The sequence below is a fragment of the Micromonospora sp. NPDC049151 genome, assembly GCF_040648395.1.
Taxonomy (GTDB): Bacteria; Actinomycetota; Actinomycetes; order Mycobacteriales; family Micromonosporaceae; genus Micromonospora.
In genome coordinates, this window is record NZ_JBEZDP010000022.1 from 55911 (window position 1) to 109942 (window position 54032).

57 protein-coding genes, 1 tRNA gene and 2 pseudogenes (1 of these 60 only partly in view) are annotated in these 54032 nt (G+C 73.8%); 26 read left to right on the top strand and 34 right to left on the bottom strand.

What is annotated here, in order from left to right; translation table 11 throughout:
* Positions 1–5: 5 nt before the first annotated feature.
* Both AB0B20_RS22955 and otsB read left to right on the top strand, forming a co-directional pair.
* The gene (locus AB0B20_RS22955) at positions 6–1406 is read left to right on the top strand and encodes a trehalose-6-phosphate synthase (RefSeq protein WP_013288079.1); all 1401 of its coding nucleotides are present in this window, start codon (positions 6–8) and stop codon (positions 1404–1406) included.
* Positions 1403–4003 (top strand): trehalose-phosphatase, encoded by a 2601-nt coding sequence (gene otsB / locus AB0B20_RS22960; RefSeq protein ID WP_357473273.1) that lies wholly within the window; start codon positions 1403–1405, stop codon positions 4001–4003. Before AB0B20_RS22955 ends, otsB begins: the two co-directional genes overlap by 4 nt.
* A 240-nt stretch (positions 4004–4243) precedes the next feature.
* Here the strand turns inward: otsB and cobA are convergent, their stop codons facing one another.
* The 3 genes from cobA to cobC are packed head-to-tail and all read right to left on the bottom strand — an operon-like array spanning position 4244 to position 7643.
* The gene (cobA, locus tag AB0B20_RS22965; protein WP_357473276.1) at positions 4244–5494 is read right to left on the bottom strand and encodes a uroporphyrinogen-III C-methyltransferase; all 1251 of its coding nucleotides are present in this window, start codon (positions 5492–5494) and stop codon (positions 4244–4246) included.
* A complete protein-coding gene (cobT, locus tag AB0B20_RS22970; RefSeq protein ID WP_357386380.1) occupies positions 5491–6561 on the bottom strand; it encodes a nicotinate-nucleotide--dimethylbenzimidazole phosphoribosyltransferase in 1071 nt (356 codons plus the stop codon). The genes cobA and cobT overlap by 4 nt, the downstream gene beginning before the upstream one ends.
* Positions 6561–7643, bottom strand: a complete 1083-nt coding sequence (gene cobC / locus AB0B20_RS22975; RefSeq protein WP_357386277.1) for an Rv2231c family pyridoxal phosphate-dependent protein CobC — start codon at positions 7641–7643, stop codon at positions 6561–6563. Before cobC ends, cobT begins: the two co-directional genes overlap by 1 nt.
* Positions 7644–7764: 121 nt before the next feature.
* Between cobC and AB0B20_RS22980 the strand changes: the two genes are divergently transcribed.
* Positions 7765–9897 carry a transglycosylase domain-containing protein gene (locus tag AB0B20_RS22980; RefSeq protein ID WP_357386275.1) on the top strand — a complete coding sequence of 711 codons (2133 nt, stop codon included), beginning with the start codon at positions 7765–7767 and terminating at the stop codon, positions 9895–9897.
* A gap of 136 nt (positions 9898–10033) precedes the next feature.
* Here the strand turns inward: AB0B20_RS22980 and AB0B20_RS22985 are convergent, their stop codons facing one another.
* On the bottom strand, positions 10034–10603 hold the full coding sequence (locus AB0B20_RS22985; RefSeq protein ID WP_357386273.1) for a GNAT family protein: 570 nt from the start codon (positions 10601–10603) through the stop codon (positions 10034–10036).
* Complete coding sequence (locus tag AB0B20_RS22990) at positions 10600–11970, bottom strand: cobyrinate a,c-diamide synthase (protein ID WP_357473279.1); 1371 nt, start codon at positions 11968–11970, stop codon at positions 10600–10602. Before AB0B20_RS22990 ends, AB0B20_RS22985 begins: the two co-directional genes overlap by 4 nt.
* 134 nt (positions 11971–12104) lie before the next feature.
* Between AB0B20_RS22990 and AB0B20_RS22995 the strand changes: the two genes are divergently transcribed.
* Positions 12105–12929: an SURF1 family protein gene (locus AB0B20_RS22995; protein ID WP_357473288.1), complete on the top strand. Its 825-nt coding sequence runs from the start codon at positions 12105–12107 to the stop codon at positions 12927–12929.
* An 82-nt stretch (positions 12930–13011) separates the two neighbouring features.
* Positions 13012–13707 (top strand): hypothetical protein, encoded by a 696-nt coding sequence (locus AB0B20_RS23000; RefSeq protein WP_357473291.1) that lies wholly within the window; start codon positions 13012–13014, stop codon positions 13705–13707.
* 4 nt (positions 13708–13711) lie between these two features.
* On the opposite strand, the gene AB0B20_RS23005 is transcribed toward AB0B20_RS23000, so the two are convergent.
* The 4 genes and pseudogenes from AB0B20_RS23005 to AB0B20_RS23020 form a co-directional block, all read right to left on the bottom strand.
* The gene (locus AB0B20_RS23005; protein ID WP_357386265.1) at positions 13712–15295 is read right to left on the bottom strand and encodes an ATP-dependent DNA ligase; all 1584 of its coding nucleotides are present in this window, start codon (positions 15293–15295) and stop codon (positions 13712–13714) included.
* 156 nt (positions 15296–15451) lie between these two features.
* On the bottom strand, positions 15452–15658 hold the full coding sequence (locus AB0B20_RS23010; RefSeq protein ID WP_192580616.1) for a hypothetical protein: 207 nt from the start codon (positions 15656–15658) through the stop codon (positions 15452–15454).
* Between the two features lie 78 nt (positions 15659–15736).
* Positions 15737–17101, bottom strand: a complete 1365-nt coding sequence (locus tag AB0B20_RS23015; protein ID WP_357473294.1) for a dipeptidase — start codon at positions 17099–17101, stop codon at positions 15737–15739.
* Positions 17079–17953, bottom strand: a pseudogene (locus AB0B20_RS23020) (hypothetical protein); the annotation flags it as partial. The pseudogene AB0B20_RS23020 and the gene AB0B20_RS23015, both read right to left, overlap by 23 nt.
* On the opposite strand from AB0B20_RS23020, the gene AB0B20_RS23025 reads away from it, so the two are divergent.
* Positions 17888–18289 carry a rhodanese-like domain-containing protein gene (locus tag AB0B20_RS23025; protein ID WP_357386378.1) on the top strand — a complete coding sequence of 134 codons (402 nt, stop codon included), beginning with the start codon at positions 17888–17890 and terminating at the stop codon, positions 18287–18289. The pseudogene AB0B20_RS23020 and the gene AB0B20_RS23025 overlap by 66 nt on opposite strands.
* Here the strand turns inward: AB0B20_RS23025 and AB0B20_RS23030 are convergent.
* The 3 genes and pseudogenes from AB0B20_RS23030 to ssb all read right to left on the bottom strand — a co-directional run.
* Positions 18188–19859 (bottom strand): annotated as a pseudogene (locus AB0B20_RS23030) (cobyric acid synthase); the annotation flags it as partial. The gene AB0B20_RS23025 and the pseudogene AB0B20_RS23030 overlap by 102 nt on opposite strands.
* Complete coding sequence (locus AB0B20_RS23035) at positions 19856–20863, bottom strand: cobalamin biosynthesis protein (RefSeq protein ID WP_357473348.1); 1008 nt, start codon at positions 20861–20863, stop codon at positions 19856–19858. The gene AB0B20_RS23035 and the pseudogene AB0B20_RS23030, both read right to left, overlap by 4 nt.
* A gap of 105 nt (positions 20864–20968) precedes the next feature.
* Positions 20969–21823 (bottom strand): single-stranded DNA-binding protein, encoded by an 855-nt coding sequence (gene ssb, locus AB0B20_RS23040; RefSeq protein WP_357473297.1) that lies wholly within the window; start codon positions 21821–21823, stop codon positions 20969–20971.
* Positions 21824–22108: 285 nt separating this feature from the next.
* On the opposite strand from ssb, the gene AB0B20_RS23045 reads away from it, so the two are divergent.
* Positions 22109–22519 (top strand): HPF/RaiA family ribosome-associated protein, encoded by a 411-nt coding sequence (locus tag AB0B20_RS23045; protein ID WP_357386259.1) that lies wholly within the window; start codon positions 22109–22111, stop codon positions 22517–22519.
* A gap of 157 nt (positions 22520–22676) precedes the next feature.
* On the top strand, positions 22677–23693 hold the full coding sequence (locus tag AB0B20_RS23050; protein WP_357473302.1) for an alpha/beta hydrolase: 1017 nt from the start codon (positions 22677–22679) through the stop codon (positions 23691–23693).
* Positions 23694–23757: 64 nt separating this feature from the next.
* Here AB0B20_RS23050 and AB0B20_RS23055 read toward each other — a convergent pair whose 3' ends face one another.
* Positions 23758–24492 (bottom strand): hypothetical protein, encoded by a 735-nt coding sequence (locus AB0B20_RS23055; RefSeq protein WP_357473305.1) that lies wholly within the window; start codon positions 24490–24492, stop codon positions 23758–23760.
* A gap of 171 nt (positions 24493–24663) precedes the next feature.
* Here AB0B20_RS23055 and AB0B20_RS23060 point away from each other — a divergent pair.
* A tRNA-Arg gene (locus AB0B20_RS23060) sits at positions 24664–24736 on the top strand.
* Between the two features lie 86 nt (positions 24737–24822).
* On the opposite strand, the gene AB0B20_RS23065 is transcribed toward AB0B20_RS23060, so the two are convergent.
* Positions 24823–25245 carry an Imm10 family immunity protein gene (locus tag AB0B20_RS23065; RefSeq protein ID WP_357473308.1) on the bottom strand — a complete coding sequence of 141 codons (423 nt, stop codon included), beginning with the start codon at positions 25243–25245 and terminating at the stop codon, positions 24823–24825.
* A 172-nt stretch (positions 25246–25417) separates the two neighbouring features.
* Between AB0B20_RS23065 and AB0B20_RS23070 the strand changes: the two genes are divergently transcribed.
* Positions 25418–25915 carry a hypothetical protein gene (locus AB0B20_RS23070; protein ID WP_357473311.1) on the top strand — a complete coding sequence of 166 codons (498 nt, stop codon included), beginning with the start codon at positions 25418–25420 and terminating at the stop codon, positions 25913–25915.
* 31 nt (positions 25916–25946) lie between these two features.
* Here the strand turns inward: AB0B20_RS23070 and AB0B20_RS23075 are convergent, their stop codons facing one another.
* Positions 25947–26675: an SDR family oxidoreductase gene (locus AB0B20_RS23075; RefSeq protein WP_357473314.1), complete on the bottom strand. Its 729-nt coding sequence runs from the start codon at positions 26673–26675 to the stop codon at positions 25947–25949.
* Positions 26676–26749: 74 nt separating this feature from the next.
* Here AB0B20_RS23075 and AB0B20_RS23080 point away from each other — a divergent pair, with 74 nt between their 5' ends.
* Entirely contained in the window at positions 26750–27109 is a 360-nt protein-coding gene (locus AB0B20_RS23080) for a MerR family transcriptional regulator (RefSeq protein ID WP_357386248.1), read from the top strand.
* Positions 27110–27137: 28 nt separating this feature from the next.
* Here the strand turns inward: AB0B20_RS23080 and AB0B20_RS23085 are convergent, their stop codons facing one another.
* The 3 genes from AB0B20_RS23085 to AB0B20_RS23095 form a co-directional block, all read right to left on the bottom strand.
* The gene (locus AB0B20_RS23085) at positions 27138–27983 is read right to left on the bottom strand and encodes an aminopeptidase (RefSeq protein WP_357473317.1); all 846 of its coding nucleotides are present in this window, start codon (positions 27981–27983) and stop codon (positions 27138–27140) included.
* Between the two features lie 108 nt (positions 27984–28091).
* Complete coding sequence (locus AB0B20_RS23090; protein ID WP_357473320.1) at positions 28092–28493, bottom strand: pyridoxamine 5'-phosphate oxidase family protein; 402 nt, start codon at positions 28491–28493, stop codon at positions 28092–28094.
* Complete coding sequence (locus tag AB0B20_RS23095) at positions 28490–28930, bottom strand: hypothetical protein (RefSeq protein WP_357386242.1); 441 nt, start codon at positions 28928–28930, stop codon at positions 28490–28492. Before AB0B20_RS23095 ends, AB0B20_RS23090 begins: the two co-directional genes overlap by 4 nt.
* 257 nt (positions 28931–29187) lie before the next feature.
* On the opposite strand from AB0B20_RS23095, the gene AB0B20_RS23100 reads away from it, so the two are divergent.
* The 4 genes from AB0B20_RS23100 (at position 29188) to AB0B20_RS23115 (ending at position 33053) form a co-directional block, all read left to right on the top strand.
* Positions 29188–30363: an ATP-binding protein gene (locus AB0B20_RS23100; RefSeq protein ID WP_357473323.1), complete on the top strand. Its 1176-nt coding sequence runs from the start codon at positions 29188–29190 to the stop codon at positions 30361–30363.
* Positions 30364–30403: 40 nt separating this feature from the next.
* The gene (locus AB0B20_RS23105; RefSeq protein ID WP_357473351.1) at positions 30404–31549 is read left to right on the top strand and encodes a hypothetical protein; all 1146 of its coding nucleotides are present in this window, start codon (positions 30404–30406) and stop codon (positions 31547–31549) included.
* On the top strand, positions 31519–32235 hold the full coding sequence (locus tag AB0B20_RS23110; RefSeq protein WP_357386238.1) for a response regulator transcription factor: 717 nt from the start codon (positions 31519–31521) through the stop codon (positions 32233–32235). Before AB0B20_RS23105 ends, AB0B20_RS23110 begins: the two co-directional genes overlap by 31 nt.
* A 74-nt stretch (positions 32236–32309) precedes the next feature.
* Positions 32310–33053: a hypothetical protein gene (locus tag AB0B20_RS23115; RefSeq protein WP_357386236.1), complete on the top strand. Its 744-nt coding sequence runs from the start codon at positions 32310–32312 to the stop codon at positions 33051–33053.
* 40 nt (positions 33054–33093) lie between these two features.
* On the opposite strand, the gene AB0B20_RS23120 is transcribed toward AB0B20_RS23115, so the two are convergent.
* A complete protein-coding gene (locus AB0B20_RS23120; protein WP_357386234.1) occupies positions 33094–33846 on the bottom strand; it encodes a lysophospholipid acyltransferase family protein in 753 nt (250 codons plus the stop codon).
* A gap of 77 nt (positions 33847–33923) precedes the next feature.
* Here AB0B20_RS23120 and AB0B20_RS23125 point away from each other — a divergent pair, with 77 nt between their 5' ends.
* Positions 33924–34313 carry a VOC family protein gene (locus AB0B20_RS23125; RefSeq protein WP_357386232.1) on the top strand — a complete coding sequence of 130 codons (390 nt, stop codon included), beginning with the start codon at positions 33924–33926 and terminating at the stop codon, positions 34311–34313.
* A 47-nt stretch (positions 34314–34360) separates the two neighbouring features.
* Here AB0B20_RS23125 and AB0B20_RS23130 read toward each other — a convergent pair whose 3' ends face one another.
* From AB0B20_RS23130 to AB0B20_RS23155, 6 genes are all read right to left on the bottom strand, one after another.
* Entirely contained in the window at positions 34361–36421 is a 2061-nt protein-coding gene (locus AB0B20_RS23130) for a glycogen debranching N-terminal domain-containing protein (RefSeq protein WP_357473328.1), read from the bottom strand.
* Positions 36421–36792, bottom strand: a complete 372-nt coding sequence (locus tag AB0B20_RS23135) for an SCP2 sterol-binding domain-containing protein (RefSeq protein ID WP_357473331.1) — start codon at positions 36790–36792, stop codon at positions 36421–36423. Before AB0B20_RS23135 ends, AB0B20_RS23130 begins: the two co-directional genes overlap by 1 nt.
* A gap of 161 nt (positions 36793–36953) precedes the next feature.
* Positions 36954–37370, bottom strand: a complete 417-nt coding sequence (locus AB0B20_RS23140; protein ID WP_357386226.1) for a CBS domain-containing protein — start codon at positions 37368–37370, stop codon at positions 36954–36956.
* Between the two features lie 81 nt (positions 37371–37451).
* Positions 37452–38474 (bottom strand): aspartate-semialdehyde dehydrogenase, encoded by a 1023-nt coding sequence (locus AB0B20_RS23145; RefSeq protein ID WP_357386224.1) that lies wholly within the window; start codon positions 38472–38474, stop codon positions 37452–37454.
* A 97-nt stretch (positions 38475–38571) separates the two neighbouring features.
* The gene (locus tag AB0B20_RS23150; protein ID WP_357386222.1) at positions 38572–39915 is read right to left on the bottom strand and encodes a pitrilysin family protein; all 1344 of its coding nucleotides are present in this window, start codon (positions 39913–39915) and stop codon (positions 38572–38574) included.
* Positions 39915–41204, bottom strand: coding sequence for a pitrilysin family protein (locus AB0B20_RS23155; protein ID WP_357473334.1), 1290 nt, complete (start codon positions 41202–41204; stop codon positions 39915–39917). The genes AB0B20_RS23150 and AB0B20_RS23155 overlap by 1 nt, the downstream gene beginning before the upstream one ends.
* Before the next feature lie 85 nt (positions 41205–41289).
* Here AB0B20_RS23155 and AB0B20_RS23160 point away from each other — a divergent pair, with 85 nt between their 5' ends.
* The gene (locus tag AB0B20_RS23160; RefSeq protein ID WP_357386218.1) at positions 41290–42003 is read left to right on the top strand and encodes a phosphodiesterase; all 714 of its coding nucleotides are present in this window, start codon (positions 41290–41292) and stop codon (positions 42001–42003) included.
* Here the strand turns inward: AB0B20_RS23160 and AB0B20_RS23165 are convergent.
* Positions 41978–42199, bottom strand: a complete 222-nt coding sequence (locus AB0B20_RS23165) for a hypothetical protein (protein ID WP_354871002.1) — start codon at positions 42197–42199, stop codon at positions 41978–41980. The genes AB0B20_RS23160 and AB0B20_RS23165 overlap by 26 nt on opposite strands.
* A 251-nt stretch (positions 42200–42450) precedes the next feature.
* On the opposite strand from AB0B20_RS23165, the gene AB0B20_RS23170 reads away from it, so the two are divergent.
* The 3 genes from AB0B20_RS23170 to AB0B20_RS23180 are packed head-to-tail and all read left to right on the top strand — an operon-like array spanning position 42451 to position 44060.
* Complete coding sequence (locus AB0B20_RS23170; RefSeq protein WP_357386372.1) at positions 42451–43551, top strand: 3-deoxy-7-phosphoheptulonate synthase; 1101 nt, start codon at positions 42451–42453, stop codon at positions 43549–43551.
* Positions 43552–43600: 49 nt separating this feature from the next.
* Positions 43601–43825: a hypothetical protein gene (locus AB0B20_RS23175; RefSeq protein WP_269704453.1), complete on the top strand. Its 225-nt coding sequence runs from the start codon at positions 43601–43603 to the stop codon at positions 43823–43825.
* Positions 43826–43850: 25 nt separating this feature from the next.
* Positions 43851–44060 (top strand): hypothetical protein, encoded by a 210-nt coding sequence (locus tag AB0B20_RS23180; RefSeq protein ID WP_354871007.1) that lies wholly within the window; start codon positions 43851–43853, stop codon positions 44058–44060.
* 62 nt (positions 44061–44122) lie between these two features.
* Here the strand turns inward: AB0B20_RS23180 and AB0B20_RS23185 are convergent, their stop codons facing one another.
* Genes AB0B20_RS23185 through AB0B20_RS23195 form a run of 3 tightly spaced genes read right to left on the bottom strand, consistent with a single transcriptional unit; the run spans position 44123 to position 45310 of the window.
* Positions 44123–44665, bottom strand: coding sequence for a DUF1360 domain-containing protein (locus tag AB0B20_RS23185; protein WP_357386216.1), 543 nt, complete (start codon positions 44663–44665; stop codon positions 44123–44125).
* 34 nt (positions 44666–44699) lie between these two features.
* Entirely contained in the window at positions 44700–45017 is a 318-nt protein-coding gene (locus AB0B20_RS23190; RefSeq protein WP_030502250.1) for an SRPBCC family protein, read from the bottom strand.
* A complete protein-coding gene (locus AB0B20_RS23195; protein ID WP_357386213.1) occupies positions 45017–45310 on the bottom strand; it encodes a DUF6158 family protein in 294 nt (97 codons plus the stop codon). Before AB0B20_RS23195 ends, AB0B20_RS23190 begins: the two co-directional genes overlap by 1 nt.
* A 124-nt stretch (positions 45311–45434) precedes the next feature.
* On the opposite strand from AB0B20_RS23195, the gene AB0B20_RS23200 reads away from it, so the two are divergent.
* Both AB0B20_RS23200 and AB0B20_RS23205 read left to right on the top strand, forming a co-directional pair.
* Positions 45435–45908, top strand: coding sequence for a hypothetical protein (locus AB0B20_RS23200; RefSeq protein ID WP_357386212.1), 474 nt, complete (start codon positions 45435–45437; stop codon positions 45906–45908).
* 25 nt (positions 45909–45933) lie between these two features.
* Positions 45934–46263, top strand: a complete 330-nt coding sequence (locus AB0B20_RS23205) for a DUF3817 domain-containing protein (RefSeq protein WP_357386210.1) — start codon at positions 45934–45936, stop codon at positions 46261–46263.
* Positions 46264–46270: 7 nt separating this feature from the next.
* On the opposite strand, the gene AB0B20_RS23210 is transcribed toward AB0B20_RS23205, so the two are convergent.
* Positions 46271–46789 (bottom strand): DUF6232 family protein, encoded by a 519-nt coding sequence (locus AB0B20_RS23210; protein WP_357386208.1) that lies wholly within the window; start codon positions 46787–46789, stop codon positions 46271–46273.
* A 415-nt stretch (positions 46790–47204) separates the two neighbouring features.
* Here AB0B20_RS23210 and AB0B20_RS23215 point away from each other — a divergent pair, with 415 nt between their 5' ends.
* Complete coding sequence (locus AB0B20_RS23215; protein WP_357473337.1) at positions 47205–48170, top strand: NlpC/P60 family protein; 966 nt, start codon at positions 47205–47207, stop codon at positions 48168–48170.
* Between the two features lie 73 nt (positions 48171–48243).
* On the opposite strand, the gene AB0B20_RS23220 is transcribed toward AB0B20_RS23215, so the two are convergent.
* From AB0B20_RS23220 to AB0B20_RS23230, 3 genes are all read right to left on the bottom strand, one after another.
* Positions 48244–49233 (bottom strand): sigma-70 family RNA polymerase sigma factor, encoded by a 990-nt coding sequence (locus AB0B20_RS23220; protein ID WP_357386370.1) that lies wholly within the window; start codon positions 49231–49233, stop codon positions 48244–48246.
* A 464-nt stretch (positions 49234–49697) separates the two neighbouring features.
* Entirely contained in the window at positions 49698–50645 is a 948-nt protein-coding gene (locus AB0B20_RS23225; RefSeq protein WP_357386204.1) for an N-acetylmuramic acid 6-phosphate etherase, read from the bottom strand.
* The gene (locus AB0B20_RS23230; protein WP_174533806.1) at positions 50642–51556 is read right to left on the bottom strand and encodes a MurR/RpiR family transcriptional regulator; all 915 of its coding nucleotides are present in this window, start codon (positions 51554–51556) and stop codon (positions 50642–50644) included. The genes AB0B20_RS23225 and AB0B20_RS23230 overlap by 4 nt, the downstream gene beginning before the upstream one ends.
* Positions 51557–51821: 265 nt before the next feature.
* Between AB0B20_RS23230 and AB0B20_RS23235 the strand changes: the two genes are divergently transcribed.
* Positions 51822–52499 carry an SDR family NAD(P)-dependent oxidoreductase gene (locus tag AB0B20_RS23235; RefSeq protein ID WP_357386202.1) on the top strand — a complete coding sequence of 226 codons (678 nt, stop codon included), beginning with the start codon at positions 51822–51824 and terminating at the stop codon, positions 52497–52499.
* On the opposite strand, the gene AB0B20_RS23240 is transcribed toward AB0B20_RS23235, so the two are convergent.
* Positions 52484–53242: a dTMP kinase gene (locus AB0B20_RS23240; protein WP_357386200.1), complete on the bottom strand. Its 759-nt coding sequence runs from the start codon at positions 53240–53242 to the stop codon at positions 52484–52486. The genes AB0B20_RS23235 and AB0B20_RS23240 overlap by 16 nt on opposite strands.
* A 147-nt stretch (positions 53243–53389) precedes the next feature.
* Between AB0B20_RS23240 and AB0B20_RS23245 the strand changes: the two genes are divergently transcribed.
* Both AB0B20_RS23245 and AB0B20_RS23250 read left to right on the top strand, forming a co-directional pair.
* On the top strand, positions 53390–53971 hold the full coding sequence (locus AB0B20_RS23245; RefSeq protein ID WP_357386198.1) for a nucleotidyltransferase: 582 nt from the start codon (positions 53390–53392) through the stop codon (positions 53969–53971).
* Positions 53972–54027: 56 nt separating this feature from the next.
* Positions 54028–54032, top strand: the 5' end (the start) of a protein-coding gene (locus AB0B20_RS23250; protein WP_225853111.1) for a hypothetical protein. Its footprint extends 205 nt past the window's final position; 5 of the gene's 210 nt are visible here — the first part of the coding sequence; its start codon is at positions 54028–54030; its stop codon lies beyond the right edge, outside the window.

The following is a 54032-nucleotide window of genomic DNA, read 5'->3' on the forward strand; positions in this document are numbered from 1 at the left end:
CGATCGTGACCGTCCGTAGCTCCTTTGTCGTAGTGGCCAACCGCCTGCCGGTCGACGAGGTGAGCACACCCGAGGGGCGGCAGTGGCGACGCAGCCCCGGCGGGCTGGTCACCGCGCTGCACCCGGTCCTCGCCGAGCACCAGGGCACCTGGGTGGGGTGGGCTGGCGGCACCGGCGCCGCGCCTGAGCCGTTCGACCTGGAGGGCATCCGGCTGCACCCGGTGCCGCTGAGCGCCGAGGAGCTGGAGCGCTACTACGAGGGCCAGTCGAACGCGACGATCTGGCCGCTCTACCACGACGCGGTGGAGACGCCCGCCTACAAGCGGCGCTGGCGCGAGGCGTACCGGCTGGTGAACGCCCGGTTCGCGGAGGCCGCGGCGGACGTGGCCGCCGAGGGCGCCACCGTCTGGGTCCAGGACTACCAGCTCCAGCTCGTGCCGGCGATGCTCCGCGAGCTGCGGCCGGACCTGCGGATCGGCTTCTTCCTGCACATCCCGTTCCCGCCGATCGAGCTGTTCATGCAGATGCCGTTCCGCACCGAGATCCTGCGTGGACTGCTCGGCGCGGACCTGGTCGGCTTCCAGCAGCGGCTGGCGGCGCAGAACTTCGTCCGGCTGGCCCGGCATCTGCTCGGCCTGCGCTACGAGGGCCAGATGATCCAGGTCGACGGCCGGCAGGTGAAGGCGGGCGCGTTCCCCATCTCGATCGACACGAAGGAGATGGAGCGGCTGGCCGAGGACCCGGCGATCCAGGCCCGCGCGAAGCAGATCCGCGAGGAGCTGGGCAACCCGAAGACGATCATCCTGGGGGTCGACCGGCTCGACTACACCAAGGGCATCGAACTCCGCCTCAAGGCCTTCCGCGAACTTCTTGCTGACGGAAAGTTGACAGTTCCCGACGCGGTTATGGTGCAGGTCGCCACGCCCAGCCGCGAGCGGGTGGAGCACTACCAGGCACTTCGGGTGAAGGTGGAACGCGAGGTAGGCCGGATCAATGGTGAATTCGGCCGGGTCGGCGTGCCTGCAGTGCATTACCTGCATCAGTCGTACAGTCGCTCCGAACTGGCCGCGATGTACGTCGCGGCCGACGTGATGATGGTGACCCCGCTGCGAGACGGAATGAATCTGGTGGCCAAGGAGTACGTCGCATCGCGCGCCGACCAGGGCGGCGCGCTCGTGCTCAGTGAGTTCGCCGGCGCCGCTACAGAGCTGCGCCAGGCGTTCCTGTGTAATCCGCACGACCCGGACGCGGTGAAGGACGCGTTGCTACGGGCCGTGCACGTCGAGAAGCCCGAAGCCCGCCGCCGGATGCGCGTCATGCAGCGCCATCTGCGCAGCCACGACGTGGGCCACTGGGCCAAGTCGTTCCTCAGCGAGCTCGGCGTCCCCGATACGGAGGCTGCGTGACCCCGCCCGCCACCGCCGCCGCCCACGGCGGCGTGCTGGATCCAGAGCTGCGCGCGGCCATCGGCCGCATCGCCCGGGTTCCGCAACTCCTGGTCGCCTGCGACTACGACGGCACGTTGGCGCCGATCGTCGAGGACCCCAGCAAGGCCGTGCCGCTGCCCGAGTCGGTGGCGGCCGTACGCGCGCTCGCCGCGCTGCCGCAGACGAGCGTCGCCGTCGTCTCCGGTCGCGCCCTGCGCGACCTGGCCACACTCTCCCGGCTGCCGAGCGAGGTGCACCTGGTCGGCAGCCACGGCTCGGAGTTCGACATCGGCTTCGTCGAGCGGCTCAGCCCCGAGCTGATCGCGGCCCGGCACCGGCTCCGCGAGGCGCTGCGCGAGATCGCCGCCGAGCACCCGGGCATCCGCCTGGAGCGCAAGCCGGCGAGCGTGGCGGTGCACACCCGCGGCGTCGACCCGCACGTCGCCGCCCGGGCCGTCGAGGCGGTCCGCAGTGGCCCCGCGACCTGGGAGGGCGTGACTGTCACCCAGGGCAAGGAGGTCATCGAGCTGTCGGTGGTGGTCACGAACAAGGGCACCGCCGTCGACCAGCTCCGCACCCAGCTCGCCGCGAGCGCGGTCCTGTTCATCGGCGACGACGTCACCGACGAGAACGCGTTCGGCAACCTGACCGGCCCGGACGTCGGCATCAAGATCGGTCCCGGGGAGACCCGCGCCGACTACCGGGTGTCCGAGCCGATCGAGGCGGCCCGCGCGCTGGGTCTGCTGCTGGAGACACGGCGGCACTGGCTGTTCGGCGAGCGGGCGGTGCCGATCGAGCGGCACTCGATGCTCGCCAACGGCCGTACCGTCGCGCTGGTCACGCCGGAAGCCAAGATCACCTGGCTGTGCCACCCGAAGCCCGACTCGGCGGCGATCTTCGCCGACCTGGTCGGCGGCAGCCCGGCCGGGCACTTCACTGTCGGTCCGGAGCGCGGCGGCATCCCGCTGGGACAGCGCTACCGCAGCAACACGATGACTGTCGAGACCCGCTGGTCCGGCCTCACCGTGACCGACTGGCTCGACCTGCCGGCGCGGGAGACCACGCCGGACGACCCGGCCGTGGTCAGCGGCGACTCCACACTCGTCCGGGTGCTCAGCGGCACCGGGCGGGCCCGGATCGAGTTCGCGCCGCGTCCCGAGTTCGGTCAGGTGGCGGTGCAGCTCCAGCCGCTCGACGACGGGCTGCTGGTGCTCGGCTCCAACGAGCCGGTCGCGCTGCACTCCCCCGGCGTCGAGTGGGAGGTCACGAGCGACGCCGGGTACGAGACCGCGAAGGCGGTGGTCGACCTGTCGGCGGCCGGCGGCCAGGTGGTGCTGGAGCTGCGCTTCGGCACGCAGAGCCTGGAACCGCACCGGCTGCCGGTGCACGAGCGGCAGGCCGCCGCCGAGCAGCCCTGGAAGGACTGGGTGGCCTCGCTGCGCCTGCCGGCCACCGCCCGGGACCTGGTCGCCCGCAGCGCGCTGACGCTGCGGGGGCTCTGCCACGAGCCGACCGGCTCGATCCTCGCCGCGGCCACCACGTCGCTGCCGGAGGAGCTGGGCGGTGTCCGCAACTGGGACTACCGCTACTGCTGGCTGCGGGATGCCGCGATGACCGCACGGGCGCTTGTCGACCTCGGCTCGACCGAGGAGGCCGAAGGGCTGCTGCGCTGGATCGACGGCGTGGTCGAGCGCACCGGCGGGCACCCGGAGCGGCTGCACCCGCTCTACACCGTGGACGGCTTCGAGCTGGGCGCCGAGGCGGTCATCGACACGCTGCCCGGCTACGCCGGCTCCCGGCCGGTACGCGTCGGCAACCTCGCCAACCACCAGCTCCAGCTCGACGTCTTCGGCCCGGTCGCGGACCTGATCGCGGCGGTGGCCGACGCCCGGGGCTCGATCCGCGAGGACGAGTCGCGGGTGCTGGAGAACATGGTCGAGGCGGTACGCCGCCGCTGGCACGAGCCCGACCACGGCATCTGGGAGGCCCGCCTCCCCCCACGGCACCACGTCTTCTCCAAGGTCATGCTCTGGATGACTGTGGACCGGGCGTTGCACGTCGTGCGGCAGCACGGCGGCGAGGACCGGCCGGAGTGGGTCGAGCTGCGCGACCGGATCGCCGCGAACGTGCTGGAGCACGGCTGGCACCCGGAGGCCGAGGCGTACAGCGTCGCCTACGGCTACGAGGAGATGGACGCCTCGTCGCTGTGGATCGGCATCTCCGGGCTGCTCGCCGGCGACGATCCGCGCTTCCTCTCCACCGTGCTCAAGATCGAGGCGGAGTTGCGCAGCGGCCCGGTCGTCTACCGGTACCACTGGGACGACGGCCTGCCCGGCCGGGAGGGCGGCTTCCACATCTGCACGTCGTGGCTGATCGAGGCGTACCTGCGCACCGGCCGCCGCAGCGATGCCGAGGAGCTGTTCACCCAGATGGTCGACACGGCCGGGCCGACCGGGCTGCTCCCGGAGCAGTACGACCCGCTGGCCGAGCGCGGGCTGGGCAACCACCCGCAGGCGTACAGCCACCTCGGCCTGGTCCGCTGCGCCCTGCTGCTGGACAACATGCTCAAGCAGTGACCTGACCGAAGCACCAGGACGGCGGCGGGAGACCCAACGGTCCCCCGCCGCCGTCCCCGTTCCACCCCACCCCGGCCGCCGGGCCCACCCCGGCCCGGCCCGGCCCGGCGATCTTGCACTTGCTGCCCCGGCGAAAGGGCTGTAACGGGCACCGAGCGGGCACCAAGTGCAAGATCGGCGCCATCGGGCGGGGCGGGGTCGGGCGAGAGCGCGCGGGTCGGGCGAGGGAGCGCGGGCGGGTCAGGCGGGGGTGCCGGGGGTCAGGGCGTGGACGACGTCGCCCAGCACCACGATCGCGGGTGGGCGCAGGGCGGCGGCCTCGACGTCGGCCGCGACAGTGGCGAGCGTGGAGCGCAGCGTGCGCTGGCCCGCTGTGGTGCCCTCCTGGATCACCGCGGCGGGAGTCTGCGCCGGTTTGCCGTGCGCGATGAGTGTGGCACTGATCGCGGCGAGGTTCTTCAGGCCCATCAGGATCACCAGCGTGCCGCGCAGCCCGGCCAGGGCGTCCCAGCGCACAAGCGACGCGGGCGCGTCGGGGGCGAGGTGCCCGGAGACCACCGTGAACTCGTGCGCCACGCCCCGGTGGGTCACCGGCACGCCGGCCACCTCGGGCACCGCGATGGCGCTCGTCACGCCGGGCACCACTGTCACCGGTACGCCCGCCTCGGCGCAGGCGAGCAGTTCCTCGCCGCCACGCCCGAAGACGTACGGGTCGCCGCCCTTGAGCCGTACCACCACCTTGCCGGCCCGGGCCCGGTCGACCAGGATCCGGTTGATCTCCTCCTGGGCACGCGACGGCCCGTACGGGATCTTGGAGGCGTCGACCAGCTCGACGTCCGGCCGCAGTTCGTCCAGGAGCAGGCCGGGCACGAGCCGGTCGGCGACGACCACCTCGGCCTCGGTGAGCAGCCGCCACCCCTTCACGGTGATCAGCTCCGGGTCGCCCGGCCCGGCGCCGACCAGCGCGACGCGGCCGCCGGTGTTAACAGGGGTCCCTTCCTCTACCGCAGGCGTTAACGGGGGGCCCTTCCTTGCGAGCAACTCGCGGACGGCGTCGCGGACGGCCATCGCTCGGCGGGGGTCGCCGCCGCCGAGGACCGCCACGGTGACCGGGCCGTGCCGGGTCACCGCAGGGGTCCACGCGCTCGCCGCCGACCTGTCGTCGGCGCGGACGCAGAAGATCCGCCGCTCGGCCGCCGCGGCGCTGACCGACGCGGCGGCGGCCCGGTCGTCCACCGCCACCTGGACCAGCCACGCGCCGTCCAGGTCGCCGGGGACGAACCGGCGCGGCTCCCAGTGCAGCCGCCCGGCGTCGACGTGCGCGCGCAGCGCCGGGGTCAGCTCGGGCGACACCAGCAGCACGTCCGCGCCGGCGTCGAGCAGCGCCGGCACCCGCCGGGTGGCGACCGCTCCCCCGCCCACGACGACCACGCGCCGCCCGTCCAGCCGCAACCCCAGGGGGTACGGGCTGGGCGGCGTCGGCCCTGTCACTTCTCCGCCACCCCGGCGGAGTCGAACGTGGCGACCTCGTGCAGGACCCGGACCGCGCCGGTGACCACCGGCAGGGCGAGCAGCGCCCCGGTGCCCTCGCCGAGCCGCAGCCCCAGGTCGATCAGCGGCTCCAGCCCGAGGTGCCGCAGCGCCGCCGTGGCGCCCGGCTCGGCGCTGCGGTGCCCGGCGACCATGGCGCCCACGGCGTCCGGCGCGAACGCGGCGGCGGCGAGCGCGGCGCTGACCGCGATCACGCCGTCGAGCAGCACCGGCACCCGCCGGGCGGCGGCGCCGAGGATCAGGCCGGCCAGCGCGGCGTGCTCCAGCCCGCCGACCGCCGCGAGCACGCCCAGCGGGTCGGCCGGGTCGGGCTCGTGCCGGGCCAGCGCGGCCCGCACCACCGCCACCTTGCGGGCGTACGTCTCGTCGTCGACCCCGGTGCCCCGGCCGGTGGCCGCCTCCGCGTCCACGCCGGAGAACGCGGCGATGAGCGTGGCCGACGGGGTGGTGTTGCCGATGCCCATGTCGCCCGTGAGCAGGATGCCCGCCCCGGCGTCGATCAGCTCACCGGCGACCCGGATGCCGGTCTCGACAGCCGCGCGGGCCTCGTCAGGGGTCAGCGCGGCGGTGACCGTCATGTCCCGGGTGCCGGGGCGGATGTTCGCCGGCACCAGGCGCGGCCCGGCCGGGTCGGCGGACTCGGCGCCGGGGATCGGGGTGGCCACGCCGACGTCCACCACCGTGACCGAGGCGCCGGCCTGGCGGGCGAACGCGTTGACCACCGCGCCGCCGGCCAGGAAGTTGGCGATCATCTGGGCGGTGACCTCCTGCGGCCACGGGGTCACGCCCTGGGCGTGCACGCCGTGGTCACCCGCGAAGATCGCCACCGCGGCGGGCTCGGGCAGCGGCGGCGGGCAGGCGCCGGCCAGCCCGGCGAGGCGTACCGAGAGCGGTTCCAGGGCGCCGAGCGAGCCGGCGGGCTTGGTCAGCCGCCCCTGCAACTCGCGGGCCGCCGCCATGGCGGCCTCGTCCAGCGGCCGGATCGCCGCGACTGTGGGCTCCAGCATCATGCCTCCAGGATCCGTGCCAGCGTCTCGATGAACGCGTCTGTGGTGCCCCGGTCGCGTACGGCGATCCGGAGCCAGTCCGGGCCGAGCCCGGGGAAGGTGTCGCCCCGGCGTACCGCCCAGCCGTGAGCGCGCAGCCGCTCGCGTACCTCGGCGGCGCCGGCCGTGTGGATCAGCACGAAGGCGGCGGCGGGGCGGCCCGCCACGCGTACCCCCGGCAGGCCGGACAGGCGGGCCACCAGGTGGTCGCGGTCGGCGGCGAGTTCGGCGGCGATGGCGCGTTCGGCCGCGACGGCGGCCGGCGCGGCGCAGGCGGTGGCGGCGGCGAGCGCCGGGGTGGAGACCGCCCAGAGCGGCTGCGCGGCGGCGAACCGGGCCAGCAGCGCGGCGTCGCCGAGCAGGTAGCCGATCCGCAGCCCGGCCAGGCCCCAGGTCTTGGTGAGGCTGCGCACCACCACGAGGCCGGGCAGGTCGCGGCGGCCGGCGAGCGATTCGGGCTCGCCGTCGACTCCGGGTGCGGCAGTGGTGTCGGCGAACGCCTCGTCGACCACGAGCACCCGGCCGGGGCGGGCCAGCGCGGCGATCGCGCCCGCCGGGTGCAGTACCGAGGTCGGGTTCGTCGGGTTGCCGATCATGACCAGGTCGGCGTCGTCCGGGACGCGGGCCGGGTCCAGGCGGAAGCCGTCGGCCGGGTCGAGCAGCACCCGGTCCACCCGGTGCCCGGCGGCCCGCAGCGCGGCCTCCGGCTCGGTGAACTGCGGGTGCACCACCACCGGGTGGCGGACGCCGGAGAGCGCGCGGGCGATCAGGACGAAGCCCTCGGCGGCCCCGGCGGTGAGGAGTACCTCCTCCGGGGGTCGCCCGTGCCGGTGAGCGACGGCGGCGCGGGCGGGCGCCGGGTCCGGGTACGCGGCCAGGCCGCCCAGGGCCGCGGTGATCGGGTCGGCCAGCCAGTCCGGCATCGGGGCGCGGCGCACGTTCACCGCGAGGTCCACCAGGCCGTCGGTGGCCTCGGCGTCCCCGTGGTGGCCCAGGTCGGGCTCGTCGAGCGCGGCGGCGCTCCCGGTCGGTGGTGCGGGCATGTCCGCGATCCTGCCGGGTAGCCGCCGCCCGGGACAGCGCATCCCGGCGTGGGTCGCGTCACGGTCCGCCGGTTTATGAGTTCTTCTCATTTCCGAATCGGAAATGTCATAGCTTGACCCCGTGAGCAGTCGTTCCCTTGCTTCCGCAGGCCGTCTCGTTCCCCTACTCCGCGCCGGGCTGATCGCCGGCATCGTGGTCGCCGCCGCCCTCTATCCGCTGGTCGCCGTCACCGGCCTCGGGGCCAAGGCCACCGCGCACGCGGTGGAACAGAAGACGAACATCCTCAAGACCGCGTTGCCGGCCGAGACCTCGTACGTCTACGCGCCGGACGGCAAGACGGTGCTGACCATGTTCTACGAGGAGTACCGGCAGTACACCAAGATCGAGAACATGTCGCCGAACGTCCAGCAGGCGATCGTCGCCGCCGAGGACAACCGCTTCTACCAGCACCACGGCGTCGACCCGAAGGGCGTGGCGCGTGCCTTCGTCTCCAACGCCCAGTCCGGCGGCGTGTCCCAGGGCGCGTCGACGATCACCATGCAGTACGTGCGGATGGCGCTGCGGGACAGCGCGACCACGCCCAAGGAGGTCCAGGAGGCCACCCAGCAGACCAGCCTGCGCAAGGTCAAGGAGATGCGCATGGCGCTGGACATCGAGAAGCAACTGAGCAAGGAACAGATCCTGGAGCGCTACCTCAACTCGGCCTACTTCGGCCACCGCGCGTACGGGATCTACGCCGCCTCGCAGATCTTCTTCTCCAAGACCCCTGCGACGCTCAGCCCGGTCGAGGCGGCCACGCTGGCCGGGCTGGTGAAATCGCCGTCGGAGTACGACCCGATCACCTCCGACCAGAAGGACGCCACCGGCCGGCGCAACTACGTGCTGGACAACATGGCCCGCCTCGGCTACCTGTCGCCGGACGCCGCAGCCGAGGCCAAGAGCCAGCCGATCAAGCTGAAGCTGACCGACCCGCCGAACGACTGCGCCGCGATCGACGGCGGCCACCGCAGCTGGGGCTTCTACTGCGACTACCTCAAGAACTGGTGGAGCGCCCAGCCCGCGTTCGGCGAGAACCGGCTGGAACGGATGGACAAGCTGCGTCGCGGCGGCTACCGGATCGTGCTCGCGCTCGACCCGAAGACGCAGGAGGCGGCGGAGAAGAACGTCGGCGCCAAGGACAACACCGGCAGCCCGTTCGCCAACGGGATCGTGGTCGCCGAGCCCGGCACCGGGCGGATCAAGGCGATGGCGGTGAACCGGAACTACTCGCTCGACCTGGCCGAGAACCCGAACAGCTCGAACCCGGAGGCCGGGCCGAAGGTCAAGGCGAACTATCCGAACACGGTGGCGCCGCTGCTCGGCGGCGGGACGCTCCCGGGCTACCAGGCCGGTTCGACGTTCAAGATGTTCCCGATGCTCGCCGCGCTCAACGCGGGAATGCCGCTGTCCACCGCGTACGACTCGCCGTACACGTACAAGTCGGCCGTCTACGACGGGTGGGCGCCGTCGAACGCCAGCGGCGCGATGACCGGGCGGCAGACCATGTGGTCCGGCTTCGGCAAGTCGGTGAACACGTACTTCGTCCAGCTGGAGGAGAAGATCGGCGCGGACGCCGGGGTGCGCCTGGCCGAGCAACTGGGGCTGCGCTGGCGTACCGACGTGGACAAGGAGCAGGCGTCGCCGGGCAAGGCGAAGAAGTGGGGCGCGTTCACGCTCGGCGTCTCCGACGCCACCCCGCTGGAGATGGCGAACGCGTACGCGGCCATCGCCGCCGACGGGCGCTACTGCGAGGCCATCCCGGTCAACGCGATCATGAACCGGGACGGCACTCCGGCCACGTACACCACGCCGGGCGGGGTGCAGCGGGAGGTGGCCAAACCGCGATGCCGGCAGGTGGTGAACGCCGACGCGGCCCGGGCCGCCACCGACGCGGCCCGGTGCCCGACCGGCGACACCCCGGCCAAGGGGAGCTGCGGCGGCTGGTCGACGGCCGACAGCGTGCGGGGTACGGTCGGCCGCCCGGTCGCCGGCAAGACGGGTACGACGGACAGCACCCGGTCGGCGTGGTTCGTCGGCTACACGCCGGAGCTGGCGGCGGCGAGCTTCATCGCCGACCCGGACAATCCGTTCAACGCGGTGGGCGACGGGCAGTCCCAGATCCCGGTGAACGCGGTGGCGCAGACCCTGCGGGACTCCCTCAAGGGCCAGCCCACCCGCCAGTTCACCCCACCCTCAGACCAGATAGTCGGCTGACCACCCCGTCCCGCCCCACCACCCTGTTCCGCCCGGGGGTGCGCCCGGGTAGTTGATCAAGGAGTTTGCGTCAGGGATCGCGCGATCCGCCGACGCGAACTCCTTGATCGACGTTGCGAAGGATGGGCGGCGAGGCTCAGCGGAGGTCGGCGGCTACGAAGGACCAGAGCTCCAGGTCCACCCGGGCGCCACGGACGAAGCCGGCGTTGCGCAGCAGGCCCTCGTAGCTGAACCCGGCCTTCTCGGCGACCCGCCGGGACGCCACGTTGCCAGCCGCCACCCGCAGCTCCACCCGCTGGAACCCGTGCTCCAGGATCAGCGCGACGGCCACCGCGTCCACCGCCTCGACCGCCAGGCCGTAGCCCCGGGCATGCGGCGCGATCGCGTACGACAGCTCGGTGAGCCGGGCACCCCAGTCGGTACGCCGGGCCCAGAGCGAGCCGACCACCCGCTGGTCCTCCCGGCGGACCACCGCCCAGTGGTCGCCGTCGCCGCTGTCCCGCCGCTGCCGGGCCAGCTCGGTGCACCACGCCTGCCCGTCGATCTGCCCGGACGCCTCGGCCAGCGGCAGCCAGCGCTGCGTCTGCCGGTCGGCGAACACCTCGTCGACCGCCTCCGCGTCCGCGGCGGTCAGGTGCCGCACCTCGATGCGCGGGGTGGAGACGGTCAGCGCCGGGAAGCGGCGTACCGCCACCTGTCCGATCACGCCGACGCCCCCGCCGGGGCCAGCGCGGCGGCCACCAGCCGGGCCGCGATGCCCGGATGCGCGGCCCAGTGCGGCACGAGCTGCGAGGCGTGCACCGCCTGCCGGACGAAGCCCTCCGGGTTGCCGCCCTCCCAGCGCCACGCCGGCCGGTCACCGGCGCGCGGGGTCAGCACGGCGGCGTGCTGCTTGTGCCCGGTCACCGTCGTACCGGCCGCCGCCACCACGCTGCCGGTGACCGCGGTGGCCGTGCGGTAGCCGACCACCAGGCCGTCCCGGACCGTGCCGACCGCGTCGAGCACCCCGCACATGGGCAGGCCGTCCAGCTCCCGGGCCAGCCAGAGCAGACCGGCCCCCTCGGCGATCACCGGGCGGCCGGAGCGGGCCAGCTCGGCCACCGCGATGCAGAGGCGGCGGTTGGCGGAGAGCTGATCCGCGTACGTCTCGGGCAGCCCGCCGCCGGCGACGAGCGCGCGGGCCCCGGCGGGCAGCGCCTCGTCGCGCAACGGATCGAACGTGACCACCTCGGCTCCGGCGGCGCGCAGCAGCTCGGCGGTCTCGGGGTGGCTGTAGGCGCCGGCCGGTCCGCCGGCCAGCGCCACCACCGGGCGCTCCCCCGGCACCGACGGGCCGTCGGCCGGCTCCGGCGACCACGGCTCGACGGTGAGCGCGGGGGCGGAGCGAGCCAGCGCCAGCAGCCGGTCGAGGTCGACTGTCGCGGCCACCGCCTCACCGAGGCGGCGTACGCCGCGTTCGGCCTCGGCGTCGGCGCGCACCACCGGCCCGGTGCCGTACCGGCGGGCGGGCAGCACCGGGGGCAGTTCGTGCCGGCGCAACGCACCGTAGACCGGGACGCCCACGTCGTCGAGCGCCTCGCGCAGCAGCGCCTCGTGCCGGGGCGAGGCCACCCGGTTGAGGATCACGCCGCCCAGCCACAGCTCGTCGTCGTACGCCCGGAAGCCGTGCACCAGTGCGGCCACCGACTGCCCCATCGCGGCCACGTCCACCACCAGCACCACCGGGCTGCGCAGCGCGGTGGCGACGGCCGCCGTCGACTCGCTCTCCGGGCGACCGGCGACCGAGTCGTAGAGGCCCATCGTGCCCTGCACCAGCGCGAACTCGGTGTCGGCGGCGCCGTACGCGAACAGGGGCGCGACCCGCTCCGGGCCGACCAGTCGCGGGTCCAGCGTGCGCCCGGCGCGGCCGGCGGCGAGCCCCAGGTACGCCGCGTCCACCTGGTCCGGCCCGACCTTGAACCCGGCCACCGGAAGCCCCCGGTCGGTGAGCGCCGCGAGCAGGCCGAGGGAGACGGCGCCGGTGCCGTGCCCCGAGGAGGGCGCACTCAGCACGACGCGCGGCACGTCGGTCATCATCGACTCCTGATGTGGGTGGTTTCCGCCCGCGTGACCATACCCGTCCGCTCCCGCGCGCGAGAGCCGCGCACACCACCCTTTCTCCCTGGCTGCGGCGAGTGGCTCCGCTCATACGGGTAGCCTTGGCCAACGTGTACCGGTTCCTGCTGACCCCGCGCTGGCTCGGCTACCTCGCGCTCACGCTCGTCGCCGCGACGGTGATGGTGTTCCTGGGCAACTGGCAGCTCGACCGCTACCGGGGCCGGACGGCGGTCAACGAGCGCATCGACGCCGGGGCCACCATGACGCCCGCGCCGCTGCGCGACGCGCTCCCCGCGCCCAGCGGCGGCGCCGATGACGTCGGTCCCGCCCCGTCGGAGCAGGTCACCTGGAGCCGGGTCACCGCCACCGGCCGGTACGACAGCGCGAACGTCATCCTGATCCGCGGCCGGACCGTCGACAACAAGGTCGGCTTCGAGGTGCTCACCCCGCTGGTGCTGGCCGACGGCAGCGCGGTCCTCGTCGACCGCGGCTGGATCCCGCCCGCCCCGGGCGCCGCGGCGACCGTCCAGCCGCAGGTGCCGGCGGCGCCGACCGGCGAGGTGACGGTGACCGGCCGGGTCGTCGGCAGCGAGAGCGGCGGCGGCGCGGTCGCCCGGCGCGACGGCAAGCTGGAGGCCCGGCGCATCGACATCCCCCGCCTGGCCCAGCAGCTTCCCTACCCGGTGAGCGGCGGCTACGTGCTACTCGACGGGCAGACCCCGGCCGCCGACCCGGCCTTCCAGGCGGTCCAGATCGGCCACACGAACAACTGGCAGAACTTCGGCTACGTCTGGCAGTGGTGGATCTTCGCGGTGATGAGCCTGTTCGGCTACGGCTGGGTCGCCCGCCGGGAGGCCCGCCGCCTCGCCGGACTGGACAAGCCGGGCGAGCCGGTGGACCGGGCCGCCGAGCCGGCCGCCCCCACCTGCGCCTGACGACGTCCGCCCTCCCGGTGGGCACACCGGACGGCGGGGACGTTGTAAGGTCCGCGGATGATCGTCAATCGTGGGGGTCGCGGTGACCTCTGACTCCACGACGCCCCCGGCCGCCGAGCCGCCCGCGTACGACCCGTGGTCGGCCATGCCGCCGGCCGTCGCGCCGCCCACCGAGCAGTTCCCGGTGGTAGCCGTGCCGGACGCACCTGTCACCCCCGCGCCCACCGCGCAGTTCCCCGCCGCGCCGCAGTCCTCCGCGCCACCCGCACCGTTCTCCGGCCCACCGGCGACCGCCCAGTTCTCCGCGCCGCCGGCCCAGTTCTCCGCGCCACCGGCCCAGTTCTCCGCGCCACCGGTGCCGCCGGCCGGGGCGGTCGCACCGCACCACGGGCCGTACCCGCCGGGCGGGCCGGTGCCGCCCGCGCAGTCGGCGGTCGCCGTGCAGATCGCCGAGATCGTGGTGACGCCGCCGGTCATCCGTACCCCGGCCGGTGTGCTGCCGCTCGCCGGCGCCTCCTGGTACGTGACCGACTACTGGCAGCGGGAGGAGAAGATCGCTCCCTGGGCGATCGTCGCCGCGATCCTCGGCTTCTTCTGCCTGACCGTGTTCAGCCTCCTGTTCCTGCTGATCAAGGAGACGCGGCACTACGGCACCGTGCAGGTGACGGTGAGCAGCGGCGGTCACCAGTACGTCGCGCGGATCCCGGTGGCCGACCAGTTCCAGGTGCAGCAGATCAACAACCAGGTCAACTACGCCCGGTCGCTGTCGGCCGGCTGAGTCGTCAGCCGGTGACCCGGCCGGCGTGGATGGCGCGGACCGCGTCGATGGTGTCCGCCTCGGCGGCGGTCTTGTCGTCGCGGTAACGCAGCACGCGGGCGAAGCGCAACGCCATGCCGCCCGGGTAGCGGCTGCTGGTCTGCACCCCGTCGAACGCGATCTCGACGACCTGCTCCGGCCGGACCCGCACCACCCAGTCGCCCTTCTCCACGGCGAGCGACAGGAACCGCTCGGTCTGCCAGCGCAGCAGCTCGTCGGTGAGGCCCTTGAACGTCTTGCCGAGCATGACGAACTCGCCGGTACGCGGATCGCGTGCGCCCAGGTGCAGGTTGGACAGCCACCCCTCCCGCCGGCCGCTGCCCCACTCGACCGCGAGGACCACCAGGTCGAGCGTGTGCCGCGGCTTCACCTTGACCCAGGCCGAGCCGCGCCGGCCCGCGTCGTAGGGGGCGGCCGGGTCCTTGACCACCACGCCTTCCTGACCGGCGTCGACCGCCGCGGCGAACGCGGTGGCGGCCTGCGCCACGTCGTCCACCTCGACCCGGTCGACGAGCAGCGAGGCGTCGACCGCGCCGGCCAGGGCCGCCCACCGCTCCCGCCCCGGCGCGTCGATCAGGTCGGCGCCGTCGATGTGCAGCAGGTCGAAGAAGTACGGCGTGAGCACCGGCTCGCCGGTGCGCTCGGCGGCGGCCAGCACGGCCGGCGCGACAGGCGCCTGCCCGGTGGTGCTGGGCGTGGTGCGCCGGGCCGCCCGGCTGGACGTCTCCTGAAACGGCAGCGGCCGGCCGGCGGCGTCCAGCCCGATCGCCTCACCGTCGAGCACCAGCTCGCGGGCGGGCAGCGCGCGGACGGCGGCCACCACCTGGGGCAGCCGGCCGGTGACCTCGTCGAGGCTGCGGGTGAAGACGGCGATGTCCGCTCCGGAGCGGTGCACCTGGATGCGGATGCCGTCGAGCTTGACGTCGACCACCGCCGGCACGCCGGTGGCGGTGAGCGCCTCGTCGACAGAGGGGGCGCTCTGCGCGAGCATCGGCGCGAGCGGCCGGCCCACCTGGAGCCCGAACCCGGCCAGCGCGTCGGCGCCGCCGGTGAGCGCCGCGACCGCCACCGCCCGAAGGTCACCGGCGAGCAGCAGGGCCCGCCGGACGGCGGTGAGCGGCACGTCGGCGGCGCGCGCGACCGCGTCGGTCAGCAGCCCGGCCTGCGCGCCCTGGCGCAACTCGCCCCGGAACAGGCCTGTCAGCAGGCGCTGCTCGTCGGCGGTGGCGGCGGCGAAGAGACGGCCGACCAGTTCCCGCCGCCGGGCCTGCGAGCCGGATCCGGCGACGCGGGAGATCTCCTCGATCGCCGCGTCCACGGCGGCGACGGTGAGCGTCGGCTCGGCGGCCGGCGGGGGCAGGTCACGCAGGCCCGCCCAGCCGACACCGGTCTGGCGCTGGCGCAGCTCGCCGGCGAGGTAACCGGCGCCGGCCGGGATCTCGCCCGGCTCCAGCCCGCGCAGCGCGGCGGCCAGCAGCTCCACCTTGGCCCGACGGCCACTGGTGGCGCCGACCGCGGCCGAGGTGGCCGCCAGCTCCGCGAAACGCACGTCCACATCCTGCCAGCCGCCTGTGACATCGGGGCGGATCCGGCGACCCGGCACACCGCAGGGGTGCGCCGGGCCGCCGAATCATCGGGCCGCCGAATCGCCGGGCCGCCGCCGGGTCGACGTGTCGCCGGGGCCGATGTGTCGCCGGGCCGGCGGTCAGGCCGAGACGGGTTCCTCGATGCGCAGGCCGCGCCCGCGCACGCCCTCGGCGACCCGGGTGAGCAGCGCGTCGAGCGTGACCAGGGCGGCGGAGAGCTCGCCGATCTGTTCGTTGAGCGTGTCCTCGGACCACGCGGAGACGTCGACGTCCCCCAGAGCACGGACGGCGGCCTGAAGCCGCTCGATCTCGTCGTTCGTACGCATGTTCGAAAGGCTATAACACCCCGCCCGCCGACACACCACAAACTCCGACATCGGCCCCGAAGTTACGGTTTCGACACCTCAGGCGCGGTTTCCGACCTCGGCCACCCGGGCCAGCAGCAGCGCCTCGGCCAGGCACACCCGGGCGAACTCGCCGAGGTGCAGGCTCTCGTTCGGCCCGTGCGCCCGCGCGTGCGGGTCCTCCACACCGGTCACCAGGATCGCGGCCCGGGGGAACATCTCCTGGAACGTGGCGATGAACGGGATCGACCCGCCCACCCCGATGTCGACCGGGTCGGTGCCGTCCCAGGCCGTGCGGAACGCCGACCGGGCCGCGTCGAACATCGGCCCGGAGGCGTCGATGACGCACGGCGCGCCGTCGTGCTCGAACGTCACCGACACCTGTGCGCCCCAGGGCGCGTGCCGCTCCAGGTGCGCGGTCAGCGCCGCGTACGCCTTCTTCGGGTCGTCGCCCGGCGCCAGCCGTACGCTCAGCTTCGCCTTCGCGGACGGCACCAGCGCGTTCGGCGCCTCGCCGGTGGACGGCGCGTCCACGCCGAGGATCGCCAGCGCCGGCTTGGTCCAGAGCCGGTCGGTGATCCGGCCGGTGCCGAGCAGCTTGGCACCTTCTACCAGGCCGGCCTCGGCGCGGAACCGGTCCTCCGGGTAGTCGACGCTGGCGCCCTCCCGGCCGACCAGCCCCTCCACCGCGACGTCGCCGGCCTCGTCGTGCAGCGTGCCGAGCAGCTTCACCAGCGCGGTGAGCGCGTCCGGCACGGCACCGCCGAACATGCCGCTGTGCACCGCGTGGTCGAGCGTGCGCACCTCCACGAAGCAGTTGACGATGCCGCGCAGCGAGGTGGTCAGCGCCGGCACGCCGACATCCCAGTTGGTGGAGTCGGCGATGACGATGACGTCCGAGGCCAGGTCGTCACGGTGCTCGGCGAGCAGCCGCTCCAGCGAGTCCGAGCCGTACTCCTCCTCGCCCTCGATGAACAGCACCACGCCGACCGGGAGCCGGTCGCCGAACGCGCGCAGCGCGGCGACGTGCGCCATGATGCCGGCCTTGTCGTCGGCGGCGCCCCGGCCGTAGAGGCGGCCGTCGCGCTCCACCGGCTCGAACGGGTCCGACTCCCACAGCGACAGGTCGCCGACCGGCTGCACGTCGTGGTGCGCGTACATGAGCACGGTGGGTGCGCCGGGCGGGGCCGCCTTGATGCCGATCACCGCGGGCTGGCCGCCGGACCGGACGATCCGCGTGTCGAGGCCGCAGCCGCGCAGCAGCTCCGCCACCGCCTCGGCGGAACGCTCCACGTGCGAGTGGTCGAAGCCCTCGAAGGCGATGCCCGGGATGCGGACGAGTCGCTCGAGGTCGGCGCGGACGCCGGGGAGTTCCCGCTCGACGGCGGCCCGCACCTCGGACTCGGAGAGGATCGGAGTGGTCATGACCGGAATCGTATGCTGGCCTTACCCCGTCACGTCGCCCGAGCCCGATCGCCGACCCACGCGCACGTAGTAGCGGTCCGCGTCGTGCGGCAGGTCCGGGGCACCGTCGACGACCAGGTCCACCGCCGAGGCGGTGCCGTCGGCGGCGAAGTGCGCCCGCTCCCCCGCGTGCCAGCGCCGCAGCTCCGGCAGGATCCGCGCGCCGTCGCGGGCCAGCGCCCGCCGCAACCGCAGTTCGGCCGGTGCGGTGACGAGCACCGACAGCGTCAGCTCGGGGCGTACCACGGCACGGGCGGCACTCACCCCCTCGACGATCAGCACCGGTGCGGCCGGCACCGGCACCACCCGGTCCAGGAAACGGCGGCGCACCCAGCTGTAGCGGCGGTAGCCGCCCGGCCGCCCCGCCCGCACCGGGCCGAGCACCTGCTCCTCCAGCCGGTTCCAGAACGTGAGCTGGTCGTCCCAGCCGTCGAGCAGGTCGTCGGTGTGCACGAGCGGCGGGCGGGGGGTGCCCGCCCGCTCCGCGAGGGCGTCCGCGAGGCGCGTCGCGAACACGCTCTTGCCCGCGCCGCTCGGCCCGTCGACGGCGACCAGCCGGGTACGCCCCAACCGCGCCGGACCGGCAAGCACCCGGCGGGCCAACCCGGCGTACGCCCCGATCACCGCCACGTTCACCCGACCGACGCTAACGTTCCCCCGTCCGCTGGAACCTGCGACCCGGGCGGACCGTTTCGCCGAGCGGCGGCTCGGCCCGCTGGGCATCATCGGGGGGTGCTCCATGACGTGATGTGTCCGGGCGTCGACGCCCTTCTGGAACAGGCCCGCGCCGGTCTCCGCCGGCTCACTCCGCACGAGACCGTCGAGGCGGTCCGTGGCGGCGCGCTGCTTATCGACACGCGTACCGAGGCGCAGCGCCGCGAGGAGGGTGAGCTGCCCGGCGCGATCGTCATCGACCGCACGGTGCTGGAGTGGCGGCTCGACCCGGCCAGCGCGTGGCGCATCCCGGAGGCCACCGGGTACGACCGCGAGATCATCGTGGTGTGCCGGGAGGGCTACAGCTCCAGCCTGGCCGCCGCCAGCCTCCAGACGCTGGGTCTGCGGCAGGCCACCGACATGGTCGGCGGGGTGCGGGGCTGGCGGGAGGCCGGGCTGCCGATGTCCGACCGCCCGGCCGACGTGCGCTACTGAGCCGTCGCGGCGGCCGCCCTCCGACGCTCTACGCCGGTGGCGCGCCGGGTGGCACGAACGGCAGCCCGGGCGGTGGCCCGGACTCGATCAGCCGCCACAGCGCGTCCGTGTCGAGGTGTTCCTCGACCAGATCGCCGAGCAGGTCCAGCGTCCGCTCCCGGGCCGCCGCGAAGGACGTGTCCGGCGCGACCTTGAACCCGGTCCGTCCGGCCGCCTCCGCGACCTCGGTGAGGAACCCGCGGCGGAACGCGTCCGACGAGAAGGCGCCGTGCCAGTGTGTGCCGTACACGGTGCCGAGGCGGGCACCCTCGCCGGTGCCGTCGGCGTAGCGCAGCAGCGGCGCCAGCCCCGGGTCGGCGGCCGAGACACGGCCGTGGTGGATCTCGTAGCCGTGCACCGGCACGTCTCCGGAGGCGGTGCCCTCGGCCCGGCGTACCGTCTTGCGCGGCTCGAAGGTGATCTCGACGGGCAGCAGCCCGAGGCCGGGCACGCTGCCCCGGCGGCTCTCCACCGGGTCGTGGATCGCCCGGCCCAGCATCTGGAAGCCGCCGCAGATGCCGAGCAGCGGCCGTCCGGCGGCGGCGTGCGTCAGCACCGCGTCGGCCAGGCCGGTCTCCCGCAGCCACTCCAGGTCGGCGACAGTCGACTTGGTGCCGGGGAGCACCACCAGGTCGGCGGCGGCCAGTTCGGCCGGTTCGACGGTGAGGCGTACCCGCACACCAGGCTCCGTGGCGAGGGCCTCGACGTCGGTGGCGTTGCTGATCCGGGGTAGCCGCACCACGGCGACGTCGAGCCAGTCGGTGCCCCGGGGCGCGGCCGGGCGGCCGAGCACGCGCCCGTACGCGAGCGAGTCCTCCGCGTCCAGCCACAGGTCGAGTGCCCAGGGCACCACCCCGTACGCCGGGCGGCCGGTGACCCGGCGCAGCATGTCCAGCCCCGGCTGGAGCAGACCACGGTCGCCGCGGAACTTGTTCACCACGAACCCGGCCACCAGCGCCTGGTCGGCCGCGTCGAGCAACGCGACGGTGCCGAACATCGAGGCGAACACCCCGCCCCGGTCGATGTCGCCGACCACGATCGCGGGCAGCCCGGCCTGCCGCGCCAGCCCCATGTTGACGTAGTCGCCGTCGCGCAGGTTGATCTCGGCGGGGCTGCCCGCGCCCTCGCAGATCACCACGTCGTACTCGGCCCGCAGCTCGGCCAGCGCCGCGTACGCGGTGGTGGCCAGCCGGGCCCGTACCTCCTGGTAGTTGCCGGCGGTGACCGTGCCGACCGCCTCGCCGAGCAGCACCACCTGGCTGGCGTGGTCGCTGCCCGGCTTGAGCAGCACCGGGTTGAAGCGCAGATCGGCGTCGAGCCCGCAGGCTGCGGCCTGCATCGCCTGGGCCCGGCCCAGTTCCCCGCCGCGGCCGTCCGGGCCGACCACCACCGCGGAGTTGTTCGACATGTTCTGCGCCTTGAACGGGGCGACCCGGACACCCCGGCGGCGCAGCCAGCGGCAGATGCCGGCGGTGAGCACGCTCTTGCCGGCGTCGGAGGTGGTGCCGGCGACAAGCAGCCCGCCGCTCACCGCGCGCTCCCCCGGCCTGAGCCACGGGCCGCTCGGGTGACGGCGCCGAGCGCGGCCCGCCCGGCGGCCCCGGCCACCCGGCCGACTGTCACCGGGTAGAGCGCGGCCAGGCCGAGCGCGGCCGCACCCACCGCGCCGGAGATGCGGGCGGCCCGCTTCAGGTGCCGCGCGTCGGGGCGTGGCCCGTCACCGAGGAACGGGCGGGTCTCGGCGCGGCCGAAGTAGACGTTGCGTCCGCCGAGCCGTACGCCGAGCGCGCCCGCCATGGCCGCCTCGCACTGGCCGGCGTTCGGGCTCGGGTGGTCGGCCCGGTCCCGCCGCCACACGTGCCAGGCGGTGGCGCGGTTCCCGTTCGCCACCGGCGCGACGGCCACCGTGAGCACCCCGGTCAGCCGGGACGGCACCAGGTTCAGCGCGTCGTCCAGCCGGGCCGCGGGCGTGCCGAAGCGGGCGTACCGGGGCGAGCGGTGCCCGACCATCGCGTCGAGCGTGTTCGCCGCCCGGTAGCCGAGCAGGCCGGGCAGGCCCGCGACCGCGCCCCAGACCAGCGGGGCGACAACGGCGTCCGAGGTGTTCTCGGCGACCGACTCGACGGTGGCGCGGGCGAGCTCGGGCTCGTCGAGGGTGGACGGGTCACGCCCGCAGAGGTTACCCAGACGGGCCCGGGCGGCGGGCAGGTCGGCCCGGCCCAGCGCCCGCGCCATCACCCGGGACTCGCGCCGCAGCGTGCGCCCGCCGAGCACCGTCCAGGTGCCGGCGGCCACCAGCGCGGCCCGCGCGACCGGATGGCGCCGGGTCGCCAGCGCGGCGGCGGTGCCGAGCAGGACCGGCCCGCCGACCGCCAGCGCGGTGAACGCGGCGCCGGCCGCCCGGTCGGGGCGGTAGAGCCGCCGCTCCAGCGCGCCGGCCGCGCGGCCGAAGCCGGCCACCGGATGCCACCGTCGGGGGTCACCGAGCAGGGCGTCGAGCGCGTAGCCCGCCACCAACCCGGTCGCGTTCGCCATGGCGGTCGCCTGCCGCACCCGTCACCACCTCCGGCCGGCCAGCCTAGTCGTACCGCGGGGTGGTGACGCCGCTGTCACCACCCCGCGCCCCCGTCGGACGGAGGGTCAGGCGGGCACCGGGGTACGCCGCCGCCCGCGACGCCCCGGAGCGCTTCCGCCGCCGGCACCGGTCGGCTCGGCCCCATCCGGTCCGGAACCACCCGGCGCGTCGATCTCCAGCGGTGTGACAGCGCCCAGCTCGTCGTCCTCGGCCGTGACCGGACCGTCGTCCGCCACGTCGCCCAGCTCGTCCTCCTCCGCGACCGGGTCGCCCGCCCCCGGGTCGAAGCCGGTGCCCTGCACGCGCGGCCGGGCACCGAGGGCGGCGGCGCCCGGCAGGCCGGGGCCGACGTCGAACGGGTCGGGCTCGCCCACCCGCTCGACGGCATCGGCCGGCCCAGTCCGGCCGCCCCCGTACTCCGGCGGCGGGAAGTCGTCGTCGAAGGGCCGGTCGTCGAACGTGGCGGGGGCCTGCGCGGCCGGCACCGGCTCGGTCGCCTCGCCGTGCACCCGCTGCTCGGCCTCGGCGTCCTCGACCGTGCTGGTGGCGGCGCGGGGCTGGTTGCGCAGGAAGCGGGCCCGGCCGCGGGACAGGTCGTGCCCGACCGCGACCGCCTCCAGCTCGTAGAGCGTGCGGTGGGTGCCGGACTCGTCGGTCCAGTCCCGGGTGTAGAGGCGGCCGGCGACGATCACCGGATCACCCACCGCCACCGAGGCGGCCACTCCCTCGGCGAGGCGGCGCCAGCAGTTGACGCGTACCCGAAGGCTGTTGCCGTCGACCCAGCGGCCGCTGTCGCGGTCGAGCCGGCGGGCGGTCGAGGCGACCTTGAAGTTGGCCACCAGCGTTCCGCTCTGCGTGGTACGGCGCCACTCCGGCGCGGTGAGCACGTTGCCGACGATCGTCACGTACGTATCGAACATCGCCCCTCCCAGGGATCGGCTTGTCCCGATGAGCGTCGGCCGGATGCCCCGCCCGGACCACCCGCCGGCCCGGACCTGTGGATGACGGGCGGCCCTGTGGACAACCACCTGATCAAGGTCCCGATCTGCTAGGCCGACCGGCCCTACGGGCCTGACCTGCGGCGATGCATGATCGAGAGGAGCCGGCAGGCAGGCGTTCCGGAATCAGGCCGGTTGGGTATGTCTGTGATCAACCGAGAGAAAGGGAGCTCCGATGCTTCTCCGAGACGTCCGCGAGGCAGCGCGATGAGCGCCGTGGCGAACCCCGCGACCGTGGCCGAGTGCCTGCGGGTCGGCGCCGGGTTCTCCCAGGGCGACCGCAACTGGATCGCCGAGCAGTTCGGGACCCTGGACGCCCGGCTCGCCGGCTTCCACGCCGACGCCACCGAGCTGGAGGTGTCCGTCAAGGATCGCGAGGCCCGGGGCCAGAAGGTGACCCTGGAGTGCTGGATCGCCGGGCGGCAGAAGATCGTCACCACCTCGACCGAGGAGGATCTGCACGCCGCGCTCAACGACGTCCGGGACGACCTGCGCCGCAAGCTCAACGACGCGAAGACCCGGCAGGAGCCGCGCCACAACAAGCACCTGCGCGCCGTCGACCAGCCCGAGGGCACCCCGTTGCTGGACGCCGAGCGCGAGGACGCCGAGACCGCCTGAATTCCGGCACGGCCCGCCCGCCCGGTGCCGGCGGGCGGGCCGTCCTGCGCCGAGGCGTTGTTAACAGGGGGCCCTTCCTCTACCGGAGGCGTTAACAAGGGCCCCCTCCTTTCACCACCCCTACCGCCGGGTAGCGCGGCGGCGTACCGTCGCGGTCGTGGAACCGGACGTGCTGGGCGCCCCCTACGAGCGGCGGACGATCGAGCTGGGCACCGACGACGAGGGGCCGGTGGTCGCGACCCTCGTGCGGCGGCGGGCCGACCGCCCGACCGGCCGCGCCGTGCTCTACGTGCACGGCTTCGTCGACTACTTCTTCCAGACCCACGTGGCCGACTTCTTCGCCGAGCGCGGCTGGGACTTCTACGCGCTCGACCTGCGCAAGTACGGCCGCAGCCTGCTCCCGCACCAGACCCCGAACTTCTGCCGCGACCTGAGCGACTACTTCCCCGAGCTGGACGCCGCCGCGGAGATCATCCGCGCCGAGGAGGGCCACGACACCCTGCTCGCCATGGGCCACTCGACCGGCGGTCTGATCATCTCGCTCTGGGCGCACGACCGCCGCGACGCGGGCCTGGTCGACGGCATCGTGCTCAACAGCCCCTTCTTCGACATCAACGCGCCCTGGATGGTCCGCCGACCCCTCGCGGCCGCCGTCTCCCGCCTGGGCCGCCGGGCGCCGCGGCGTGTGCTGCCGTTCGGCCTGGGCACGGTGTACGGCGAGAGCCTGCACGCCGACCACCGGGGCGAGTGGCGGTACGACCTGGCCTGGAAGCCGCTCGCCGGCTTCCCGGTGCGGGCCGGCTGGATCAACGCGATCCGTGCCGGTCAGCGCCGCCTGCGGGCCGGGCTGGACATCCCGGTGCCGGTGCTGCTCGCCTGCTCCACGCGGAGTTTCCGGGGCGCCAAGTGGCACGACAGCGCCACCGGTGCCGACGCGGTGCTCGACGTCGAGCACATGGTGCGCTGGGCGCCCCGCCTCGGGCGGCACGTCACGCTCGCCCGTTTCGACGGCGGGCTGCACGACCTCACGCTGTCCAGTCCCGGCGTACGCGAGAAGGTCTTCGCGGAGGTCGGACGGTGGGCGGAGGGCTTCCTCCGCGCCGGGCCGACCGAGCCGGAGCCGACGACGCCGCCCGCCCCGCGCAGGCCGGCCGACGCGAACGCCGAGGGCTGAGGCCGGTCCGTCCCACCGCCGGGACGTCGGGTTCGGTCGGCCGTCCCGCCGCCGGACCGCCGGTTCAGTCGGCGACGACGGCCGTGAGCGCGGCGCGGATCCGGTCGAACGTGGCGATCGGATGGCCACCGGCCTGCGGCGGCAGCACCACGCCCAGGCAGCGCAGCGCGGGCCCGCCGTCCGGCCCGGCCTCGACCGCGAACACGGGCGCGCCCACGTAGCCGGCGGGCAGTTCCGTCGTGACCCGCACCTCGCCGCCGTCCCGGGCGACCCGCTCGACCACCGCCTCCAACGGCCGCGACCCGCCGTCGCCGACACCGAGGGCCAGCACGAACGCCGACGCGGGCGCCGCGCCGATCCGCGCGACCGAGTCGGGCGGCGCGGCCACCGCCTCGGTGACCTGCTGGGTACGCCAGCACCAGCCCCGATCGTCGGCGTAGCCGTGCAGGCCGCCGGTCGGCATCGCGGCGATCCCCAGTTCGGGCAGGTGCAGCCAGTGGTCGGCGAAACCGGGCAGGTCGATCGGCTCGTCCGCCCCCTCGGCCGGGTCGGTGACGCTCGGCCGCAACCCGATCTCGCCGTACGCCCGGCTGGTCAGCGCGTCGGCGGTGAGCAGCCACTCGTGCGCGATCTCGCCGTCGTCGGTGGCGCCCACCAGCTCGCTGTAGAAGAAGGCGGTGCCGGCGACGCCCGCCGGCGCTCCCGGCGCGTCCGAGCCGGTGAGGGGCAGAATGGCCCGCCCGAGGAGCTGGCACAGCTCGAAGACGATCTCGTTCTCGGTTTCCTGGTCGAGCAGCATCCGACGAGGGTACGGATCGCGGCCCGCCCGGCCCGCGCCGGACCCGCCGGAACTGTGGTGCCGGTCCGGGCACCGGCATGGGACGCTGAGGGACGGAAACGGACGCGCCGACCCGTACCCCCGGACACGTGGGGAGCGGCGGTACCCTCTTGGCGCGACGATCGTCGGCGCGCGCCCGTAGCTCAGCGGATAGAGCAGGGGACTTCTAATCCCAAGGCCGCAGGTTCGAATCCTGCCGGGCGCACCCCCACCACCGCAGGTCGGCGGCTGACGCCGCCGGTTGAGACGGAGTCGCCGAACGGTTCCGGTTCGCGGATGGTGGGCAGCTAGCTAGTTGAGCAGGAGCGTGGGTCGAGCGTCGCTGCGGCCGGATGTGAGAACCCGGGTCAGGCCACGCTTGAGCATCGAAACCTGATCAGCGGTCAGGTGCAGGCCGAAGGTGGCATCGGTCGGCAACGCGAGTGCCTGGGCCGCCTCGCTCGTGAGCTTGAGCCTCAGCCGCGTCCCGGTCACCTCACATTCGACGACTCCGCCGTAGTGGGTAGCCTGCCCCGGATCGACCACCAGGCAGTACGTGTCAAAGCCCAAGGCGATTTCCTGCGGGTCTTCCAGGGCATCCTCGTCGCACTCCATCAGGGCCAGTTGCCAGGACTCTGGTTCACCGGTGTCGCCCACCGCGATGACGTAGACGCCATCGTCTTCCTCACCCACGTCGCGCAGGGTCGACGGTGCGAATCCGTGTGAGGCGCCCATCGCGTCATCCTTCGGTCGGCTGTCCTGCCGCTGATCTTGCTCATCGGTCAGGAGCCGTGCAACCTCCGTACGAATGGTGGCGTCCCGCCTTCGGTCAAGACAGGTGCGGTACAGCCATCGGTACGGGCACAGGCACCAGATCGCGAGCGACAGCTAGTAGGTTGTGGCCGCCATGGAGTTCACCCAGGTCGCGTTGATGGTGGCCTACATCGTCCTGGTGCTGCTAACGCTGGCGTGGCCGTTGCTCGCGGTCGGCGCTGTGGCGCTGCCCCTGTGGGGTCTGCTCCTCCTGGTGAACGCGCGAAGACGAATGAGCACACCCGACCCGACCAGACGACAGAGACGTGTCCGCTGGTTGCTGATCGCCGGGCCGGTGCTGACGTCACTCGCCACATACGGTTACGGACTGAGCCGAATGGCGTCCGGCTTGCCGACCGACCCCGACGACAGGTGCCGGATCGCGATGCGTGGCGACATGCCGTACGACCCGGAGCGAGCGGGTGGGTCGTCGTCCATCTGGCCACTGCATGACACCACGTGTGGGCCGGAGTTGGTGCCGGGGTTCGTCAACCCGCTGGTGGCCGGGGCGGCTGTGGTGTCCGTGGTGCTCCTCGTGACCATGGCGTGGGTGACGATCAGGGCCCGGCGGTCGAACGTCGCCGAGCCGTGATCGTCAGCGCGACTGGATGGCCGAAGCCCGCTCAGGCAGCCGTCAGCGCCGCCAGGGCCCGGTCCATCGCGGCGTTGAACTCCTCCGGCTTCAGCGTCAGCCGGGACTTGACGTCGCGACTCCACTGGTCGGCCAGCACCTCGGCGGAACCCGCCTCGACACCGTCGAGCGCCGCGTCGGCCAGCTCGGACGGCGCGATCTTGTCTACGGGCCAGCCGGCTGACATGTCGGTGTCGGCCAGGCCGAGGTGCACCGCCGTCACGAGCGTGCCCTGGTCGGCGAGTTCCAGGCGTACGCCGTTCGTCATGGCCCACGCGGCGGCCTTGGTCAGGTGGTAGGCGCCGGCGCCCCTGGTCCCGAACCACGACATGGCGGAGAGCACGTTCACGATCGCACCGCCGCCGTGCCGGGCGAGCACCGGTGCGAACGCCCTGATCATCGTCAGATGCCCGAGCACGTTGGTCTCCACCTCGTGCCGTACCCCGTCCAGCGAGCCGGTCACCAGGTCGGTTCCGGTCTGGATCCCGGCGTTGTTGACGAGCAGCGTGACGTCCGGCGCGGCAGCGGCGACGGCTCGCACCGACGCGGCACTGGTGATGTCCAGCGGAAGCACCTCGACGCCGGGCAGGTCGACGGTCTCGGGGCGGCGGGCGGTCGCGTAGACCTTGCGGGCACCGCGTTCGAGCAGGCGCTGGGCGAAGGCGCGGCCCAGGCCGCGGTTGGCTCCGGTGACGAGGGCTACCGATTCGTTGATGTCCATGCCGGTACGCTAAAACCTGACGTTGACGTCAGAGGCAAGTGTTGATCGCCGACACCGGGGTGAGAGGGGTCACCGTGACCGAGCCGCTGATCCGCATCGGCGAGGTGGCGCGCGACGCCGGTGTCTCGGTGCGTGCCGTGCGCTACTACGAGCAGCAGGGCCTTCTCCTCCCCCGGCGCAGCGCGTCCGGCCAGCGCCTCTACCGGCCGGACACGGTCACGCTGGTGCGCTTCATCCAGCAGATGTACGCGGCCGGCCTGACCAGCCGCAGGATCGCCGAACTCCTGCCGTGCTGGGACTCCGGGCACACCGATCCCGGGCAGCGGGCCATGCTGCGCGCCGAGCGCGAGCGTATCCAGGCCAAGGTCGACGACCTCCGGGCCGCGCTGGACCGCCTCGACGAGGTCATCGCGATCACCGACACGCACCCGTAGGCGCGGCCCGCCGGACCCGGCAGGGTGCTCAGCGGTCCTCGGCCTCCCGGCGGGCGCGCAGCGCGCCGACGACCGCCAGCCCCACGCCGCCGAGCGCGACAGCCATCTCCACCGCCGAGGACACCTCAAGGGCGCCTGCCGCCGGAGCGTCCACGCTCACCATGACGCCGGGTTGCAGGAAGGCGCCCTTCGCGGGCTCGACGAACGTCCACCAGCTCGCCCATGTGGAGGCGAGATCCGCGCAGGTCCACACCGCGACCACCGACAGCAGGGCCATTCCCGCCGGGAGGAGCCCGCGCCGATCGCTCCGCCGTCCGGACGACGCCAGCACCCCGGCGGTCACGAGCACGGCGAGCAACGCCGGCCACACCGCCACGAACAGGTCGGGCAGCGGCGGTTCGCCGGGTGTCAGCGCCACGCTCACCACGCACCAGACGAGCACGACCACCGCCAGGACCGTCGTCACCACACCGCGCCGCCCGCCGCGCGCCGGAGCCGCCGACACGGCGACACCCAGCAGGAGTACGCCGAGAGCCAGGCCCCACGCGGTCAGCCGCTGCCGGTCGAGGCCGTCCTGCCAGCTCTCCAGCAGGTACGCCCGCGCCTCCGCCTGGCCCCGTAGCGGCTCGCCCTCGTCCTGCTCCCGACGCCGGTGCAGGTTCGCGGCCGCCACCAGGGCGAACAGCCCGGCACCGGCGGCTGCGCCCCACCGCGCCCGGCGGGTGCCGGAGGCCGTGAGGGCGTGGCCGCACAGCGCCGCCAGCGTGACCACCGCCCACAGAAGCGAAGCCTCCCGCATGGCGAGCAGCGCGGCTCCGACCGACAGCAGACCGGCGACGACCGCGGCGACTCGCAGGCCCGACGACAAGCGCATGGCGGAGAGAGTGGCACAGGAATCCGGGCCGCGAGGACCCGCCGTTTTCGTCGGTGGTCTTGGGCATGATCGCGTACGCCGCCGAGCGGTGGCGGTCGACGAGCGAGACTAGCGTGCCGTTCCGGCGAGCAGCCACCGCCGGACGGGCACCTCCAGCAGCACCCGGTCCCCGTCCGTGGTGACCGGCTGCCGGATGTCCCATCCCGCGTACTTCTCGGCGAACGCCGCGACGATCGCGGGCGGGAAGGCGGCATGGTGCACGCGGGCCTCGCCCTCGGCGACGACCGGGTGGACGCCGTCCTCCAGGGCGAGCGAGACGCGGGGGTCGGCCGCCACGTTGCGGGCCTTGACGCTGCGTCCCTCGCAGCCGATCCACCAGACGCCGTCGGCATGGACGAACCACACCGGAGTGACGTGCGGGGAGCCGTCCGGGCGCAGCGTGCAGAGCCAGACGTTGCGCTCGCGGGCGAGCCGGTCCGCGACGTCCGCCGCGAGCTCAGCCCGGCTCACTCGCAGATCCGCCACTCCCCGTCCTCCTTGACCATGGGGAACTCCTGGGTCACCTTGTTGCCGACCTCCGGCGTGAAGCGGATGGTCGTCGACCCGCTCACCAGACCGTTGTTGTTCGACACGTTGATGCCGGTGATGGCGTAGCCGGTGAACTCCGGCTGCGAGGCCCGCTGCTGGGCGAACTCCTCCTCGCTGACCCGCTCGCGTACCCGGGTGCAGAGCTGCCGGTACGCGGCCGGATAGTCGCGGTCGACGATCGCCTCGGCGAACGTCTCCGCAGCGGATCGGGCCGGCCCGGTGGCGTCCTTCACCACGCGGAACAGGAGGAATCCGCCGAACACGCCGCCGGAGCAGCAGAGCGCGAGCACCACGCCCAGGACGATGAACAGGGTTCGCTTGGACTTCTTGGGCGGGACCGGGGGCTGCTGATACGCCATGATCGGCAGGATAGGAGGCCCGGACAAGCGTTAACCGGATACCCGGCCTCCCCTTCTCGCCGGCCATCGACCGATGTCGGCACGGCGCACCCGGGATCCGCGCCGCTGAACGCCGGGCCGGAGGGCGGCTACTTTACGGCGGAGCGAAACTCGTCAACCACCAAGGGTGACCAGTTGCGACAAACCGTGTTATTCTCCGGCGTCGATCTAAGCCCGCGCGGACCCGGCCGGGTCGCTGCCGGAAGGACATCCCCCCGATGCCGGTCGCTGCCGCCATGCCGCTGCCACGGCCCCCGCTGGCCCGCCCGGCGGGTGACGCGTTCAGCCTGATCTTCACCACCCTGCCGGCGCTGCTGCGGCTCACCTGCGGCCTGGTCGGCGCGGTGGTCGCGCTGTCGGTGCGTACGCCGCCGGTGCGGGTCGCGCTGTTGATCCCCGCGGTCGTCGTGCTCACCGCCTGGTCGGTCTGGTACGCGTGGCGGGCGTTCCGGCACGGCATCGACGGCCCGCTGGTCGCCGGTGACGTGGCGCTGACCACCGCCGCCGCGCTCGCCGTGCCGTGGCTCGTCGCGCCGGAGGTGCTGCCGGGCGAGGCGAGCTGGATCGCGGTGCTGGCCAGCTCGACGATCATCAACGCGCAGGCCACCGCGCCGGCCCGCTGGTCCGTGCCGGCCGGCCTGCTGGTCGCCGCCGCGTACGGCACCGGCACCACGCTGGCCGGCAACCCGGCCGAGGCGCGGGCGCACGTCGCGACACTGCTGGTGCAGACCGGCAGCACGGCGGTGATGACAGCGGTGATGCGCCGCCGGATCGCCCGCGCCGACGCCGCGTTCGCCGACTACCAGCGGCTGTCCCGCGAGGCGGTGGTGGCGCGCGCCGCCCGCGAGGCCGAACGGCGGCACAACCGCGACCTGCACGACACGGTCCTGGGCACGCTCACCATGGTCGGCCTCGGCGCGGTGCCCGACTCGGCGACGTTGCGCGACCGGTGCGTGCACGACCTGCGTACCCTCACCGCCCTGGCGGGGGCGCGGACCGCGAGCGCACCCGCCGAGGCCGACCTGGACGAACGGCTGCGCGAGTTGCTCGCCAGTGCGCCCGGCCCGGCGGTGACCGCGACGTTGGAACCGTGCCGGCTGCCGGCGGAGGTCGTCACGGCGCTCGCCGACAGCGCCGCCGCCGCGCTGGCGAACGTGGCGCGGCACGCGCCGGGCGCGGCGGCGGCGCTGCGCCTGGCCCGCGAGGGTGACACCGTCGTGGTCGAGGTGGCCGACGACGGTCCCGGCTTCGACCCGGCGACGGTCCCGGCCCACAGGTACGGGCTGCGCGAGTCGATCCACGGGCGGATGAGCACTGTGGGCGGTCGGGCGGTGGTGACTTCCGCCCCTGGCGCCGGCACCCGGATCCGGCTGGAGTGGTCCGGTGGCGACTGAGTCGGGCACGGCGGCGACGGCCGGCCCCGCGCTGCGGCCGCTGCCCCGGCCTCGTGCGGCGGCGCGATCCGGAGCGCCGACGGCCCCGCCCGAGGCGCACGCGGTGGCCCACGCGTCCGACCAGGGCGCGCGGATCGCGGTGATCGTCATCGCGGCGGCCTGGCATCTGGGGGTCGCGTTGCCGGCCGTGTCGCGGGCCGGGCAGGGCATGGCGGCCCCGGCCGTGGTGGCGGCGGGCTGGCTGGTGACCGCGCTGGTCGGCGTCGGCGCGGGGGTACGGCTGCTGCGCGGCGGACTGCCGCCGGCCGGGCCGCTGGCCGCGGTGCTGCTGGTGGTCGACGCGGCGGTGGTCACGGGGGCCGGCGAGCGGTTCCTGTTCAGCACCGCCAACTGGGTGTGGGGCGGCCTGGCCTGGTTCTTCCTGCTGGCGATCTGGCAGCGGCCGGCGCGCTGGCTGCTGGTCATGCTCACCGCGCACGGCGCGATCGCGCTGGCGGCTGTGGTGTTCTACGGGGCGACCACCCCGGCCGACCTGAGCCGCACCGCGATGTACGTCTACGGCACCTCCACCCTGCCGGTGGCGGTCTTCGTCGGCGCGGCGGCGATCACCGCCCAGGCCCGGGAGCGGGCGGCCACCGCCGCGGCGACGCTCGCCGTGGCGGCGGAGCAGGAGGCGGCCGAGCGTGCCCGCACCGAACGGCAGGCGCGCCTGGCCCTGGTCAGCGGCACCGCCGAGGAGGTGCTGGCCGAGCTGGCGGCCGGTGCGGCCGACCCGGCCGACCCGGCGGTACGGCGGCGCGCGGTGCTGGCCGCGGCCCGGCTGCGCCGGCTGATCGCGGAGTCGGACGACGTGCCGGACGCGTTGCTGCACGAACTGCGCGCGGCGGCCGACCTGGCCGAGCGCAACGGACTACCGATCGACCTGGTGTCGGTCGGCACGCCACCGGAGCTGCCGGTGGAGATCCGGCGCGGGCTGGCCGACCCGCTCACGGCGGCGCTCGCCGCGGCTGAGGGCTGGGCCCGGCTGACTGTGGTCGCGGGCCCGGACGAGGTGGTGGTCAGCCTGGTGACACCGGATCACGACGGCCCGGACGAGCCGGCGGCCGGCGGTTACGGGCCGGTGGAGCACCTGCACGAACGCGACGGGGAGATTAGATGGACGCAGACCCGCTGGCGGCGGACGTGAACGCCGGCACCCCGATCGGGGTGGCGATCGTGGACGACCACCCGGTGGTGATCGACGGGGTGCGCGCCTGGCTGTCCGGCGAACCACGGCTGCGGGTGCTCGCCACCGGCGACGACCCGGACGAGGTGCTGCGCGCCGCGCCGGACGCCGAGGTGGTGCTGCTCGACCTGCGCCTGCACGGCCGGATGGTGCTGGACAAGCTGGCCGAGCTGAGCGCGGCCGGGCGCCGGGTGGTGGTCTACTCCGAGCACAGCGACCCGCAGACCATGCTCGCCGCGCTCGATGCCGGTGCGGTCGCGTTCCTGGCCAAGCACGAGGGGCGGGAGCACTGTGTGGCCACTGTGCTGGCGGCGGCGAGCGACCGGCCGTACGTGCCGCCGGCGCTGGCCGGCGCGATGGTCGGTGACGCCCGGCCGGACCGTCCGTCCCTGTCGGACAAGGAGCGGGAGGCGCTGCTGCTGTGGTTCCAGTCGATGTCGAAGGCGTCGGTGGCCCGCCGGATGCAGATCAGTGAGCACACCGTGAAGCAGTACGTCGACCGGGCGCGGATCAAGTACACCCGAGCGGGTCGTCCGGCCGCCACGAAGTCGGCGCTGCTCGCCCGGGCGATCGAGGACGGACTCGTCCGACCGGAAGATATCGGCATCTACCGGTCGCAGGCGTCGGCCGACCGGCCGACCCCCTAACAGGCGTCATGACAGTCACCTCGGGAATCCGGCAGGCTCTCCGATACCGCCAACCGTCATCGGGAGGTCGTACCGTGCCGGAGGACGCCACACCCTTCTTCGTCGGGCCACACCGGTTCGACGCCGACGACGACCCCACCCGTCCCGTGCTCGACCGGCGCTACGAGCTGGTGCCCGAGCCGGGCGAACGCCTGCTCGGCCAGCATCGCCTGCGCGTCGCCGGTCATCTGCTCGGCCCGAGCGAGGACGTCCGCTGCTGGTCGCTGCCCACCCCGGCGACGGTCACCGTGACCGACCGCCGGATCGCGTACGTCTGCACCGGCTCCGAGCTGTCACTGGTCTCCGGGCGGGACGGCCGGACGGACGCCCGGCACCGGCGCCCGGGCCGGCTGTCCCGCCTGGTCAGCGCGCAGATCCGCTGGCAGTGGCCGTCCCGGCTGGACCTGGCCGAGATCGGCGACGGCAGCGGTGAGCTGCGCGTCGTCTGCGACGCGCTGCGTACCATCAGGCAGCCCGCGCTTGCGCTGACCGGCCCGGTCGGGACGGTGGCCGCGCTGGCCCGGCAGGTGCGCCGCGCGGTGGCCGGTTTCCGGCTGGCGAACGCCGACCTGGTCGACCTGTCCCGGCCGGAACGGGACGCGCTCGCCGTCCGGGTGGCCGCCTCCCCCGGCCCGACGCTCGGCACCGTGACGCTGCCGGGCTCGCTGCCGGTGGAGTTCCTGTCCCGCGACGACTACTACCGTTCGCCGGAGGCCGAGACGTCGCGGTGGTCGTGGTCCGGCTTCCCGGCGCACGACCGGCCCGGCTCCGCCTGCTGACGCTCCCCCGTCGCGGGCGGGTCGCCGGGCGCGGGCGCGGTCAGGAGGCGCTGCGGGTGCGGCGCTCGGACCGGTCCAGCTCGACCGCCTCCTCCGGGGTCGGCGCGCCGCCGCCCAGGTGGGCCGGCTGCCACCAGGCGTCGTCCGGGCCGGACGGCTTGTCCGGGTACTCCCGCTGGGCCCGGTCCACGAGCGCCGACAGACGGGTACGCAGGTCGGCGGTCATGACTGTGGCGTCCGGGTAGGCGGCCGGGTCCATCGGCTCGCCGACGATGATGGTGATCGGCGTGTGCCGGCGGGTCAGCGTACGCGGGCGGCCCTTGGTCCACAGCCGCTGCGTGCCCCAGAGCGCCACCGGCAGCAGCGGCACGCCGGCCTCCTGCGACATCCGGGCCGCGCCGTTCTTCAGGTCCTTGACGGTGAAGGAGCGGCTGATCGTCGCCTCCGGGAAGACGCCCACCACCTCGCCCCGGCGCAGCGCGGCGACAGCCGTGGAGTACGAGCTGGCGCCGGCCGCGCGGTTGACCGGGATGTGCTTCATGCCGCGCATCAGCGGACCGGAGACGCTGTGCCGGAAGACGCTGTCCTTGGCCATGAACCGGACCAGCCGCTTCGCCGGGTGGGCGCCGTAGCCGCAGAAGATGAAGTCGAGGTAGCTCACGTGGTTGGACGCGAGGACGGCGCCGCCGGTGGCCGGCACGTGCTCGCTGCCGGACACGTCCAGACGCAGGTCGAGCAGCCGGAACATCGTCTTGGCGGCGGTGATCACAGGGGGGTACACGAGTTCCGACATGCCGAAACTTTACCCCGAGTAGGTTACGCGACCGTAGGGCCGATCTGACCGCCGTCGCCGGCGACTAGGTTCGAGGCATGCCCGACCTCGCCGCGATCGTCATCCACTGCCGCGACCCCTACCTGCTCGCCCCGTTCTGGAGTGCGGTCACCGGGCTGCCGCTGGTCGAGGAGGATCGGGTGAAGCTCACCGAGGGCACGCTCGCGCCGACCGAGGCGGTGCTGCTGCGTGATCCGCACGGCCGGCGTCCGGACCTGTGGATCAGCCCGGCCGACGTGCTGCCGGCGCCCGGCCGGATCCACCTCGACCTGGTCGGCGACGCCGAGGAGCGGGCCGCGGTGCTGGAGGCGGGCGCGACAGTCGTGCGCGAGCTGCCGCGCTGGACCGTGCTGGCCGACCCGGAGGGCAACGAGTTCTGCCTGCTGCCGCCGAACGAGGCGCACACCGCGCCGCCGCCGGGCCACTGAGCCACCGCCGGCCGGTTACCGAGCCGCCGCCCGGCGGCTGAGCCGGTTCAGCCGGCCGGTTCGTCAAGGTCGAGCCGGCCCCTGGCGAACGCGTCCACCCGGCCCCAGCGGCCCGGGATGTCAAGCACCTCGATCCGCCCCATGCCCACCGGCAGCCGCGGGTCCACCACCAGGTGCCCCTCGTGCGGCTCCAGCCCCAGCATGGTCCGCAACAGCAGCAGCGGCGCACCGGTGGACCAGGCCTGCGGGCTGCACGCGGTCGGGTACTCCACCGGGAACTTCGTCAGCTCGCGCTGGTAGCCGCCGAACGCCTCCGGCAGCCGGCCGTCGAAGTAGGTGGCCGCGTCGAGGATGCCGTTCGCCACGGTGGCGGCCTCCTCGGCGAAGCCGTACCGGCGCAGGCCCCACGCGGTGAACGAGTTGTCGAACGGCCAGATCGTGCCGTTGTGGTAGCCGATCGGGTTGTAGCGGACCTCGCCCTCGGCCAGCGTCCGCACCCCCCAGCCGGACCAGAGCCGGGGGCCGAGCAGATGCTCCGCGATCCTCGGCGCCCGCTCCTCGTCCACGATCCCGCTCCACAGCAGGTGGCCGATGTTGGAGCTGAGCACGTCGCACTGGCGGCCGTCCGGGTCCAGCGCGAGCGCGTAGAAGCCCCGGTCGGCGACCCACCAGTCGTCGTTGAAGCGCCGCTTCAGCTCCGCCGCCTCGCGTTCCAGTTGATCTGCGTACGCGGGGTCGTCCCAGAACAGCCGGGCCAGCCGGGCGGCCCGGGTCTTCGCGTCGTACGCGTACCCCTGCACCTCACAGGTGGCGCGGGGGAACGGCGGCAGCGTGCCGTCGGCGTACGAGATGGAGTCCCACGAGTCCTTCCAGCACTGGTTCTCCAGGCCGGTGTCGGTGTTGCGCCGCTCGTACCAGATGTAGCCGTTGCCGAGCAGGTCGGCGTAGTCGTCGATCCACTTCAGCGCGGCCCGGCACTCCCGTTCCAGCTCCTTGACCAGGGCGCCGTCGCCGCTCCACCGCTCGTACTCGTCGAGCAGCACCACGAACAGCGGCGTCGCGTCCACCGAGCCGTAGTACGGCGAGTGCGGCTGCTCCTCGAACGCGGCGGTCTCGCCGTACCGCATCTCGTGCAGGATCCGGCCCGGGTCCTCGTCCCGGAAGTCGTCGAACCGGGTGCCCTGGAGCGCGCCGAGGATGCGCAGCGTGGTCTTCGACATCTCCGGCGCGAACGGCAGCACCTGGAGGCAGGTGAGGATGCTGTCCCGGCCGAACATGGTCATGAACCAGGGCAGGCCGGCGGCGGGCAGCGTCTGCCCGCCGAGCGACAGCGGCGAGAAGCGCAACGCGGCGAGGTCGACAAGGCTCCGCCGGTACGTGGCGGCGAGTTCCTCGTGCTCGCTGTTCAGCTTCGGGGCCCGGCTGATCCACTCCTCCAGGTCGTGCTGGAGCGCGAGCCGCTCGGTGCCGTGCGCGCGCAGTCCCATCCGCAGGTCCCGGCCGCCGGGGCCGACCGCGAACGTCTGCACGTCGATGACGGCGTCCCACTGTTCGTTGGGCTCCAACCGGATGCTCCAGGCGAAGCCGCGCTGGTCGTAGCGGGCCGGCCGGTTGGCCGAGACGAACGTCTCGCGCCGGAAGTTGCCGCGCCGGTAGCCCAGGCGCAGCCGGTCCGGATCGGCCTCGGCGTAGTGTTCGCCCTTCTTGTTGAGGATCTCGTCCTTGACCTGGAACAGGTCGGCGAAGTCGGCCCCGGCGTCCATCCGGATCTCCAGGTCGACCGCTTTCTCGTCGTGGTTGAGGATGGTCAGCGTCTCGCGGAAGCTGCCGCCGACCGCCCGCTCCCGGATGACCGACAGCTTCGCGTCGATGTAGTGCGTGGCCACGCCGGGCACCAGGAAGAACCGGGCCTCGTAGTACTGCAGGTCGTCGTAGGACAACGCGTTGAGCCGCTCGCCGTTGACGGTGAGCACCCACTTCGACAGGTACCGCGTGTCGAGCGAGAACAGGCCGGTCGGCTCGCTCGGTGTGGCCTCGATGTCGCCGGTGTCCTGGCTCACCACGAACGTGTTGCCGTCCAGGATCCGGACGGTGTTCCCGCCGGGCATCAGGCGGCCCTCCCGGCGAACGTGTGGTGCGGTCCCCGGGAGGCCGGCGGGCCGGGGAAGACCCGCTCGACCTGCAACACGAGCCGCAGGTCCCCGACGACTGTCATGTCGCCGCGCAGCAGCGCCGCGATGGGGTTCTCCTCGCCGCCGACCATCTCGGCGAACAGGCGCGGATCGGTGCCGACGACAGTGTCGGCCTCGCCGTCCTCCTGCCGGACCCGCAGGTTCCCGTGGTCGATCTCCAGCAGCCAGTGCGTGGTGTGCGGGCCCTCGTGCAGGTCGAAGCGGAGCGTCCCGGATGTCTTGGCCAGCAGCGGCTCGAACCCGCGCCGATCCAGGTCCTCGAAGAATCTCGTGGTCATGTCCACCATCCGGGTGACTCCTCCCGCGATCCGCGGTCCACCTGTCCGAGGCTCCGTATCCCCACCCGGCCCGGGGTCAACCTCGCCCGAACCGGGTGAGCCCGGCGCACGGCGCGGACAACGCGACGCCGGCCCCCGAACCGGGGACCGGCGTCATCGCGGCGGACAGGTCAGTTGTTGGGGTCGTCGGCGCTGATGTCCGCGAGCACCGACTGGGGTTCCCGTTCCACCGCCAGGTCACCCATGGAGATCAGGCCGACCAGACGGCCGTCGTCGACCACCGGGAGCCGGCGGACCGCGTACGTGCGCATCAGGTCGGCGGCGGCCACGACGTCGTCGTTCTGGCTCACGGTCACCACGTCCCGGCTGGTGATCTGGTTGAGCCGGGTGGCGGTGGGATCCATGTCCTCCGCCACGCCGCGTACCGTGATGTCCCGGTCCGTCACGATGCCGACCACGTTGTCGCCGTCGGTGACCACCACGTCGCCGATGGCGCTGTCCCGCATCTCCTGCGCCGCGGCGATGAGCGTGTCGTTGCCGTCCATCGTCACCAACCGGGTCGTCATGAACTCTCCGACCGTTGTCATGGTGCTCCCCTCTCGGTGTCGGCACGGCGGTCTACCCGCCGGCCGAGCCGGGGTAACGCGGAGGAGCCCACGACGGCGGCGTCAGCGTTCGGCGGCGACCAGCTCGGCGAGCTGCACGGCGTTGAGCGCCGCGCCCTTGCGCAGGTTGTCGTTGGCGCAGAACAGCGAGAGCCCGTGCTCGACGGTCTCGTCGGCCCGGATCCGCCCGACGAACGTCGGGTCCTGGCCGGCCGCCTCCAGCGGCGTCGGCACGTCGCGCAGCGCCACGCCGGGTGCGCCGTCGAGCAGCTCACGGGCACGGGCCGGGTCGATCGGCCGGGCGAACCGGGCGTTGATCTGCAACGAGTGGCCGGTGAAGACCGGCACCCGCACGCACGTGCCGGAGACCTTCAGCCCGGGGATCTCCAGGATCTTGCGGCTCTCGTTGCGCAGCTTCTGCTCCTCGTCGGTCTCGTCGGAGCCGTCGTCGACGATCGAGCCGGCGAGCGGGAGCACGTTGAAGGCGATCGGGCGGGCGAACGAGCGCGCCGCCGGGAACTCGACCGCCCCGCCGTCGAAGGCGAGCCCGGTGGCGCCCTCGGCCACCTTGCGGACCTGCTCGTCCAGTTCCGCCACGCCGGCCAGGCCGGCGCCGGAGACCGCCTGGTACGTGGCGATGACGAGGCTGACCAGTCCGGCCTCGTCGTGCAGCGGGCGCAGCACCGGCATGGCGGCCATCGTGGTGCAGTTCGGGTTGGCCACGATGCCCTTCGGGCGGTCCGCGATCGCGTGCGGGTTGACCTCGGCCACCACCAGCGGCACCCGCGGGTCCATCCGGAACGCCGAGGAGTTGTCGATCACCACGGCGCCGGCCTCGGCGACCCGGGGAGCCAGCTCCTTCGCGGTGCCCTTGCCCGCCGAGAAGAGCACGATGTCCAGCCCGCGGTAGTCCGCGGTGGCCGCGTCCTCGACCGTGACCTCGCCGTCGCGCCAGGGCAGCGTGCGCCCGGCCGACCGGGCCGAGGCGAACAGGCGCACCTGCTCCGCCGGGAACTCGCGCTCCGCCAGCACCTGCCGCATGACGCCACCGACCTGGCCGGTGGCTCCCACAATGCCGATCCTCATGCCCGCGAGGCTACCCAGCCGGGCGGCGCGGGTGGGAAACGTTTCCCACCGCGCGGATGGGGGGCGACGGGAATCACAGGCCCGCCGCCCCGTCCGGTCAGGTGTGGTCGACCACCTCGCCGAGACCGCTGGCGACCAGCTCGTCCCGGATGACCGCCGCGTCCCCCTCGACCACCATGGTCAGCGACTCGGGGTGCAGGTACGTCGCCGCAGCGGCGGAGACCTCCTCGACTGTCGCGGCGAGCAGTTGCTCCCGCAGCCGCGCGTGGTAGTCGTCCGGCAGGTCGTGCACGACGAGCGTGCTCAGGGCCGAGGCGATCGCCCGCGGGCTCTGCAGCTCGACCGAGAGCTGCCCGGCCCGCCAGGAGCGCGCCACCTCCAGTTCGTCCTCGGTGACGCCGGTGAGCTGGGTACGCGAGATCTCGCCCACCGACTCGACAAGCGCCGGCGCGGTCACCCCGGTCTGCACGCCGGAGCTGACCGCGAACCGGCCGAACCGCCGGGACGAGGCGAAGTCGCCCCGGATCCCGTACGTGTAGCCGCGTACCTCACGGATCAGGTGGTTGAGCCGGGAGGTGAACGCGCCGCCGAGCACGGTGCCGGCGAGCGTCATCGGCACGTGGTCCGGGTGGGCCCGGTGCGGGGACGGGTGGCCGAGGCGCAGCGTGGACTGCACCGAGCCGGGCCGGTCGACCAGGATGATCCGCCGCTGCCCGGCCGTCGGCACCTCGATCGGGGCGCCGCGTTCCACAGGTCCCCCGCCGGTGCCGGCGAACGCCGTCGCGGCGAGCGCGTCCAGGTCGATCCGCTCCAGGTCACCGGCGACGACGAGCGTGCCGGGGCGGATGAACCACTCCGAGTGGAAGACGGTCACGTCGTCCACCTCCAGCGCGGCCACGCTGTCCGGGTCGCCGTAGAGCGGGCGGCCCCACCGGTGCTGCGCGCCGAACAGCTCGGCGCGCAGCACCGCGTCGGCGCGCGGGCCGGGGTTGGCCCAGTCCATCCGCAGCGCGGTCGCCTCGTCGTCGCGTACGCGCCGCACGTCGGCCGGGTCGAGCCGGGGCGTACGGACCGCCTCGGCCAGCAGCTCCACGGCGGCGCTCAGCCGGTCCACCGGCACCTGCACGCTCACCTGGAACGAGTCCCAGTCGAGCCCGGTCGCCAGCTCGGTGCCGAGCGCCTCGATGGCCAGCGCGTACGCGGTGGCGTCCCGCTGCGCGGTGCCCTCCTCCAGCGCCTTGGCCAGCACCGCGCCGAGGCCCTCCTTGCCGACCGGCTCCCGGCCCGCGCCGCCGTCGAGCAGCAGCAGCGCGACGGCGAGGTTCTGCCCGGGCAGGTGCGCGGCGACCACCTGGCCGCCGGCCACCGTCCGCCGGACCACCTGCGGGAACCGGTAGGCGCGGGCGGCGCCGGGGCCGGGACGGGTGGTGATCAGCGACATCACTTCTCCTCGGGCAGGTAGGTCAGGATCACCCGGTCGTCGGCGCCGAGCAGCTCGGCGGCCTGCTCGGCGATCTGCTCCGCGGTCACCGCGAGCCAGGCCGGCAGCCGGTCGGCGGCGCGGGCCGGGTCGCCGAACTGGGTGGCGTAGCGGCCGAGCGTGTCCGCCCGCCCGTCCACAGTGGCCATCTGCCGCCACCACATGGTGCTCAGCAGCGCCTTGGCCCGGTCCAGCTCGGCGGCGGTCACCGGCACCGTGGCCAGCTCGTCGACCACCTCGGCCAGCCCGTCGCGCAGCCGCTGCGCGCTCACCCCGGGGCGGGCCGTGGCGGTGGCGATCAGCGGGGCGGGCGCGTGCGCCAGATCCACCCCGTACGCGCCGACCAGGTCCGGCTGGGCGATCCGTTCACCGTCGGCCAGCCGCTGGTAGAGGCGGCTGCCCCGGCCGCTGCCGAGCACTGTGGTCAGCACCGTCGTCACGTCGTACCCCGGTGTGCCGAACGGGTGGGTGCGGTGCGCGAGGTAGACGCGGGGGGCGGGCACGTCGGCGGTGACCGTCTCCACGGCGGGACGGCCGGTGGCCGGCACGGTACGGCCGTCCGGCGCGGCCGGGATGTCGGCGCGCGCGGCCAGGCCGCCGAAGTACTTGTCGGCGAGCGCGAACACCTCCGCCGCCGTGGTGTCGCCGGCCACCGTGAGGACCGCGTTGTTCGGCGCGTAGTAGGTGCTGTGGAACTCCTGGAAGGTGGCCAGGTCGGCGGCGTTCAGGTCGGCCATCGACCCGATCGTGGCGTGGTGGTACGGGTGGCCGGGCGGGTAGAGCAGCGGCAGCAGGCGCAGCCAGGCGTCGCCGTACGGCACGTTCTCGTAGCGCTGCCGGCGCTCGTTCTTGACCACGTCGCGCTGGTTGTCCAGCGTCTCCTGGGTCAGCGCCGGCACCAGCCCGCCCATCCGGTCGGCCTCCAGCCAGAGCGCCAGCTCCAGGTGCTCGGCCGGGACCGTCTCGAAGTAGTTGGTCCGGTCCGGGTTGGTGGTCGCGTTGAGCGAGCCGCCCGCGCCCTGGATCAGCTTCATGTGCTCGGTCTTCGCCACGTTGACCGAGCCCTCGAACATGAGGTGCTCGAAGAGGTGGGCGAAGCCGGTCTGTCCCGCCGGCTCATGGCGTGAGCCCACGTCGTACCAGAGGTTGACCGCCACGGCCGGGGCGGTGCGGTCCTCGCTCACCACCACACGCAGGCCGTTGTCCAGTCGGGTCGTCTCGATCGGCCAGGGGAAACCGCTGTCGGGCATGAGACGACGCTATCCGATCTCGGAGGCGGAAAGGTGACACGCACGCCGGAGCATCGTCGGTGCGCGCCGGGGTACCCGTGCGGGCATGGCCACCACCACGTCTTCCGCCGTCGAGCGCGCCGCCGCCGCGCTGGCCCGGCTCCGGCACGCCCGGCTGCTGCACCCGGCCGGGCGCACGTTCGGCGGCGAGGCCCGGATCTGGGGTACGCCGGGGCCGCCGACCGGGGTGCCGCTGCTCGACTCACCCGGCCGGTGGCCGGCCACGATCCGCCTCTCCAAGGGCGTGCCGACGCCGGGCGCCTGGCCGGACGTGCTGGGCGTGGCGGTACGGCTGCACCGCGACCCGGAGCCCCCGGTGGACCTGCTGTGGAGTTCCAGCTGCGCCGCGCCGGTGCTGCGGAACCTGCCGCTGCCCCGGCGGCGCCTCACCGGGACGTACACGTCGATCATGCCGTTCCGGGCCGGCGGGCGGCGGCTGTTCCTGGCCGTGCTGGCCGACCCGGATTCACCGGACCTGGGCCGTGGCCTGGCCGGGGCGGGCGCGGTGGTGGCGGGCGGCGAGGCCCGGTTGGTGCTCGCGGTGGCCTCGACGGTGGGCCGCTGGCGGCCGTTCGGCGAGGTACGCCTCGACGACGAGCGCGGCGCCGCCGAGGACGCCGCGCTCGCGTTCGATCCGGTCGGCAACGTACCGCCGGGGTTGCGACTGACCGGCCCGCTGGCCCGGCTGCGGGACGACAGCTACCGGGGGTCCCGCCGGGCCCGGGGTGCGGGGCTCAGTCGGGCGGCTCGATGGGGGTGACGGTCTGCTCGGAGGTGCGGTGCTCCAGCACCGTGTCGGGGGCGGCGTTCTGGTCCGCCTCGCGGATGTCGGACTCGGCGAGGATCGCGTCGGCCTGCGCCTCGGCGTCGTCGCTGCCCGCCGCCGCCTCCTCCGGCAACAGATGCGCTCGGGATTCGATTCGTTCCTGATCACTCGGGTCGTGGCTCGTGGTCATGGCGCTCTCATACCCCGCGTTCCGCACTTCGGAACGACAGCGGGCTTTCCGGCGCGCGTCGGGTAGGCTGGCCGACGTGACGCGGTCGTATCGATGGTTTAGGAAGCCGGCTGGAGGAGCCGGTGACTCGACCATGAGCTGACGTCACTTCCTCTTCGAGCCGGCCGGGCAGGGATCGTTTCCTTGCCTTTCGCACGCGAGCAGCCGGCTCGATCCCCGGGCGCCGGCACGGGGGCACGGTCGGCGGAAGGATCCCCACCGTGACCACCTCCCCCCAGGATGCCCATCGGGTCATCGACCAGCGCATCGACCGTGTGGTGCCGCTGACCACCCCGGCCCTGCTGCACCATCACCTGCCGCTCGACACCCCGCTGGCCGAGGCCGTCGTGGCGGGCCGCCGGGCCGTCGGCCGGGTACTGGACCGCGAGGACGACCGGTTGCTCGTCGTCGTCGGCCCCTGCTCCGTGCACGACCCGGCCGCCGCCCTCGAGTACGCGGGCCGGCTGCGCGAGGCCGCCGAGCGGGTCGCCGACGACCTGCTCGTGGTCATGCGTGTCTACTTCGAGAAGCCGCGTTCGACGGTGGGCTGGAAGGGCCTGATCAACGACCCGGCGCTGGACGGCTCCGGCGACGTGAACACCGGCCTGCGTACCGCGCGGGCGCTCCTGCTGGACGTGCTGCGACTGGGCCTGCCGGTGGGTTGCGAGTTCCTCGACCCGATCACCCCGCAGTACATCGCGGACACGGTGGCCTGGGGCGCGATCGGGGCGCGGACCGTGGAGAGCCAGGTGCACCGGCAGCTCGCCTCCGGGCTGTCCATGCCGATCGGCATGAAGAACCGGCCGGACGGCAGCATCGCCACCGCGGTGGACGCGATCCGGGCCGCCGGGGTGCCGCACGTCTTCCCCGGCATCGACGTCTCCGGCACCCCGGCGATCATGCACACCCGGGGCAACGCGGACGGCCACCTGGTGCTGCGCGGCGGGGGCGGCCGGCCGAACTACGACGCGGAGTCGGTGGCCGGGGCGCTGGAGCTGCTGCGCGCCGCGGGCCTGCCGGAACGCGTGGTGGTCGACGCCAGCCACGCCAACAGCGGCAAGGACCACCGCAACCAGCCGCTCGTCGCCGCCGACGTGGCCGCCCAGCTCGCCGCCGGTCAGCGCGGGATCGCCGGGATCATGCTGGAGAGCTTCCTGGCCCCCGGCCGGCAGGACCTGGACCCGACCCGGGAGCTGGCGTACGGCCAGTCGGTCACCGACGCCTGCATCGGCTGGGACACCACGGCCGAGGTCCTGGAGCACCTGGCCCAGGCCGTCCGGGCCCGCCGGGCCACGCTCCCGGCGCGGACCTGAGCGGGGTTGGGGCGAGTTTGACCGGTTCGGGGCCGGGTAGGTGGTCGGCGTGACCGATGACGCGCCCGTTACCGAGCAGCCCGACACCAGGCCGCTCGACGACCTGCTCGACGACATCTACCACGGCCAGGAGCGGATCACCCAGGCGGACATCTACCGCCGGGCGGTGGCCGCCGAACTCCCCGCGGAACTGCTCACCCGGATCGCCGCGCTCCCCGAGGGCGAGTACGCGGCGGACGAGGCGGCCGACCTGCTGGGCGGCACGGTCGCCTGAGCCCCCGCCGACGAGAGGACGCGACATGACCGACCGCAACCCCGACCACGAGCACCTGGCGGCGCTCGGCCAGCCCCCGGAGGGCGTCGACACCCTGCCCGAGCCGGACTTCGCCAACGAGCACGACCGCACCGCCGTGGACCGGGAGATCGTCACCGGGGAGGACGAGGACGAGCGGGAGCCGGAGGCGTCGCGCGGCTGGGCCGGCGAGGACCACGGCACCACCCCCACCTGACGGGTGGGAGGCACGGAAGAGGGCCGGCGGCGCGAACGCCGGCCCTCTTCCGTGTCTGCTTCTCACTCCTGGTGGTGGCGACCACCCTCGGCCGCCTGCTGGGCGACCGCGTACCCCATCTGAAGGAAGTCGGAGGCGGCCACGGCGGTCAGCGCGGTGGCGACCAGCCGGGTCAGCCGGGGCGCCAGCACGAGGCCGCCGGTCAGCCCGGTGGCCACCCAGACCGCCAGGCAGAAGGGGCAGCTCACCAGCTCGCCGAGCGCGTGCCGGGTCGGGCTGCCCTCGTCGCGGACCTGCTCCATCACCTCGCCGCTGCCGATCGGGTGGTCGTAGCGGGTGAACGGCGCCCGCAGCGGGCTGGTGATCGCGTCCTTGGACAGCAGCCGGCTGAGCTTGTGCGTGGCGATCGAGAGCAGCACCACGTCCGCGGGCGTGGGCCGCTCGGGCACCGGCCGGCCGGTCGCCCGGACCAGGCCCACGATCGCGGCGGTCACCCCGGCGTACGTGCCCATCGCCTTGAGGTAGCCCTCCAGCGGCCGATGCTCGTGCGGCGCGTACGCCTGGCGCAGGCGCGCCACCTTCTGCTTCAGGCCACTCCCGGTCAACCCGGCCTCCTCGTCCTAGTCGTGCGGGCCGGGCTCATCCGGCGGTCAGGTTGTCGGCCACCTCGCGGTCGAGGTTGGCCAGGATCTCGTCGGCCAGGTCGTGGTCCGGCCCGGCCAGGTCCAGCCGTACCCGGGCGCCGCCCGCGCCGGCCGGCTCCACGTCGATCTCGGCGGACCAGTCCGCGGCGCTCCACCGGGCCCGCATGTCGTCGGCGTCGACGACCTCCACCCGGCAGGTGCCGGAGTTGCGCAGCCGCTCGGGCAGCCAGGCCGAGGAGCGGTCCGGGTCGGTCGCCGTGTTGAACACCACCTCCGGCGGTGCGGACATGCCGCGCTCGGCGTGGCTGGCCATCAGGCGTCCCGCAGCCGGCTCGGGTCGACCTCCCGGCCGGGGTGCCGGGCCAGGTACTCCGTCTCCAGTTCGGCGGTGCGCCGCAGGTGGTTGGCGAGCGCCGAGTCGGTGGCGTGCCGCAGCGTGTCCAGCCGGGTGCGGTGCAGGCTCTGCATCTCCCGGATCAGGTCGTCGTCGCCCAGCTCCACCGGGTCCACCCCGAGCTGCTCGCCGTCGACGGTACGGGCGTGGTCGCCGTCCCACTCCGCGACCCGCTGTTCCGGGCTCGCGTCCCGGCGTACCGATTCGGTCATCGTCGCCCCCTCGTCTCGTTCGGGTTGGCACCTGTCCGGATGCCCAGCGGGAGTGTCACCAAACCACCGCCCGGACTACGACGCCGTGTCGGAGACACCCGGTGGCCCCGGTACTCTCGTCTGCATGAATCGGCTCTGGACACCGGCGTGGATCGTCCGCCACGTGGCCATGGTCGTGCTCGTGGTGGCTTTCCTCGGGCTGGGCTGGTGGCAGGTCACCCGCGCCGCCGGGGGGAACGCGCTCAGCTTCGGTTACGCGATCGAATGGCCGGTGTTCGCCGCCTTCGTGGTCTTCGTCTGGTGGCGTGAGGTCCGTCAGACGCTGCGCGCCGCCGATCCGGCACCGGATGCCGCCTCGCCGTCGGACGGCCCCGCGCCGTCGGACGACGCGGCGTCGCCTTCCGGTCGCCCGCCGTCGGTGACCGCCGGCGCCGGGCCGGCCACCGCCACCCCGGCGGTACGCCGGCCGGTGCGCGTCGTGCGGGTGCCTGCCGCTCCGGCCGACGGGGCGGACGACGCCGAGCTGGCCGCGTACAACCGCTACCTATCCTGGTTGAACGCCAATCCGGGCGCCCGGCCCGGCGACTATCCCGGCTGAGGCCGGTGCGGAAGGACGGACGACGGTGGGCGGAGCCTTTACCCGGTACCGCGTGATCGCCTGGATCGTGGGCGTGGCGCTCGTGGTGCTGGTCCTCATCGGGATGCCGCTGAAGTACGGCTTCGACAACCCGAGCGTGGTGGCCGTGGTCGGCGTGGCGCACGGCTGGCTGTACATGCTCTATCTGGCGCTCACCTTCGACCTGTCCCGCCGGGCGGACTGGCCGCTGAAGCGGATGCTGCTGGTGATGCTCGCCGGCACCGTGCCGTTCGTCTCGTTCTACGCCGAGCGTCGGGTGAGCCACTGGGTGGCCGCCGAGAGCCGGTCGCGTACCCCGGAGCCGGTCGCGGGCTGACCGCGGCTCATCGGGCCGGCCGCCACGGCTCGGCCGCCGGCGGGTCGGCCCAGCCGCCCAGCCGCGACGCCTCCCGGGCCCGCCCCAGCGCGCGGGCGACCTGACCGAACTGCCGCTCGTCGTCGCTGCTGAACAGCAGCACCTCGGTGCCGTCCACCCGGCCCCACAGCTCGTGCGCCGGGGGCCGCACGCGGTCGCCGATCAGCACGAGCAGCAGCGGCACCAGCCCGACCGCGCCGAGCACGAGGTACGCCCCGGCGGTGAGCCGGTGCAGGCCGCCGGTGAACCCGAGCAGCAGGCCGACAGCGGCGAGCATCGCGGCGGACACGACGACGGCCCGGACGGCGAGCCGGTCGTGCGGCCCGCGGTCGGTCCGGAGCTGGGTGATCCCGGCCACCGGCCAGGTGTTGCGGCCGACGGTGAAACGCTCGGCGGTGACGACGATGCCCGGCCGGGCGTAGAGCAGCCTGGGTGCGGCCGGTCGCGGCGAACGGGGCGGCTGGGTGGCGGAGCGGTCGGTCTGCACGGCGGCCTCCCGGGAGCAGGGATCCCGTGGTGGGATTTCCCGTCCGGGCTTCATTGTGGTCGCCTTGCGCCACCTGACCTCGGGCTTTCGGCGCTCGCGCGGCTCGTCGGCCCGGCCGTGCCAGCCGGAAACAGAGAGCGATTTCCGTCTTTGTCGTGACTTTGCCCGCCGTTGCCTGGCTACATCCGCCCAGAACGACGAATCGGGCGAGTCGCCTCATCCACCCACCGACTCCCTCTCGTCACTTTCCGCCACTTTGCCAACTTTCGCCCCTGCTTGAACTCCCGGTCACTGCGATCACGGGTTAGGTTGTCCAGGTCGGCCCGGTCGACAGCCATTCACCCGGATGGCCCCGGGCCGGTGTCGCCGGGCCGCAGACGCGCCCGGCGACCGGTGGGAGAGGAGCTTTCCGCTCTTGTCGTCCTTACGGATGCTGCTCCGCTCGCTGGCGGTGGCCGGCCTCTCGGCCGCGCTGCTCGCCCCGGCGCAGGTGGCCCGGGCCGAGCCCACCCCCGCCGAGCTGACGAAGCAGATCGAGAAGTCCTCGACTGAGCTGGAGCGAATCGTCGAGTCCTACAACAAGCTCAACGAGGACATCAAGGCCAACAAGGCCACCGCGGCCAAGTTGGAGGCCCAGATCGGGCCGTTGCAGGAACAGGCCGAACGCAGCCGCGCCGACGTGGGCGTGCTGGCCGCGACGGCGTACAAGACCGGTGGCATGCGCACCGCGGCGGCCCTGCTGGACCCGGGCGGCCAGGCCACCCTGCCGGAGCGGCTGGGCACGCTCGACCAGCTCACCCGCCAGCGGCAGCGCACCATCAACAGCTTCACCGCCGATCAGCAGCGGCTGATCGACCAGAAGACCCGGCTGGACGTCACGCTCGCCCGGGAGGCCGCGCAGGCCAAGCAACTCAAGTCCGCGAAGACGCGGATCGAGGCGGACCTGTCCGGCCTCTACGAGATGCGGCGCAAGGCGTACGGGCGGGCCACCGAGGCACCCGCCAAGTCGAGTTCGGCGGGCAAGCCGCCCGCCGTCTCCGGTGACGCCGGCACCGCGGTGCGGTACGCCTACGGCGCGGTCGGCAAGCCCTACGGCTACGCCCAGGACGGCCCCGGCAGCTACGACTGCTCCGGCCTGACGCTCGCCGCCTGGCGGGCGGCCGGGAAGTCGCTGCCGCACAGCGCGGCGCGGCAGTGGGGCGCCACCACCCGGATCAGCCGCAGCCAGCTGCAACCGGGTGACCTGGTGTTCTACTCCGGGCTCGGGCACGTGGCGCTCTACGTCGGCAACGGCCAGATCATCGACGCGCCGAGCGCCGGACGCAACGTCAGCAAGCGCGGCATGAACATCATGTCGATCCAGGGCTACGGGCGGGTCTGACCGGCCCGCAAGACGGCGAACGGCCGGCGTCCCCCTGTCGGACGCCGGCCGTTCGCCGTCAATTGTTACCAGGTCAGGCCGCCTGGAGCCCCTCCGCGCGAGCCAGCTCACGCAGCCGGCCGAGAGCCTGGATCTCCAGCTGGCGGATGCGCTCGCGGGACAGCGAGAACCGCGACGCGACCTCGGTCAGCGAGTGCTCACGCCCGTCCTCCAGGCCGTACCGGGCCCGCATGATGCCCGCGGAGCGGTCGTCGAGGTGGTTGAGCAGGCCCTCGATCCGCTGCCGCTCCAGGCCGGTCAGCACGATCTCCTCGGGCGACGGGGCGTCACTGTCGGCGACCAGGTCACCGAGGTTGGTGTCGCCGTCGTCACCGACCGGGGTGTCCAGCGAGACGGTGTCCTGCGACCAGCGGACCAGCTCGTTCACCCGCTCGACGGTCACGCCGAGCGCGGTCGCGATCTGCTCCGGCTCCGGGTCGCTGCCCAGCTCGCGGGTGAGCTGCCGGGCCACGTTGCGCATCCGGTTGACGTCCTCGACCAGGTGCACGGGCAGCCGTACGGTCCGCTCCTGCTGGGCGATCGCCCGGCTGATGGCCTGACGGATCCACCAGGTCGCGTAGGTGGAGAACTTGAAGCCCCGCTCGTAGTCGAACTTCTCGACCGCCCGGACCAGGCCGGTGTTGCCCTCCTGGATCAGGTCCAGCATGGGCATGCCGGAGCGCACGTAGCGCCGGGCGATCGACACGACCAGTCGCAGGTTCGCGCGGATGAACAGGTCCTTCGCGCGCTCGCCCTCGATGACCAGCCGTTCCAGGTCCTCCCGGTCGGCGCCGTCGGGGATGCGCCCCTCGTCGAGCAGGTGCTCGGCGTAGAGGCCCGCCTCGATCGCCTTGGAGAGGTCGACCTCCCGGGCGGCGTCGAGCAGCGGCGTCCGGGAGATCTCGTGCAGGTAGACGCCGACCAGGTCCCGCTCCTCGGCGACCTCGTCGGTACGCATGCCGATGTTCTTGTCCACGATTGCCACGGTCCCCTCGCTCGCGCCGGTTGCCCGGTTCCTTGCCATCCCCACGTTCATCAGCCCTCCCCGTAACCTCCGCTGTGCCCGTAGGTGCTGACACCTACACAACAGATGTGACGCGTCGGGGATTCCATGTCGTGAGTCGAAACTGTCACGAATGCCTGAGTAGTAGCTGAGAGCCCGGTCCATGTTTCCTGTTACCGGCCCGGTTCCGGGGCTCCCGGCCGCCGATTTCGACGCATACCGGAGTCGCGGAATCACCGTTCGCCCATGGAATGGCACCATTGTCTCTTCCATGAACACAGCGAGCCGCGTCACCGGGTCGTTGCGATCCTGCTCACTGCGAGATACGCGGCTGCGGACCGGCCGGTTCAGCCATGCTCAAGGATTACCCTCCGCCTCGTTGAACAATCCGTGCGGGCGGGGTCGTCCCCTCCCCGCACGTGATACGCGTCGCACCCGCCGGGCGGATGCGCCGGCGGGTGGATCGATCGGGCGGGCGGGGACGGTCAGGAGGCGAGCAGGGCGAGCGCGCCGCGTACCTGGTGGGCGGAGCGGGCCAGCGCGGCCCGGGCGGCCGGCACCTCGGCGCCGGACACCAGCGCGACGAGCGCGGTCTTGAGGTCGCCGTCGGCCTCCCGCAGGGCGACCCGGCACACCTCCTCGGCGCAGCCGGTGGCGTCCACGAGGATCGAGATCATGCGGCCGCGCAGCTTGGCGTTCGTGGCCACCATGTCGATCATCAGGTTCGAGTAGACCCGGCCCAGACGCACCATCACGGCCGTGGAGAACGTGTTGAGCACCAGCTTCTGCGCCGTGCCCGCCTTCATCCGGGTCGACCCGGTGACCACCTCCGGCCCGGTGTCCACCCCGATGAAGACGTCCACCGACGCGGCGGCCTCGGCCTCCGGATTCGCGCAGAGCAGCACCGTACCGGCGTCCTGCGCCCGGGACGCGGCGAGCGCCCCGAGGACGTACGGTGTGCGCCCGCTGGCGGCCAGGCCGACCACGAGGTCGCCGGGGCGTACGCACTCGGCGGCCTCGGCGGCGCCACCGCGCTCGTCGTCCTCGGCGTCCTCGACCGCCCGCCACATCGCCTCCGGGCCGCCGGCCAGGTGCGAGCAGAACCAGTGCCGCGGCGAGTTGAACGTGGGTGCCAGCTCGGCCGCGTCCAGCACGCCGAGCCGACCGGAGGTGCCGGCCCCGAAGTAGTGCACGCGGTGCCCGTCGCGCAGCGCGGCCACGGCCAGGTCGACGGTCTCGGCGATCTCGTCCAGCACGGCGGCGACAGCGGCCGGCACCCGGCGGTCCGCCTCGTTGATCACGGTGAGCACGTCCCGGGTGGACATCAGGTCGAGGTCGACGCTGTGCGGGTTGCGGCGCTCGGTCGGTGCGCCGACGCGCACCACCGGCCGGATCGCCGCCACGCCGTCGCGCTCCACCCGGCCCGCCGTCATCCCCGCCTCCGCCCGGGACCGACCCGGCGCGACTTGACCGCCTCGGCGGTGGCTTCCAGGGCCTTCTTCGTCCGGGCCCGGCTGCGGGCGGCCACGCCGACGAAGAGGCAGTCGACCACGGTGAGCTGGGCCAGCCGGCTCGCCGTCGCGCCGGAGCGGTACGTCGTCTCGCGCGCGGCGGTGGTGAGCACGTGGTCGGCGACCTCGGTGATCGGCGAGCGGGGGAAGTTGGTCAGCGCCACGGTGGTGGCGCCGCGTGCCCGCGCCTGCTCCAGCACCTCGATGACGTCGGAGGTGGTGCCGGTGTGCGAGATGCCGACCGCGACGTCGCCCCGGCCCAGCAGGGCGGCGGAGGTGAGCGCGGTGTGCACGTCCGGGAAGTAGAACGCGATGCGGCCGATGCGGTGCAGCTTCTGCTGGAAGTCTGAGGCGACGAAACCGCTGGCGCCCGCGCCGTAGACGTCGATCCGGCCGGCCGCGCCGATCGCCTCGACGACCTGCTCGCAGACCGCCGGGTCGAGTTGCTCGGCGGTCTCCTCGACGGCCCGGGCGTCGTTGAACGCGATGGTGGCGATGATCTGGGCGAGGTCCGCGCCCGGCGGGATGTCGCCGCCGACCACCCGCGCGTCCGGCGGCTCGACCCGGCGGGCGGCCTCGGCGGCGAGCCGGATCCGCAGCTGGGGGTAGCCGTCCATGCCCACCGAGCGGCAGAAGCGGATCACTGTCGCCTCGGACGTCTCCGCGGCGGTGGCGAGGTCGGTGATCGTACGCCGGGCCGCGTCCGCCGGATCGGCGACGACCAGCCGGGCCACCCGCTGTTCGGCCGGGGACAGCGAGGGCAGCAGGCCGCTGATGTGGACGATCAGTCCACCGGGCTCGTGACTCGCAGAAATCTTCGGACTCTTCGCCACGGATGAAACTTACTTTCACCAGGCGTGAGCGTCAACCATGACACCGCGTATCGGGAAATTTACCGTCTTCCGTGTCCGCCCGGGCCAAGGATCCCATTCTCCCAGCCCCACCGCCTCATCCGGTCCGGCCGAGTCACTCCTGCCGCCTGGCAGACCGGTCCCCCGTCGTGCCGCCCGGCCTGCCTGGTCGGCCTCGACCGGGCAGACCGGACGGCCGGTGCGGGTCACCGGTCGGCCGGGCACGGCGGTTGGCTAGCGTGTGTCCATGACGCGACGCACGGTGCTGGTGACCGGAGGCACGGGCGGGCTCGGCCGCGCGGTCACCGCCACCTTCCTCGACGCCGGCTGGCGGGTGGTCGTACCCCAGCGGGAGCCCGGGACCGACGACGGCCCGGTCCGGGTCGTGGCCGACCTGCTGACCCCGGAGGGGGCCGCGCGGGCGGTCCAGGCCGCGACCGACGAGCCGGCCGCACCGCTGCGCGCGGTGGTCAACCTCGTCGGTGGGTACGCCGCCGGCGGGCTGGTGCACGAGACCCCGGTCGAGGACTTCGAGCGGATGCTACGGCTCAACCTCCGCCCGACGTACCTGGTCACCCACGCGGCGCTGCCGCACCTCATGGCGTCCGGCGACGGCGCGGTGGTCTGCGTCTCGGCCCGGGCGGCGGTCTCGCCGTTCCCCGGCGCCTCCGGTTACGTCACCGCCAAGGCAGCGGTGCGCGCGTTCGCCGAGACGGTGGCGGTCGAGTACCGGCAGCGCGGCGTGCGGTGCAACACGGTGCTGCCGAGCGTCATCGACACCCCGGCCAACCGCGCCGCCCAGCCCGGCGCCGATCACGGGCGCTGGGTGCCGCCGGCCGAGATCGCCGAGGTCGTCCGCTTCCTGGCCTCCCCCGAGTCCGCGCCCACGAGCGGCGCGAGCATCCCGGTCTACGGGCGGGCCTGAACCGGCACCGGCCCGTCCCGTCCGGCGCCACCGGCCGGACCGGACGGGTCCGTGCCGCCGGCCGGGCGTCGCGGGCCGGCCGGCGCGGGGCCGGGGCCGGCGGACGGGTCGCCGGGCAGCCACTCGCTCAGGTGTGCCCGGATCCGGCGGGCGACGTCCTCCGGCGGGCCGTTGCCGTCCACCACCACGAAGCCGCCGTACTCGGGTAGCGCCCGGTACGCGGCGTCCGCGGCGGTCAGCCACGCCATGCTCTCGTGGTCGGTGCCGCGCCGCTCGATCCGGCGGAACGCCTCGGCGGGGTCGACGGTGAGCAGGAACGTGACTTGAGGCGCCGGGAAGATCCGGTAGCCGGCCCGGGCCCACCGCTCCCACCGCTGCCCACCGTGCGCGCGGATGCTGGCGTACTGGCAGGCGGACCACCTGTCCATCACCGCGGTCCGGCCGGTCACCAGGCAACTGAGCAGGGCGAGCGCGATGGCCAGCCACCGCAGCACCGACTCGACAGCGAGCAGGCCGCCGCGCCCGACGAGCCGCTGCGCGTCCGGGCGGCCCACCCGCTGGGCGAGCCGGCCGAGCCAGCGGCGGCCACCGGCGTTGCGGTGGTAGGTGGCGGGGATACCGGCGGCGGTGAGCGCCTGGGCCAGCCGGTGGGCCTGGGTGGTCTTGCCTGAGCCGTCGATGCCGATCAGGGCGACGATGCGCGGCCGGGCCCCGCCCCGCCGCGTCCGCAGTGAGCTGGCCACCCTCCCGAGGTTATCCGACCGATGCTCGCCCGGCCCCGTTCGTCGCTTTGCTGCCCCGGCGCACGGATCGCGCCGCGACAGGTGTGACCAAAGCGTCCACCGGGTACGCATCGTGGTCCCACCGCCCATACGACGAGGGAGCCGCAGATGGCCGAGCGCGGGGACGAGACCCTGGTGCACACGCTGAAGAAGGTCGCCGCCGTGCTCAAACAGTCCGAGATCCCGTTCGCGCTCGGCGGCAGCTTCGCGGTGTACGCCCACGGCGGCCACTCCAGCGACCACGACGTGGACTTCCTGCTCCGCGAGGCGGACGTGGACCGGGCGCTGGAGGCACTCGTCGAGGCCGGCTTCACCGCCGAGCGCCCGCCGGAGGACTGGCTGGTGAAGGTCTACGACGAGGACCGGATGGTGGACCTGATCCACCGGCCGGTGGAGACGCCGGTCACCGAGGAGACGTTCGCCGACACCATCGTGCGCCCGGTCGACGCGATCCACATGCCGGTGCTCTCGGCCAGCCAGCTCATGGTGCACAAGCTGCTGAGCTTCTCCCAGCACTACTGCGACTTCGCCCGCGCCCTGCCGCTGGCCCGCTCGCTGCGGGAACAGATCGACTGGGAACGGGTACGGAAGGAGACGCAGCACTCGCCGTACGCGGAGGCGTTCCTGGTGCTGCTGGACCGGCTGGACGTGCTGCCCGGCGGCACGCCCGGCGGAAGGGAGACCCTGTGACCGGGCTGTCCGGCGACGTTCCCCCCGACGAGTACGTCGAGGCGGAGATCCAGAGCATGCT

Coding starts and splice junctions, on each gene's coding strand:
- ssb (WP_357473297.1), bottom strand. CDS start 21,823: ATGTTCGATACGTACGTGACGATCGTCGGCAACGTGCTCACCGCGCCG.
- AB0B20_RS23035 (WP_357473348.1), bottom strand. CDS start 20,863: ATGGCGAACGCGACCGGGTTGGTGGCGGGCTACGCGCTCGACGCCCTG.
- cobT (WP_357386380.1), bottom strand. CDS start 6,561: ATGCTGGAGCCCACAGTCGCGGCGATCCGGCCGCTGGACGAGGCCGCC.
- AB0B20_RS23245 (WP_357386198.1), top strand. CDS start 53,390: ATGGCCGAGCGCGGGGACGAGACCCTGGTGCACACGCTGAAGAAGGTC.
- AB0B20_RS23140 (WP_357386226.1), bottom strand. CDS start 37,370: ATGACAACGGTCGGAGAGTTCATGACGACCCGGTTGGTGACGATGGAC.
- AB0B20_RS23135 (WP_357473331.1), bottom strand. CDS start 36,792: ATGGTGGACATGACCACGAGATTCTTCGAGGACCTGGATCGGCGCGGG.
- AB0B20_RS23145 (WP_357386224.1), bottom strand. CDS start 38,474: ATGAGGATCGGCATTGTGGGAGCCACCGGCCAGGTCGGTGGCGTCATG.
- AB0B20_RS23070 (WP_357473311.1), top strand. CDS start 25,418: ATGGAGTTCACCCAGGTCGCGTTGATGGTGGCCTACATCGTCCTGGTG.
- AB0B20_RS23015 (WP_357473294.1), bottom strand. CDS start 17,101: ATGACCACTCCGATCCTCTCCGAGTCCGAGGTGCGGGCCGCCGTCGAG.
- AB0B20_RS23055 (WP_357473305.1), bottom strand. CDS start 24,492: ATGCTGCTCGACCAGGAAACCGAGAACGAGATCGTCTTCGAGCTGTGC.
- AB0B20_RS23125 (WP_357386232.1), top strand. CDS start 33,924: ATGCCCGACCTCGCCGCGATCGTCATCCACTGCCGCGACCCCTACCTG.
- AB0B20_RS23065 (WP_357473308.1), bottom strand. CDS start 25,245: ATGGGCGCCTCACACGGATTCGCACCGTCGACCCTGCGCGACGTGGGT.
- AB0B20_RS23130 (WP_357473328.1), bottom strand. CDS start 36,421: ATGCCCGGCGGGAACACCGTCCGGATCCTGGACGGCAACACGTTCGTG.
- AB0B20_RS23110 (WP_357386238.1), top strand. CDS start 31,519: ATGGACGCAGACCCGCTGGCGGCGGACGTGAACGCCGGCACCCCGATC.
- AB0B20_RS23195 (WP_357386213.1), bottom strand. CDS start 45,310: ATGACCGAATCGGTACGCCGGGACGCGAGCCCGGAACAGCGGGTCGCG.
- AB0B20_RS23235 (WP_357386202.1), top strand. CDS start 51,822: ATGACGCGACGCACGGTGCTGGTGACCGGAGGCACGGGCGGGCTCGGC.
- AB0B20_RS23150 (WP_357386222.1), bottom strand. CDS start 39,915: ATGTCGCTGATCACCACCCGTCCCGGCCCCGGCGCCGCCCGCGCCTAC.
- AB0B20_RS23165 (WP_354871002.1), bottom strand. CDS start 42,199: ATGACCACGAGCCACGACCCGAGTGATCAGGAACGAATCGAATCCCGA.
- AB0B20_RS23200 (WP_357386212.1), top strand. CDS start 45,435: ATGAATCGGCTCTGGACACCGGCGTGGATCGTCCGCCACGTGGCCATG.
- AB0B20_RS23010 (WP_192580616.1), bottom strand. CDS start 15,658: ATGCGTACGAACGACGAGATCGAGCGGCTTCAGGCCGCCGTCCGTGCT.
- AB0B20_RS23085 (WP_357473317.1), bottom strand. CDS start 27,983: ATGCGCTTGTCGTCGGGCCTGCGAGTCGCCGCGGTCGTCGCCGGTCTG.
- AB0B20_RS23190 (WP_030502250.1), bottom strand. CDS start 45,017: ATGGCCAGCCACGCCGAGCGCGGCATGTCCGCACCGCCGGAGGTGGTG.
- AB0B20_RS23025 (WP_357386378.1), top strand. CDS start 17,888: ATGTGTCCGGGCGTCGACGCCCTTCTGGAACAGGCCCGCGCCGGTCTC.
- AB0B20_RS23100 (WP_357473323.1), top strand. CDS start 29,188: ATGCCGGTCGCTGCCGCCATGCCGCTGCCACGGCCCCCGCTGGCCCGC.
- AB0B20_RS23155 (WP_357473334.1), bottom strand. CDS start 41,204: ATGCCCGACAGCGGTTTCCCCTGGCCGATCGAGACGACCCGACTGGAC.
- AB0B20_RS23225 (WP_357386204.1), bottom strand. CDS start 50,645: ATGACGGCGGGCCGGGTGGAGCGCGACGGCGTGGCGGCGATCCGGCCG.
- AB0B20_RS23045 (WP_357386259.1), top strand. CDS start 22,109: ATGAGCGCCGTGGCGAACCCCGCGACCGTGGCCGAGTGCCTGCGGGTC.
- AB0B20_RS23095 (WP_357386242.1), bottom strand. CDS start 28,930: ATGGCGTATCAGCAGCCCCCGGTCCCGCCCAAGAAGTCCAAGCGAACC.
- AB0B20_RS22990 (WP_357473279.1), bottom strand. CDS start 11,970: ATGACCGACGTGCCGCGCGTCGTGCTGAGTGCGCCCTCCTCGGGGCAC.
- AB0B20_RS23180 (WP_354871007.1), top strand. CDS start 43,851: ATGACCGACCGCAACCCCGACCACGAGCACCTGGCGGCGCTCGGCCAG.
- AB0B20_RS23120 (WP_357386234.1), bottom strand. CDS start 33,846: ATGTCGGAACTCGTGTACCCCCCTGTGATCACCGCCGCCAAGACGATG.
- AB0B20_RS23075 (WP_357473314.1), bottom strand. CDS start 26,675: ATGGACATCAACGAATCGGTAGCCCTCGTCACCGGAGCCAACCGCGGC.
- AB0B20_RS23160 (WP_357386218.1), top strand. CDS start 41,290: ATGGCCACCACCACGTCTTCCGCCGTCGAGCGCGCCGCCGCCGCGCTG.
- AB0B20_RS23220 (WP_357386370.1), bottom strand. CDS start 49,233: ATGGCAAGGAACCGGGCAACCGGCGCGAGCGAGGGGACCGTGGCAATC.
- cobC (WP_357386277.1), bottom strand. CDS start 7,643: ATGCCCGCACCACCGACCGGGAGCGCCGCCGCGCTCGACGAGCCCGAC.